We start from the raw sequence: 57671 nt of genomic DNA on the forward strand, positions 1-57671 counted from the left end.
GGTAGGTCATTTTGAAGTGTTTTCATGGGATGGATTATACCAATCAAACACCTTACTCGTCATGATATCGATAGGTTAAATGTGGGTGTGCTTCTTGTAAATTGAGAGCCAGGCCATCTAGCAACCAATTAAGCTGACGAGGTGAGATTTGAATAGACAATTGTTCGTCATCAATACCAGGCCACTGAAAATGCCCTTTTTCGAGCCGCTTATAATGCAGCCAGAAACCATTTGACGCCCATTGCAATATTTTGACTTTATCGCGCGCTCGACCGCAAAAGACAAAAATATGATCACTACAAGGCTCTTTTTTCAGATCATAGGCGACAATATTGCATAAACCGTCAATGGCTTTACGCATATCAGTTGGCCCACAAATGAGAGTCACATTGAGTTGAGCAGAAGCGGTAAACATAAGTCTTTTATTCCCATGAAAGAAAAAAAAAGACTTTATGTTTTTTGACAAGGATTAAAACGTGTGGTTTAGCTGACGCTTACTTATCAATCACTTGCTGACGTTGCTTTAATTTGACATTGAAGTATTTAGGATTGATGTTGCGCTGTTTGCAAAATGCGGTTTGAGAAAGCTTGGATTGCTCAAAAGCCTCAAACAGCTCGAGCCAGTTGTATTTTTGATAAGTCGCCATGACGTGCTCCTTGAATAATAAGAAGCGATAAGGTTAGCGGTTTGAGGGCGTCATGGGCAGGTAGGGTTGGATTGGCGCTTACGAAAATCAATGGCTTAACATAACTTAGTGACTTAGAAACTGAATTTACTACTTTTTAAGTAAAATATTGTGATTATTGAATAACATATATAGTATTTAATTTACTAATATAGAATTTTACTTTATCACTAACTAAGTTGACTTCTTTAAGAACAAAAAAATTAAAAACATAATAACAGAAATTAATGCTATTTATTGAATATAAAATGGTGACAATATGCGAAGTATCAAAATAAAAGGAATAGTTGAAGAGTTTAGTAATAGTGTTTGCTCTACACACATAATTCATTCAGAGAATGAATATAGTTATATTATTATAAGCGGGGAAAAATACTATAGCGTAATATTAGAAAACGATAATGAATCTGCTCTGAAACACGCAATGTATAACAAACATACAATAGAAATAATGATGACTAAAATAAATAAATGTTGGATGGTCGGATCATTGCGTAACACCGTAACAGGTGAAGAGTTCCAGAGCCAGCCTTTTACAACTAGACACAAATTAATGTTATTTTTTTCTAATTTTATTCTATGGTTTCTTTGCGGAATGATACTTAGTTTCATAGCACTTACTCTCACAAGCTCATTCTCAATTTTTATAATTATTCTTACATTAGGTTTTTTTTATGGCACTTACAGTTTTATAAAAAACATTAAGGCTCGCGATGAATATAACAGCACTAGAAATATTTACCAAAATAAAAAGTTGATTTAGATTATTAATGCTATGTAATTTGGATAAAACCCTCATATTAACTTGAGGGTTTTTGATAAATATAAATTAGTGACTATTTATTATGTTAATTCTTATTTTTTTACGTAACCTAATAGCTGTAGAAGTTTATTTGAATTATACTCCTTTGCATATTTCATTTGCTTTCCGTATGACATTTTGCGAGTAAATAAAATACCTGCAAAAAGTGAAAATATAAATAAATCCATAAAATCATTATTTGCATTTGAACTAATAGTTGGATCTTTTAAATTCGCAAACTGTAACATAAAAGATAAAATAAAAATCATTCCAAATAGGTACCATTTAAGTACTCTTATAATAGAAAAAGCTTTTTTTGCACCAAAAACAAACATCATCGTCATTGATGCAAGAAACATAATGAATAGATCCCTGAAAAAGATCATATCATAATAACCAGAAAAAATAATACTACCAAGAATTTTAGTGGCGTCAATAGAGTTAGCAAGAATAGGATATATTCCAAAGTTAAAGCCATCACCTATAATATTAGTGGTATTTAACCAATATAATAGACCTGTTAGCAAAATAAGAGATAGAAATGTATTTAACATTAGTAGTGGGACAGAGACACTTTCACGCTCTTCTTTATTTAAAGTTAAAACTTTATTCATAAGTTCTTGAAGTGTCTCTATAGTTTCAGAACTAACCATATTTAGACTTTTTATTTTACCCTTTGGTACTTTAGTAGAACTCATATCTTCTAAGCAGTCTTCTACAATCTTATTTTTAAGAATTGGAGTTAAAGACTTACCAGTTAGTGCAATTTTGGATTTTTTATCAGAGCTCCATTTAATATGATCGTCAAAAATATAATCAGTATCGCATACCATAATACCTAAAGCTTTACAGTTCCCATATGTAGCTCCAGTGTACAAGCTACAAGCTTTTAAATTACATTCAGACGCGGTCAAAGTTCCAGGTAGACTTACTGTATATGACCCAGGACCTCCACTCTCTTGTACAACTTGATTAGTAAATTGCCAATCAACAGCTTCATCAATATTAAAATCTTCGCTATTTTTACCTTTTATATAAGCCTCTACCCAAGTTAATTTATCAAAATTTTGCCATTCAATTTTTGGTGTTGAATGAGATGAATAAAATTCAACTGTCTCAATATGAGTATTTACTCCATCACCACCACAGGTGCTACACGAAACTCTTCCTGTAGTATGACATCTACCACAATTAACTCTACGATACCGCGTTTCATAAACAGGATTTCTAGAAGTAACACGACCATTGTGATACGAGAGATTATCCCTTACATGAGCTTGATATGGCTCTTGAACAGATCCAGAACCATTACAATTGGAACAGGTTTCTGTTCCTGAACCGTGACAGTCATCGCATTCTATTAGACATTTGTAAGTATAATTTCCAAGCGGAAATCTACCTAAATTGTATAAATCAATAAGCTTTGTTTTGCTAATTTTATGCTGTAGCTTGTTATTCAATACTTCTGACCTGCCATTGCAACCAGCATCAATAATTGAGTTTACTTCACGATCAACCTCACTAAGGCTTTGGCAATTAAAGCCGCAGTTACCATAAGATACCTGGTAGTAAGAACTAGCTTGAACCGTGAATTTTGAACTGGTTATATAAGTTTTTGTTTCAACTACTGGAACCTTTTCTGCTTCAAAAGACAAATCTAAACTAGGAACCCAACAATCTCGAAGACTGTTAAAAATTTTTAAAAATAATTCCTTATTCATAATTTCCTCTTTTTTCCAATTTTATAACGTGTGGAAGATTATCTTTATGTTGGATCCACAGTCTTTTATTGTAATAACCTTGCTTGCTTATTTTTATATCGTAACTTCCTTTAGGAAGTAGCATGCCTTGTCTATATTTCGGCTTTATATTCATTACCATTATCTTAGATTCTGGTGGATAAACATCAATATAGAACGAAAATAGGTCATTACTAGAAGAAAAATTTTTATTTTTTTCTATATTTGTAGGTTTAATAGTTTTATTTTGTTCTATAAATATATCTTTAACTAAAACTGCACTTGCAAGAATAATACATATAATGTAAATGCTTTTGAGTTTTATTTTCATTTTATGTAACCAATAATTTGATTGATCGAATTTTAACCCAGCTGTAAACTATATTTCAATACTTATTGTTAAAGGATGAAATGTATAATGATCTTCATTTTGCTAGATTGGAAATATCATTATAAGATAATTAAACTATAAATACCCCCTGAAATAAATAGCCAATCGTAATTATTTAAATATGATCTAATGCTTATTCACCAAGCAGTCTTTAGATTGAAATAGAGTGATTTTTACGCTTAAAATCTATCTATCAAAAATAATTTCTAAATTCGCTATTTAATAGTGTGTATTTCCAAACTAATCCATAAATATTTTCGTATAAACTTCTATTCTAATTAAATTGAAGTGTAGAAAAATAAAGATGGATTTTACTAGTTTCTAAGCAACGCTCAGCTGTACAATAAGACGGATTGTTGTCAGAATTTATCGTATAGCTACAATGAGGCTAGCCTCATAATATAATGTTTACCGTCTGAAGATTGCTCTTTTCATACTTCATAACAGACTCGTTTATACTCTCTCGTACTATCGTTCTATGTTTGCTATTATTCAGTAAAATATAACTGTGTATTTTTTTGGTATTAATAATACGTGTAAAACTCTTACTATTTCTAGCACCAACACTAATAATCTGTGATTAATGAACTGCTCAATAATTAGTGTTACATCACAGTTAAAATATGAGTTATCCAATAATTGAGGTCTGCTCTAATATATCTAAAAATTCTCGTATAGCACTTTTTAGCTCATAATTCAGAAGTAAACATATATTATGTTAAATATTGTAAGTACTTTTTATGTCTTTTAAGTTAGCTTTAAAGTAAAACAACTCTATTTTTTATCTTTGTTAAGAAGTAAAGAATTTTTTCGTCTAAAAATGTTAAATTTTGTATGGCCAATTGCACTTAGCTATTTTATTATGGGATCATAATTTATGTTAAAAGAAGTTAATTATTTATATTTGGTCTATTCAATAAATTTTGTTAATTAGGAAATTATATGAAAAAAAGCACATTAATAGCTTCGGCTTTACTTTCATCTTCGCTCTTGACCGGCTGCGCTGTTGTTGACGACCTCACTCGTAGTTGGTCATACGAGACTGGAATCGACGTTAGTTCAGAACAAATGGAATCTTTAAAAGATGGAAAATCTGATAAGTCAGATGTTACTAGAATAGTTGGATATCCATCAAAAAAAGAAATCATCCGCAATACAGAAATCTGGTACTATAATTACACTTTTATACCGCCATTCCCAGGTCAAAAAAATATTAATAGAGCAACTGTTTTTGAGTTTAATGATAAAGATATTTTAATAAGCCATTACAAAACAGCTTCAAAAAGTCAGGATCCATTAAGTCAAGCTGCAGGTTTATCTGATTAATGTGAGTTCTAAGGAAACTGCGATTAAGAAGTTTCACAGCTGTCAGTGTTTCTGACTTGGTTGAAAAATCGAAAAATATCACCCACTTCAGTATTTTTAGCCTCTAAATAAGCTATATTTAGTCTTATTTAGAGGCTTTTAGACGGATTAACCCCTTGCAGCCCTTATCATCTGGTCAATCCTGAACACATTGGCTAAGGCAAACGGCATCGCCAGTTTGTTATCATTTTTTCTAAGCCGCGATAGGCGACTTTCCTAAAACCAAACTGACGCTTTATGATCCTAAATTGGTGTTCTACCTTCGCTCGGATACTGGCTTTTATGTATTCCGTTCGGATAGGTTGCTTGTTTATTCTTGGATGTTTCTTGAGAAGGCGCACCTTGCTTGGCATTTCAGCAATCAACCAATCCGCTTTGATGTCTTTTACCTCTTCTCGTTTTTGAGCGCCTCGATAACCTGAATCCGCCGAGATAAAGCGTTCTTCACCATGAAGCAATTTTTCTGTTTCTGTGATGTCGTGTACGTTAGCCGCTGTCGTACTTAAACTGTGCGTTAACCCTGTTCTAGCATCAACGCCGATGTGAGCTTTTAACCCGAAGAACCATTGTTTCCCTTTTTGAGTCTGGTACATCTCTGGATCGCGTGCTTTCGCTTTATTCTTGGTTGAACTGGCCGCTTCAATAATGGTGGCGTCGACAATCGTGCTTTCTTTTAGATAAATCCCAGCGCTGGACAACCACTTGTTAACCTCTTTGAACAGCTGACGGGAGAGCTTATGCTTTTCCAGTAAGTGTCTAAAATTCATAATGGTTGTGTGATCAGGGATCGTACTGTCCAACGACAATCCAGCAAATAAACGCATGGACGTGATTTCATAAAGCGCGTCTTCCATAGCAGGGTCGCTCATGTTGTACCAATGTTGCATGCAGTGAATGCGAAACATGGTGGACAACGGATACGGTCTTCTTCCTTTTCCAGCCTTTGGATAGAAGGGTTCAATAACCGCTTCAAGCTGATCCCACGGCATCAAGTTATCCATTCGAGCCAAGAAAATCTCTTTGCGTGTTTTACGACGTTTGTTGTTGAATTCGCTGTCGGCAAAAGTGAGTTGATGTGACATGATCAGAATCGTAGGTTAAAAAAATGAACTATCTCTTGAAAGGGTCTTGTCATATCTTTCCAAGGCAACGACCTAGGTATAGAACATAAGTTAACAATTTATGTAGACCTAATTCTCTTTGCAGGCGTAATTAATTTGATACCTTTAATAGCACCATGAAAAATAACACCAAAAAGCATTACTAAGGACGGCGATTGTGATTTTTAAACGAAAAGCAGACAAAAAAAAACTTTCTGAAGTGTCTGAACTAGAAAGTAGCCTGTGCAGCCAGGAATTACTTGCTATTAAGCAGAATACTGCTTATATCAGCTTCAATACTGAGGGTGTTGTTTTAGACGCCAACCAGCTATTTCTAGACATCATCGGATATGAATTACACGAGATTGTCGGCCAACATCACCGTATATTTTGTGATGATGAGTACGCTCGCTCCGGTGATTACAAGGAGTTTTGGAATAACTTAAAATCCGGTAAAGCCAGTAGTGGTAAATTTTTGCGGATAACTAAAAGTCGAGAGCCTATTTATTTAGAGGCCAATTATTTTCCGGTCTCTGATGAAACTGGGCGTGTTATAAAAATTCTCAAAATCTCCAATGACATAACGAGCATTCAAGAGTCTTTAGACAATAAAAATGCCGTATTAAGTGCTTTAGATCGTTCATTGGCGGTGATTGAGTTTGAGCCGAATGGCGAAATCATTAAGGCCAACACCAACTTTTTGACTACCATGAAATACCGTCAAGAAGACATTCAAGGTAAAGATCACCGTATTTTCTGTGATGATAAATTTTACAAAGACAATCCAAATTTTTGGAAAGATTTGGCGCATGGAAAACATTCTTCTGGACGATATCAGCGTTTTGATGGCGAAGGTAAGGTGATCTGGTTAGAAGCCACATACAATCCTATTTTTGATGAAAAAGGTCGCGTCATTAAAGTCATTAAGTTCGCTTCTGATATCACTGAACGCGTTAACAACGCCTTAATCGCCATTGAATTAGCCGCAGCGACGTCGGCACAAACCAGTCAAGTATCGTCTGATGCTGTGAAAATTTTAGACACGTCGATACACACATCGAGGGAAATCGCTGACAACGTCAGAGTCGCCGCGCAAACGGGCGAGAAACTGCAAGATCAATCTAAAAACATCGCTGATATTGTGTTAACCATTCGCACCATTGCCGATCAAACCAACCTACTTGCACTCAATGCTGCTATTGAAGCGGCTCGTGCTGGTGAGTCGGGTCGCGGATTTTCAGTGGTCGCCGACGAAGTGCGTAAATTGGCCGGTTCTACGGCGACTGCCACCGCAGAAATTACGGATGTAGTGGAGCAAAACCATCGTCTTATCAACGATATGGACAATATCTTAAAGGAAGTAAATGATATTGCTTTGCATGGTCAAGAAAATATTAACGAAGTCTCTCGTGGCTTAACGGAAATTTCCGAAGGTGTCGGAAAAATCGTCGAAACAGTAGACAAAATGAAAGAATAAAACTGAACTTCTACTATTACAACCTAGATACGTTTAAAATATATTCTTCAAGTTAGACCATCTAGTCGTGTAGGCTGGTGATAGGTGTTCCCGTTTCATAGACCAAGTTGGGTTCACACCTTGTGATGCAAAGAACACATTACCTAATCCACTGTGGTTAATTTTATCGACAACGGATATCAGCGCTTTTGATTGCGTTCGATTTGTTGAGGGTCGAAATAGATCTTCTTGAAAAGTACCCTGTTCATAAAAATCAGCCAACATAACGCCCGCTTTGGCATAGCGAAACCCCGCTCGGTAGATTTGTTGAAAGATCACATTCGTCACCTCCAATAAATCGCGGGTGTCATCTGTGGGGTTGGGCAGTTCCGCTGACAGTGCTTTTGAGCACTGCGGTTCGCCAGGAATAAACGCACTGGTTCGAATAAATACAGTCACAACACGACAAAGTCGCTGCTCACCTCGCAATTTTTCGGCTGCTCTTGTGGTGTATTTCGCTACGGCTTCTCGTAATTCTTGTTTATCCGTTACCTTATGACCAAATGATCGGCTACACACAATCTGCTGTTTGGTGGGTCGAACGGTTTCAAGCTCCAGACAAGACGTTCCATTGAGCTCATAGACAGTGCGTTCTAACACAACAGAGTACTCGCTGCGTATGGCTTTTGGATTCATGTTAGATAAATCTAATGCAGTATGAATACCCATTTCTTTGAGTCGCACTGAAATTCTTCGTCCTACTCCCCAAACATCACTCACATCAACTAACGCCATCAGACGTTTCTGTCTGTCTGAATCCATTAAATCTACTACCCCGCCGGTAGCTGAGTACTTTTTGGCAGCGTGATTCGCCAACTTCGCTAGTGTCTTAGTAGGGGCAATGCCTACTCCGATGGTAATGCCTGTCCATTTATCAACCTTAGCTTTTACTTGCCGTCCAAAGGTCAATAGATCTACTGCATGGTCAACACCCGTTAAATCCATGAAGGCTTCATCGATTGAGTACACTTCAACCCTTGGCGCTTCCTCTTCTAATATGGTCATGACTCGGTTCGACAGATCGGCATACAAAGCGTAATTGGAAGAAAAGCAGACTACTCCGTGTTGTTGAATCTGATCTTTGATTTGAAACAAGGGTACACCCATCTTAATTCCAAGCGCTTTTGCTTCTTTAGAACGTGCAACAACACAACCATCGTTGTTGGACAACACTACAACGGGAACTTGCTTTAAGTCGGGACGAAACAGCTTTTCACAGCTGGCGTAAAAGTTATTGCAGTCGGCTAACGCGAAGACGGTCTGCATCATCCACGCTCGTATTTACGAATCACGCTTGTCACGACACCAAATATCTCAAGTTCTGACTCTTCGGTAATCACAATGGCCTTATAAGCACGGTTACGAGGTTGAAGTAAGACATTGGGGTGCAGTTCTAGGGTCTTAACAGTCATTTCACCATGAATACAGGCAATGACAATATCACCATGGCGAGCCGTTAATGACTTATCAACCAACAATACATCTCCAGTAAAGATACCGGCGTCCATCATGGAATCGCCTTGAACGCGCACGAAAAAAGAAGCTGTTGGATGAGAGATACAAAATTCGTTTAGATCTAAAGTTCGCTCTACAAAGTCTTGCGCGGAGACGGAAAACCAGCAGATACTCCCTCCGCATAAAGCGGGATACGAACACTGTTGGACGTAATAAATGAAGGAGACTCAGAAACACCAAGATACGTAACGCGCATAGCACACCTAAAATTATACTGTATATTTATAAGGGCTATCCATTTAGAACAACCAATGTCAATATGTAGTGATGAACAAAAAATCTTCTTCACTCAAAGCGGGTATTCATTACCTTAAAAATTGGAGTCAATTTGTTGACTGGTTCCACGATGAGCAAGCTTGTCGTGATTATCTGTACACGCTTCGCTGGCCTAATGGCTTCATATGCCCAAATTGTTTGGCCCACAAGGCACCTTATAGCCTTGCTAAAAATAAACTTAAATGTACTCAGTGTCGAAAGCAAACGTCTGTCACGGCAGGTACTATTTTTGATAAAACGAGAACACCACTTAAAGACTGGTTTGCTGCGATTTGGTATCTTACAAATCAAAAAAATGGAGTAAGTGCGCTTGGTATACAGCGCTTACTTGGACTTGGAAGCTATCAAACAGCTTGGTCGATATTGCATCGATTACGCTATGCAATGATCAATCCTGAAAGAGATAAGTTATCAGGAATTATTGAGGTAGATGAAACCTTCGTAGGTGTCTTAGTTAATATAAATCAACAAGATAAGAAGAAGTTTGTTGTGTTGATCGCAATAGAATTAATTGAGCCAAAAGGGTTTGGTCGTATCAGATTGCGACAGGTAGATAGAGCGACGAAAAGCAACATAGAGCAATTCATAGTCGATGTTATTGAACCAGATAGTCAAATTGGTTCAAATATACCTGCTCACGAAACCATGCCAGGGGTTCACAGAGTAGCCTCTTTACTAAAGCGTTGGTTGTTAGGGACCTATCAAGGTGCTGTTCAATCTAAACACCTCGACTACTATTTAGATGAATATACCTTTAGATTTAACAGAAGAAAATCGCGGTCTAGAGGGCTATTATTTTATCGATTACTTGAGCAATCTGTGACAACAAAACCCCTAACCTATAAAGGCATTAGAGCTAGATAAACACTATATATAGTGTCTGGTCGCTCTAAATGGATAGCCCTTATATTTATACAGTATAATTTTAAATAACTATTAATGACAATACTTTGTTTAAATTTCTAATCTGAAACAGAGTGACATTTATCTGTTCATGACATTCATTGCGAATGCTTGTTAAGAAAGCTTTCACATGTGAAAGTTTCGTGTTGAAAGGTATACCATGGATCTATGGGTCAAATTAGAGGCTGAAAAATTAAAAGCTTTCTGTTGGCGACGTTTTGTGCACATTCTCTTCTCTCTAAATTTGCGGTAAAAATACACTATATATTTACTACATGCCGAAAAACGTATTGATGTTACTCATTAAACAAAACGAGGTTTCTATGGAAAGTAGAAAGTTAATCGAATTTTTATCACTGATGAGCGCCTAGTCATCAAGAATGACACTTAAACATGTCATAAGTGTGTACTTAATTTGCTATCAACCCACTAAATTAAAAAAGGTTTGTATGGAAAGTAGAAAGTTAATCGAGGTTCTTGCGGCAGCTAGGGGTTTTGGAGTTCAAAGCATCGCTCAGCTGGAGTTTTTTCTAAAGGTCGCTTATTCAGATCCGCTCACTATACTCGAAATCGCTGACACGGATGATGCGACTTCCTTGGAATACAAAAAACGCTGGGGCAATTTATCAAGCTATCAAGTGGTAGCGCATACAGAAACAGAGACGGTTTAGGGCTTCTTAAATACGCTAATACTGGCATGAATAGGAAAGTCACGCTTACAGACAAAGGGATTAGGTTAAAGCAACAGATTGAATGAGAAATAAGTCTTTCACATGTGAAAGATTTGACGATTGCTAATATTTTAACCAACCTCGTCCTTTCTCCCTTTTTGGGATATTTCACATACCTTAAAGCACAACCCCCTCAAGTAGCATGGTGTAACATTCACAAATTGCGCCTTAAGCTATGCTTAGATACCCAAACAAAATTCTACTTTCCTTAACTTTGTGCGCTTTAACACAGAGCGCTTTCGCTGAGGTAGGCTCTCCGGGCTTTGGTTTTTTCGACAAAAAGGCCGAAGGTTGGTTCTTTTACAACGAGGAAGAGCCTGAAGAAGAGATCGAAATAGAAGAAATTGAACCTCAAATCGCAGCAGAGCCAGAGACTAAGCCACCAGAAAAAGAGCCTGAGCCGGTACTGGCTATACCAACCGCACCTTCCGTACTTTCCGCTTCGTGGTTTCGTGAGAATCTACCAAAGTACAAAGACGCCGCTTGGGACAATCCTACAGTTGAAAACCTTCGCACCTATTTGTATTTACAACGCTATGCGATGGATCGAAGCGAACAGTTTGCAAATGCGTCAGAAATGGCCGTGGTGGGTGATCCATTCCTCGACGAAGAGGCAAGAAGGCCATCGGCTACCTATGCGTCTCAAAAACTAGACCGCTGGGCCGGTAATGAATCCGATAAGCTGATTGCCAAAATCGCTAAGAAAGCGGGGATGTTTTTCTTCTTCAAATCCGACTCTAATGCCAGCCAAATACAAGCCCCTATCGTTAGTGCGCTTAAATTTCGGGAAAACTTTACCGTATTACCCGTCTCTGTGGACGGAAAACCGCTCCCGGATGGCTCTTTTCCAGATTTCAGAGTGGATGAAGGCCAAGCGGAAAGGTTAGGAGTTGTGGATTATCCCTCTCTGTTTCTTGTTTCAGGAGAAAGGGAAGTTGAACCGGTATCTCAAGGCATCCTTTCGTTGGCAGAAATAAAGCACCGGATCATATTGGTTGCTAATCGTCGCGGCTGGATAACGGCTGAAGAGTTCAATAAGACAAAACCTATTATGAATCTTGACAGGAATTTAGCCGCTATTTTAGATCAGGATTCTAAAGAGCTTTCTTCTATTGCTGCCCAAAGTGGCGATGCAGAGTCAAACTTTATTCCACCAGAAAAGCTTAGTGAGTTTATTCAGAAAAAATTTCTTCAGGATCGTTGATATGAGAAAAATCATTAAAGTAAAAAGTAATCCGTTTAGACTAAAGAAGTTAGTCACTGTTTCTACTTTTGCCCTGATCTCCGCAACTTTGTCATTTCCGGTCAATGCTGACATTCAAGGAGATGCGAACGCACTTCAATCAGAGATAGACAGTTTTTTTGGCGATATGAGTAATGTCACAGTACCCGGTGTTTTTGAAACGCAGCGACGCGGCGTGATTAGTGGTGGCCGATATACGCTCAAAACAAAAATATTTGATGAAAACCTCGTAAATTTTGTTCCTCCTTCATGGAAAGGCGGCTGTGGCGGTATTGATATGTTTGGCGGATCGTTCAGCTTTATATCGTCAGATCAGCTTGTACAGTTACTAAGGCAGGTCGCATCAAACGGGAAAGGTTACGCTTTTCAACTTGCCATTGATAATGTCTGCCCAACTTGTTCTAAGCACATGGAGTCTTTTCAGAAAAAGATGCAGGCACTTAATCAGCACCTTGGCAACTCTTGTCAGCTTGCACAAGGCATAGTTAATGACGCCATAGGAGCATCAGATAATAAAGCAAAAACAGATGCCTCTATTGCTGCTACGACCAAAGGCTTAGTTAGTGATGTCTTTGGTGCGAGGGAAGAGGTGGAAACAGGTAAGTCGTCTGAAGAAGAACTTGGAGAAGCGTTGCTGTTAGAAAAAGAATTGATCGGTAATGTTGTTTGGCAACAGCTGAAAAAACAAAACGTTCAGTCTTGGTTTTCGTCTGGCGGTTCGGATGACAGTCTACTAGAAATCATGATGAGTTTGACCGGTACTTTAATTAGAACCGCGCCAATACCTGATCCTGAAGACCCCGGCGATCCAAGCGACGCGGCAACCTCATTGCCTCTTATTACCAAACCACCGAAAGAGGGTATTCTTCAAGCGATATTGTCAGGCGGAACAGTAAAAGCTTATGAGTGTGATGATAGCGAAAAATGTTTCTATCCTGGTGATCAAGATCTCACCGTGGATGGTATGGCCCTTAAAATTCAGGATATGCTTTTGGGATCTGATTCTAAACCCGGCATTATCTTCAAATTTGCAAACAACCAAGGAAAGCTAACCGATTCAGAAACGGCGCTTATGTCAAGTTTGCCCGCAGGCGCAGGCACTATCATTCGTAACCTATCTGTTTTGTCAGAAGACGCTTCAAGAATGTTTGTTTTAAGAACATCTAACTCGATTGCTTTAGAGATAGTTTATACGTTAACAGAAGAACTTTTCCGGGCGGTTCTTTTAAGTATCAGCCAATCTAAATCACCTCATGCAGCGAAGGCTTTAAAAGATGTGTCTAAAGCAAGAAATACGGTCTATCAGGATTTCTTGTTCTTACAAAGTCAGAATGGAGATATGAGTGAGTTAATAGACAATTACAACTCTATGCTGTCTACGCTTCGTAAGAAAAAGTACATTTCAGACAGTGTTGTTCCACCACAGCAAACACGAAATTAAGGGGCGATCATGTTTGAAATATACTCAGTCGGGGATGCCGCTTTTTTAGAGCAAATATTAATCGCGGTTGCTATGGTGACATCAACTGGCTCTTTCGAAAAGATGGTAGCCATTGGTTTGCTTATTGGCGTTATCTTTATTTTTGCTCAAAGTATTTTACAGGGTGCAACGCAGGTAAATTTTCAACAAATTCTGCTTGGTTATATCATTTACGCGATGTTTTTTATTCCGACTGTGACGGTGACTATTGAGGACTCGTACTCAGGCGAAGTAAGGGTGGTTGCCAATGTGCCTTTAGGGGTTGGCGCTGCCGGGGGCATAATATCAACCGTTGGCTACAACATCACTCAATTGTTTGAGCAGGGTTATGGGGTAATAACGCCTAGTGTGACTGACACCAAATTTGCAGAGTCATTGACGATTTTAAATAGTTTGCGAAAAGAGGTTGCTTCAACACCTGTTTATACTGCCATGAATCAGTCAATTAGCCCAAATGCAGACATAGAAATGTCATGGAATAATTACATACGTGAATGTACTTTAACCGCCGTCGATCTTGGCGAAAGAAGATTAAGTGACATCACAAGTGAAGCAATACCCGAAGCGTATAAGTTCTCTTCAGATCTATATGGAACTAGGCTTTATTTAGACTCAAGCGATGGGACTGACTATACCTGTAGCGATGGTTACACTCGATTGATTCAAGCTACCGCAAGCGGTATTTCTGGTTCTACATACACATCTCAGGCAATCATTAATCTATTAGGTATTGATAACACTTACACTGGCAAAACGGGGCAAGCATACATATCAGATGCTTTAAACTCATTAGGTGTCATATCAACATCAGGGACAGAGTACCTAACAGCCGCCGTTGTTGAGCCTATTTATTTTGCCGCCGCAGAAGGCCGATACTCTGACTTTCAAGATCTATCTTCGGCTATGATGATCAACCAAGCCATACAGCAAAGAAACACGCAGTGGGCGGCAGAACAATCTATGTTCATGACCATTGCTCGACCTATGATGACGTTTTTTGAAGGTTTTGTTTATGCCATCACGCCGTTCATGGGGTTCCTCATAGTGCTTGGTAGCTTTGGTCTTGGGTTGGCAGGAAAATACTTTCAGACTTTACTTTGGATTCAGCTATGGATGCCGGTTCTTTCGATAATTAACCTGTACATACATACCTCAGCTACCGCTCAATTATCTAATCTGAGTGGCCCTTTAACATCAATGTACGCCTTGAATAAATCAACAGCACAGCTACAAGATTGGGTGGCGACCGGGGGGATGCTCGCCGCTGCCACTCCAATTATATCTCTCTTTATTGTGACCGGCTCTACCTACGCTTTCACAAGCTTAGCTGGGCGCATAAGCGGTCAAGACCACATAGATGAAAAAGTTCAAAGCAAAGACCTGTTAGATAACGGGCCTATATCTAACAATGCTGCTTCGAATGAATATAACGATCTTACAGGCATGGCCTCCACAGGCGCAGCTGGCCTTATGGGTTCGATTTCATTCGGGTCTGGTTTGAACAATATGACCTCTTCGGCTTATCAAAAGATGAAGACCGACCAAGCATCATTCGCTGAATCGTTGGGGGCCAGTTTTTCTAGCGGCCAAATGGACGCTCAAACTTATTCTCAAGCAGCTTCCATTGGTCGTACTCACTCTGCAACTTACGGACAAACTGAAGGCATCGTAAACGAACGCGCCAATCAGATCATGGAAAATACATCCATTGGTTCGGAACACACCGATGCTGTAAAAGGTGTTGTGTCAGCAGTAGCGAGTGGTGCTATCTCTGGTGAAATGGGAAAAAAAATGGTCAATCAATTGGCCGACCAATACGGTATTGGTGAAGACACAAGCCAGAAGACTCCCATTAGCGCTGACAGCAAAAATCCTAAAGCAACAGCTGAAAGGGCACTGTCAACTAAAAAAGGCACAGCGAGATCTGAAACAGCATCAAGCTCTAATGGTGGTGGCCTTAAAGGTGAGACTGGTCTTAAAGTGGGTGCAAACAAAGAAACCTCTGACACTAGATCCACCAAATCAAGCAATAACACGGCTGTCTCGGACGCTCTTCGATTCTCAGAACAAGAGCAGGCTCAAGTGTCGAATAATCTTGCAAGCGCCATTACAGAAAGCAGTAATGACGCATCAACGTCAAGCCTAAACAGTCAGCAGTCTCAATCTCTTGTTGCTTCATCGCAGCAACTCTTAAGCTCTGCCGAATCCTACTCTGAATTGGCTTCAATGAGTCAACAGTATAGCGCAGCCAACAATCTAAGTTTGCGTGACGTTGCCTCACAAGTTTCAAGAGACGGTGAAGCAATGTCAGGTTTGAATACCTACTGGAATACTGGCGGTGTCAGTGCTGAAACCAAAGATGAAGCACAAGAATTGTATCAACGGTATTCAGCTCCATCGACGCAAGGCGGTTATGGTCTGGACTCTAGCTCTGCTTTGGCCGCGGCTAGGATCAAGGCGCTCCAGAACTCAAACAACCACTCAGATACATCAGGACAGCAATATCAGAACAATTTCAGTGCCGCTTTAGGAGCAGTAGGCAAATCAATGGGGCTATCAGTTAACCCACCCGGCGGTTTTGAAAGAAATGCCGGTCTTGAAAATATCGACAACAATAGTATTCAGGGTAAAGTTAAAGAGGCTACTTCTGATGTTGAGGGTGCGGTATCAGGAGCGCAATCGCTTCAAGCATCCGATTCTCAAGGCGGCCCTGCATATACTGATCCAGTGACAAGTACAGAAGCACCGCAAGCCGTTATGGCTGAAGCAAATTCTAACTCTGAAAAAATTACTGACTCTGGCGCCAAAAAAGAGGCCGCTAGACAGTCAAACTTCGAAGAACAGGCTCGGCAACAATATATTAGCAACGCTCCAGAATATAGCCGCTTAGGTGCAGCAGAATTTTATGGTGCCGTTGAGAATCTTGATGATTGGGTATCAAGACGAGGCGAAGAGGCAATGAACGCTGGTGAAAGTCTCGTTAACGCAGCTTGGGCAGGAATAAAAGGGGCGGCGGAAGCCTTCGACAATAAAATGGATGAACTTCAGAACGACCCTAACGCCAGACGAATGTTTATTCTAGCTAATCTCGTTGAGGATGAAGAGGCTGCAAACTCTGGATTCATGGGGGAACTGACTTCAGGTATAACAAGTGCTGGTCGTTCTATTCTTGGCGCGGCGGCGGCGGGTATGGAGCTGGTGAACGGAGATATGTCATTCAGCGATTTATCGGGAATGTCACTTGAAGAAAAGGGCATGGTTTACCAAGCAGGAATAGTCCATGCCGCATCTCAAGGTGGAGAAGCCGCAGTTCAGCAGTTTAAAGACGACTTTGGAGTGGACTTTAAAGATGACTTCTATAACGAAGGTGTTTCAAGAGGGCTAACGCATGAGCAGGCTCAAGTGTATGCGGAGTCATTTGATCAAGGGCCAGATATTTCCAACATCTCCGGCACTCCAAGCAGTAGAGATGTCGCTATACAGGAGTTAATGGAAACCTACGCTGAAAGAAACAGGGCTGGTGATATTATAAGGAACGATGACGGATCGCCTTACTTAACAGAAGAAAACCAAGCTTTTGCTGATAGGCTGGTCAATGATATTACCGAATCAACTCGGGCAGGCTCAGACCTTTCAGGAAGCTACTTGGCGGGGATTTCTCATTACAATAACATGGTCAACCAATCTATCTTTGAAAACGATCAGCCTCCTGGTGGGGATGTCTCCCTTGGGCCTATCACGGCCAGATAGATACGCTGAAGGGTGGCCCATACTTTAAAACCTAAAAAACTCTAATCTTTAACTTTCGGATTAGAGTTTTTTAGCTTTCACCAAGTCTCATCATTAGAAAATATTTCCGCTTGGATCGTCATCATGAAATTCAGGATTTAACCCGCCCCTTCCGTTGTAATCAAATGGATCATTATAACTTGCTGAATTGTTGTTTCCTTTTTGGTGTGTACCCTTGCCGTTTGCATTCTTTCTATAATTGTAGCTTTCCTTTCCAAATTCTCCATTGAAGGAGTTCCTCTGAAATGAACTGGTTCGTGCATTTTTCAACGGGCTGTCAAAGTCGAAGAAAGACCTAGATCGGGCATCTTCACCAAAGACCTCTGCAATTCTGTCTTCTCTACATCCGTTGTAGTACCTGAAAGCTTTGATAAACCTTACGACAAGGACAACCATTATTAGCACGAGGCCAATGGCCCAAAATATCGGTGTGGTTCGAACGATACCTAGCGCTATCTCACCAACACCTAGGGCAAAAAGCGTGAAACCTAGCGCCCAAGGACTTTTTCTCAAAACATTAAAGATCAGTGCGACGATACAAAACAGTGAACCAAACATTAGCCATAAGGCGATTGTCGGATTCGCAAGACCGACAAAAAAGCTAGATGGGAACCCAATTAATGACGCGATCCACATGAATTTTTTAAATCTTCTTCTCTTTATTTGCTCGTTGCTCTCTTGTGATTGTCTCATTGGAAAACTCCTTTTCTTTGTTTGCATGTAGGAATGTTAACACGTCTTCTGAAAATGCAACTTGCGCCTAGAACCCCAAACTATCTACAGAATGTATCTACAGAATGAGTGCATAGTGTAAATGCTGTTCACGTTAGTTGACATAAAGTTACACTAAAATGGTAAAATTGCGGAATCTTACAGGTTTTTGCTGAAGGGCATTAACCCCCTGCCTTACGGCTGAATTTTTAGAGGTCAAATCTCATATCTTGGGGTTTCTTCTATCGTCAAAATTTCTAACATCATAGAAATCCATTTCTAGCGACAACTTATTAACCATGAGTAATACATCAATCACTCACGAAAAACGCGCTCATAAGTCTCGCCTAGAGTTTTTTGCGTTGTCACAACACTAGCACCTACCTTAAGTTTATTCTCATTTATTAGAACGCTGTTTTAATTGCCTAAATGACGCTATTAGAATTAATTCAATTACCCTATTAACTCATTTGAGGAATGATAGTTCGCTACAGATTTCACTGATGTTTATTCAAAAACCCTATTAAAAGCAGAGACATAAAGAAATTTAAAAAAAATTTTAAATCATTGTTGTCTAATGTTGACGCAACGCTATTTTGTGTATATAAAAACCACAGTGTGAAGGATTTTAAGGAATTAGATTAAAAAAAGGAAAGAGAGATGGAATGTAACGAAAACAAAAAAAAGGTGGAACTCGTCGAGAAGCTTAGCGACAAGGAAATCAACCGGTGGGTAAAGTATCAGCTCAAAATAAGAGGCTTAAGCATCGCCAAAATTGCAGATGAGAACTCGGTATCAAGACAGGCTGTTTCAGCGGCCCTTAATAGAGGCTGTGCGAGGTGGGAGTATGTTGTTGCTGAATATCTCGATATGAAGCCGCATGAAATTTGGCCTGATCGATATGATAATAATAATTATCTTCCTCTTTATCTGACTTCTGATTCCTTGAAATCAAAGGAGAAAGGCAATGCTTAGTCGCCGTTTCTTTACACTTGCTTGTGTGTTTTCACTGTCTATTTCATCGGCTGCTAATGCAATAGATCTTCGCGGCACGGAATTTGAAAAAGCAGGTTACAAATACGACATAGATCCAGTGCTTTTGTATTCAGTCGCCTTAGCCGAATCTGCAAGATCATCTGACGAGTTTGTTGGAAAAATTGCGCCTTGGCCGTGGACGCTTCGCACTAATACCGCATTTTATGAAAACTCAAAAGAAGACGCTCAAAGAAAACTAATGAGCATTATTAAAAAAAGAGGGGACAAAACATCTGTTGATGTGGGTTTGATGCAAGTAAATCTGAAGTGGCACTCACACAGAGTCGAAGACGTATCAAGCTTGCTCAACATTGAAACAAATCTGGAGGTTGGCGCTCAAATATTAAGTGAAACTATACGTTCGGCACCTGATGATTATGCGCTTGGTGTCGGTCGATATCATCACTGGAAAGATCAAGAAAGAGCAAGAAAGTACGGTTCTCGTGTCTTGTCAATTTACAGAAAAATAATGGATTTTGAAGAAAGGAATGAAGAATAATTATGAGCACATCATCATTTGACTGCACATCTAATCTTGATCTTATTAATAATCTCGACCAAAACGCATCAAACATTTCGAATCAGCGGCCAAACCTCGACGTTCTTGATTTTGATTCAACATTATGGCGACTGCTTATCTCTGCGTCAAAAAAATCGCCTGATTTCTTGACTGATCAGTTCTCTATTTCTGCCGAAGTCGTTTCTAAGCTCGCTCGCTCATCTTACAAAATAATAGATTCATTGGCTTCGGGCGTAATCATTTGTTTCAGGTTGAACTCTGATGAAAGTGAAGCTCTTGATTTTCTGAGCAACAACACATCTACCGATCTGTTTTATAGCGAACTGGATCTATCTTCTTTCTCAAATTTTGAGTCGCTCTATTGTTTTGATTCATCATATTGGTTGCTTCTTAAGCGAATTGCGCAGAAAGACCACAGAATTGCTTCGACTGTCTTTTCTGTCAGTCTTGAATTAGCACAGGCAGTATCTCAATCTTCAGATAGTATGCTTCGCTATCTTGCAAAGAATGTAAAGTCGTCATTTGCATTGCGTTTTTCGTCAGATCTTCTTTCTGAAATTATAGACAAGCCAGATGACACGTTGCTACTTCTTAAAAAGTATCAACAGTGCATTTCTTCGCCTTTTGTTTCCCCTGTCCACTTTAACAAAACTGCGCCAAACAAAACTATTCAAAAAGATGATTCTGATCACGAAGATTGTTGTGATCAAAAAGAGTCTTGTTATTTTTCTAGCCGTCTCATTGCACGGCAGCTTGCCCTGATGGGTTACGTGACAAAAATCATCATTCTAGAAACTGGGCTTAGCGATAAGGCGCTTCGATGCGTATATTCTGAGCTACAAAAGGAAGGCCATGAAATTGGAAAAAACAGAAATTCGCGCAACACGCGAAGCAGTGCAACGCTTCTTTCTAATCAATCGTCAAAAATACACGCATCGATACTCATGCAGCTATACTACAAAATTGCAGGCGATTCAATTTACAGATCTATTTCAATCAAAGCGCTTGAAAGAGCGTTCAGAATGTACAAGGCTCTGATTTACGAAATTTCTTCTTCATCTTGCTCTGACCGCTCGATGATACGTTCTTGTTTTACGATTGCTGATGCTTGGTGTCTTGCGTTTGAACTTAGAACAGAAAATGCAATGATCAATTTATGCGATAAATGCAATGTTAGTTACTTTACATCAGTTAATCAAAGCACAATGATTGATTGTCCTTTTTGTCACGAACCTTCAGCGCCAAAGAGTTATCATAAGTGTCTGATAAAGAAGCCTCGCAAAACAGTCTACAAAGGTCTGATTCAAGGGTCTGATTCAAGGGTCTGATAATGTTGAGATACTGAACTCGCTCACGGATTCAGCGGTTTTAAAACTCAAATCGTGAGCGAGTTATCAGGATCGGTGTTTTTCAAGCTCGTAGTCTGACAGCCCCCGAAACTCGGCTGGCCGTCTTCCTCTTCCGCCCCAACGCTTGCCGTCCTTGACGTATTTTGCCGTTTCTTCGCTCACTTGATTGTCTGTTTTTCTTTTAATTGCTTGCTCAATATCTCGAATATCGATGCCTTTTTTCTCCATTTCCCTTATTATTGCCTCTGCTTCTTTAATAGCCTCAGCCTTCTTTATTAAAAGCATTTCTTCTTCTTTTATTTTTTCTTCTAACACGGCCTCTAATCTGTCTATCATCTCTCGCATCTCTTCGATCGGATAGTCTTTAAAAAGCGTTCTTATTCTACTTCTTCTTTTTAGCTCCGAAAAACAAATTTCCCTTCTCTGCGTCACCGTCAAGTTTGATGCAAAATTTTCTAGGTCTACCATGTCAACTCACTGATCTCATGTTTATACTTCTTACATCGAGCCAAGAAGCTTACTTTTTAGCGATTTTTGGGCCTCGATTACATTTTCATTATCTGTCTTCGGTTTTTCTTTTAGATTACCGTTTAACTCTACGTCCTCATTGCTTCCTTTTTTGTTTTCATTATTCTGGCCTAAAAAATTTAAAGAATAAAGTCCAAGTGTAGCGAGCGTTCTCAATCTTTCGCACCTTTCTCTCGCGTTCAGACTTTCCAGTTCATTGAATAACTCTTTTGAGCTTTCATTAGATATTTTTAAATTCGATATTTTCCCGTCCCACGAAGTTTTCATAATCTTTTTGGCAAGCATACCCCTGAGACTTTTAGTGAGGGCAGAGGCAGCTTACACACTCCCTTTTTTTAGTTTGTATTGTTGTTTGAGCTAAAAACGGTTTAACGGCCTATGCGCAATACCAAAAACCTTTTGCATTTGATAAAACCGGCACCTCGGTTTCAATGATAATGCTGCTTGGGAAAACACTCTTTGCAGCCTGAACATATTCCGAAGACCCACCACCGGCCAATAGAACCACGTCAGCATCCATACCATCGCTTCTCATCGTTTTTCTCATAGATGTTAACGCTTCCTTCGAAACTATGTCTGACGCTTTTGTGATGTATTCTCTCAGTTCTACTTTTTTTCCAAACAAATAAATTGAGTTTTTTTGTTCTCTTATTGCCTTTTCTATTTTCTCTACACCGGGTGCGCCACCAAAATCATCAAGAATTAATTCGCTGGAAGTTTGAATAAGCCTAGACATTGCTTTAAGGCTTGTTCCAGAAGATCGGTAGTGTATTTCTCCCTCCACGAGTGCAACCCAATCGACGCTATAAAATCCCGGATCAATAACTACCGTCTTGCCTTCTTTGATTACGTCCAGCATGTCTTCTTCTATTGAGCTATGAACTGCATCCATATATGCCCCAGCTGGTTGAGGGACAACAATTACATCCTTAACCAACACCGTTCGTTTGGGTGTTATTTGATGCTCGCCTATGAGATTATTTTTCAACTCTGTACGTTCCTTCTCATTCATCGCTTGATCAACTGGCAATCCAGTGACTACCACATCAATGACATCTCGCTCTGAGGTGAGAAGGGCTGCATAAAATAGCGCTTTATAAACGTCGGTGTTTTTGTAGTCTCTATGTAATTCTCTCTCCCAACCTTGTAGCTTGTCTGGCTCAACTCCTGCCGCCCACTTTTCCCCGTTGATGTAAACTTGAATGAAGTCAGAGCTTAAATTGGCTCCCACTTGCCTCGGCATTAGATCGACGCTTCCCGCACCCGCAGGCATGATTTTTGTTGTCATTTCTCCGCCACGATCACCCATGGCGATTTTCAAATTTGAGTAACCAATATCAAGACCTAAAACAAACATGTTGCGCTCCGTTTTTTTAAAAAAATCAGGGGTAAATCCCTAGCTACAACGTCATTTTATGTGTTTTCCTCTTGGTTCCTTCTCTCTATAAATTCCCGTTTGGGGTAAATTCACGCTTTTGCGCACGAAAGAGGCTTTTAAGAGGCTGTTAGAGTGTGTTTTTGGCCGTCTTGGAATGTATTTTAGCTAAAACCCTGCCTAATTGAATAGTAAAAGGCTGTTAAGAGGCTCTTACGATTTTTTTTTACGCCGTAACTACGGTAAGGGGCGACACTTAGAATCTGAAAAGGCTGTTAAGAGGCTGTTGCGATTTTTTAATTTATAGCTACAGCAAAGTAGCGACACCTAGAGCCTTGAGGGTCTTTTAAAAAGCTGTTAAGAGGCTGTTACAACTTTTACTCATTGTTGGCCTGTGGTTCCAGCAAGGCAGCATTACTGGTAGTCGCAATGGAACGATAAAAGACCGTTACTGCGCTTTGCTCGACCTCACATCACATCACATCACAACTCAATAAAATCATGGAAATTACTATAAACCTCCCAAAATATATTGGGAGTAAAAGTAAAACTTCCACATCAAAAATGGAAAATGGTCTACTGCTGCGCTTTACTCGACCTCACATCACGCACCAATAGAATTGTGGAATTTGATAGGAACCTCCCAAAATATATAGGGAACAAAGGGTAAGTTTCCACAACAGATCTAGGAACAGAAGTCATTGTTGTAATTACTATCAGAGAATCGAGCAGTTTCTCCAAGCCTCTAAAAAGCCCTGTAAGGCTCTGTATGGTGTTTTTTTCAATACCCTTACATCGCAAGGTAAACTGATAAAAACGCTCTCAAATCGGCTCTGTGAGGGTCTGATCGTCAAATACCGGCTAATTTAGGAAGGGAATTGATTTATTTAACGCTGTAACGATTCTTTCCTTGTTAAACCGCAGACCGCCTCTGCCTCACCATCTCTCCCCCTTTTGGGAGGAAGGAGGAGAAAAACGACTAAAAAAATCAAAATTCGTGATCGATTTTCTCTTTTTGGGAGGTTGACGACAATTCCCAAAAGAATAGTATAGTGGAAATAGGGGGGTAGCTTTCCCTTTGGCAATTTTTTTTAATTTTATATATGGAGCTTCGTTATGAACAGAGATTCAGAGTTCTACAAGGGGCTGATTGGTTTGGCCGGTAAGGATCGCCGTATGCAATTGAGCTTAGATGAGGCGATTGAGGATCACGACAATTTTATTTCTTCAACAATGTCTGAGATTGATCGTCAAATTTTTTTGTTAGGGGCTTTGGCTTCCAAGCATTCAGATTGTTTCTGGGCTGCGTGTGATTCAGTCAAAGAAGATAAAGATAAAGAAAACTACACGTACATCGGAACGCGGGTTCGTCACCACAACGGATCGCTTCAAATGGAATGGTTTAAGAACAATATAGTTTTAGTGAAGAAGACAGGTAAAAAACAAACCTTCTCTGGTCATTTGGCTAAGGGGAAAGGTTTTAGGTATCCGAGTGATTTGTTTAAAAAGGAGCCTAAGTGGGCGCGTGAAACGATCAGACAAGTTGAGGATGGTTACGAAAATATTCGCAAAAGAGTGGCTCTGCTATCCAACATCAAGCGCGACCTAAAAACGTATAACTCTCTTGCAAAAAAAGACTTTGCACTCAGTGCTGGGGTTTCTCAGGACGATGAGACTTAAGTGTAAATTAAGGAGAATAAACGATGAGTGTATCCGCGACAGAATTGGCAAAACTTGGTAAATGTGAGCTTTTAATAAACGAACAGCAGAAGAGTGGTTTCCGTCGATCACGTCGAAAATTAAAACAAAAGCACAAACCTCATCCAGATGACGTTGTTAGTATCAAGAGGGGGAACGCTGCTCACGATAAGTTTGAAAAAGACTTTATTCAGTATATGCCAAGAAAAAAGGGAAGATCGAAAGGTCAGCTGAAAGAACAGGAAGATCGGTCTTTGACCGTTATATTGGTTCTTGTTGCAATCGCGTCATGCGCTTTATTGTTTTTTTTCTTTTAATGTCAGGGGGGTAAGTAATGGACGACTTGAGTGCTGACAATAGACGTGAAGTTAAAACAGCTGAGAGCGTAGATGTTCAAGCAAGTGATCAGATGGATCTTTTCTCTGATCTTCTTTTGCCTAAGAATAAAAAGTCAGAGTACTCGAACACTATAGACATCTATGACGCTATTCCGAAATATGTTTGGTCTAAGACAAGAGAACATGAAGATTTAAAGAGCGCTACAATCACTCGGACTTGTACTATTCGAGGGCGAAAACTAACCGTCAAATTAAAGCCTGCCATTATCGATAAAGGTGAAAGTGTAGTCCTTATTTATCCGGGCCAAAGGGAAGAAATAGTAGAGGACGCTTTACGGAAGATAGCTGTTAATGGGCAAGGTCGATATGTAAATGGTAAAGCTGGAGTTGAGTTTTCTATTTACTCACTATTGAAAGAACTTGAAAGAATGGGGCATTCATACAGCTTTGAGGAAGTTAGGGAGTCTTTGTTTGTTTGTCGTGGCTCAGTTCTTGAATGCTACTCAGAGGATGGTGAGTCGGTAATAAATTCAAATTTATTTGGGCTGCTTGCCTTAGCTTCAAAGAAAGATGTACAGAACAAGCAAAGCTCTAAGTGTTACGTTCAGTTTAACCATCTTGTTAATGAGTCAATAATGGGGCTCACATTTCGTCAGTACAATTATCAGGTGGGCATGAGAATAAGATCTCCATTGGCAAGATTTGTTTATAAAAGAATGGCTCAGTACTGGATACAAGCAAGCGAAGCAAATCCTTATGAGCCGAGTTTGATTAGTATGTTAGAGCAAACTCCACGAGGTGCATCAGATAACATCAGGGCGAATCTAAGAGCGATGCGAAATGCCTTGAAGGTGTTGGAAGAGCATGAGGTTATTTCTCGTTACGTTGAAGAGAAAGTTCTTCAGGGGAAGCAAAAAATTATAGATGTCAGATTTAAGATTTATCCGCACAAAAAATTTGTTGAAGAAACCATTGATGCGAATCAAAGCAAAAAATCACTTTTGAAGAAAACTTCATAGAAATTTTGTCTGTCTGCCTGAATGGAGCCAAAAGCAGAGCTATAGAGGTTTGTTGTGCTCGGTTTGGTGAGGTTTTTTTTGCTATAGAGGTTTGTTGTGCTCGGTTTGGTGAGGTTTTTTTTGCTATAGAGGTTTGTTGTACTCGGTTTGGCGGGGTGTTTTTTTACTATAGAGGTTTGTTGTACTCGGTTTTAATGTTTTTTGTAGTGTTGACACATGTTTTCATTTGTTGACACATGTTTCCGTCGAGTAATTTGTTTAACTTTTATTCTTTCCTGTTTTTTTGTTAACAAAAGATGTTGATAAACTCTGTAAAAGCACCTCGTTGTATAGAGGTTCATTGTGCTCGGTTTATAGAGGTTTGTTGTAACAGGTTAAAAAATGATCAAATATATATAGAGGTTTGTTGTTCTGGGTTGTTGATAACTTGTCATGACTATAGAGGTTTGTTGTAACAGGTTAAAAAATGATCAAATATATAAAGAGGTTTGTTGTTCCACTACAGTTCTAATTGAAAAAAATGCCAATAATCTGTGAACAAAAAACACTTTTCTGTTTATAAAAAAAGGATAACTTATACGCATATAGAGGTTCGTTGTACTCGGTTTATAGAGGTTCATTGTACTCGGTTTATAGAGGTTTGTTGTACCCGGTTAGAACTCAAGTTGTTAGTCATACCAAGGGTTCTAGCTTGATTTTTTTGCCCCTATCCCTTCTCTTTAACCCTTTCTTTAATCATTTAACCTTATCTTTTATCCTTTGCGTCAGGAATAAATCTGTACAAAAAATAAACAGTTATAAAATTGACGTCACACCAAGTTATCCGGGCATCATTCAAAACTCTTCCATCTGCACACTGGCAGAATCTTAATTTTTGTAGTTCGAGCGTTAATTCTGAGACTTTCAACGTCGGCCACCTCAAAATCCTTGTTTTAGCTAAACGAAAACATCAGAATACGCCCTTAAACTGGCTCTAAGGAACTTTTAGCCTTAGCCTATGACGCCCCAAAGGTATTGTCTTAAAAATCCATTAGATCGGCCTGTGTTGCCTTTAAGTGGTACTTTCCATATCTTCCACCTATCAAATAACGAAATAGCTGTTTTCTAGTTGGAACCTTTCAAAGCAAATACATTTCACCCGTTTACCAGAAAATCACCTCAAAAATATCAATATTCGATTTACTGGAATCATTTTATGATACTATGATAACCAGTACAGCAAAAACTGCTTGGATCTTAAAAGCCTCTTGAAAGGCTGTTACGACAGTACCAACTTGAGGAGTAGAAAAAATTTCACTCAAAGAGGCTCTATGAGGTCTGTTACGAGAAGGCACGACTAAGAAATGCGGTGAAACGAGGCAAACATGAAAACCAAAGAACAAGGCAAATATCCATCAAACAGCTCGCCAGAACAAAAAGCATCAGAGAAGGCTAGAGCTTGGTACGACGAGTTAGAGGTCATAGTGGGATCTATCGACGAGGCTGATATGGAATGTCACGGCGTTACATTCCTTGCAAGCCACCTGCTGAAAAAAAATGGCATAAGTCACAGATGCCATCAAGGCTATGCTGAAGATTCAAGAACGGGCGCTCTAGTTATACCTCACTATTGGCTAGAAATGGGCGACGGATGGGTTTTAGATTTTCGACTAAGAATGTGGTTAGAATTTAGCGACGACATACCTCACGGCGCTTTTTTCAAAGGGGATTACTCATACATCAAATACCACGGTGGTGTTTGTGAAGTACCTAAGTCCTTTGAAGATGGCACGGATGATTTACTTATCGAAGCCAACATCTCCCATATTTCTATGCCAAAAGATTTCCTGAAGGAAAGGGATTGCTTCTAACAAGAAAAGGAACCTCTGATGACAAACAATTACTTTTTGATCGCAAGCATCGTGCTTTTTATAGCGACACCGCTGATTTTTTATTTCGATCTAAAAAGACAGTCGGTAAGAAGGCGGCGATTAGAAAAAGAAGAGGAAATAAGAAAGTGGAAGATAAAAGAAGGGATGCCTTTTTTTCTCCGGGGTGGGAGAGCGTTTCTAAACGAAGCAGAAATATCAATTAAATATCCTGTTCCCCTGCATGGACGTGTAGATCAGGTCTTTGAAACAAAAAGCAGTGGGTTAAACATGCTCACTATCGTAGACACAAAGACCAGAAAAAGATTCAAGACCTATCAATCTGACCTGATTCAACTTTCTGTCTACAGACTCATTTTGCAAGAAAAGTACAAAGGTCAGTACAAGGTTAATGACACCGGTTTTGTCAGGATTGTAGTAAGAGCAGGAACCGAAGAGGAAAGAGTCAGTTACGAGCCTCTTGATCTGCTGTCCGACAATGAGGTTATCGATTTGTACTATCGGCACAAAGATATAAAAACAGGAAAGAGAGAAGCGAAATGCACCTGTGATGGTCGCCTTCACTAACGCGAAGAACCTTTCACATGTGAAAGATTTCTCTAAATGCCCAAATCGGCAAAAAGTACGGGGTTGCATATTTGAAACTTGATGTAACCTTTATATAAAACTTAAGGGGTACGAAAAATGAACAAGATAGAAAATCAGAGTGAATTGAAAAAAACGAACAACAAAATGCTTGAGCAGGCAGGATTAGCGCAGTGCATCTTTGTCATAGTCCAATCTGTCGCTTTTCCTGAACTCGGAATGGTTGGTGCCATCCTAGCGGCCCAGTGTGCATTGATGCCTTGGTCTGTACCTATCGCAAAAGAAGAGCCTGTAACGGCGGTTGCTATGTCCATATCATCGGTTGTAATCACTCCTTTTTTCAGCATGTTTTGCATGGCGGTTATCAACGCGTTTTTGTAGAAAGGAAAATGAAGAATGTTCAGAAAGAAGAAAATAGACAAGATCCCAAGCATTGATGACAACGCGCCTTGGGAGCAAAATCTCCTAAAGGAATACATGTTTGAACTTCACAAGGAGCAAGTGAAAGATCGTCGGTGGCGAATGCTTCTTAAAATCATAAGATCGTCAGGTTTGTTTCTGATTTTACTAATTGTTTTAACGACCGGGAATGATGGCATTAAATCCGCTTTTAGCAATGATGGTGGGGTAGAGGCTTCTCCTCATATCGCCTATATCAATATCCAAGGTCAAATAGCCGACGGAACACCCACCAGTGCAGATTCTTTAGTCCCAGCCTTGGAAAAGGCGTTTGAGAATGAGTCGTCTAAGGCGATCTTCTTGAAAATAAACAGTCCGGGGGGCAGTCCTGTTCAGTCCGGGCGGATCTACGAGGAAGTAATGTACCTAAAGCACAAACATCCCAATAAAAAAGTATACGCAATCATCGGTGACATAGGTGCGTCCGGCGGTTACTACATAGCCGCAGCAGCAGATCAAATATATGCAGATCAATCGAGCTTGGTAGGTTCTATTGGTGTCATATCATCAAGCTTTGGTTTTTCAGATCTCATGGAGAAAATCGGCGTTGAAAGAAGAACCATTATTGCCGGTGAGAACAAAGCGCTTTTAGATCCATATACACCTCTTGATGATGACGCAAAGCAGTTTTGGGAAGGTGTCTTAAATAGCACCCATCAGCAATTTATAACGCGAGTCAAAGAAGGTCGTGGCGAAAGACTGAGTGATGACCCTCAAATATTTACTGGACTCATTTGGAATGGAGAGCAGGCGCTTGAAAAAGGTTTGATTGACGGTCTTGGAAGCATGAACACTCTGGCTAGAGAACAAATAATGCTAGATAAGTTTGTCGATTACACTCCATCAAGGGATTTTTTACATAGATTGACACAAAGAGCCAAAGTAGCGGCATCAACTTTAATTAACGGCACAACCGTTTCATTTCATTAGCAGGGAGAGCAGTCGTAATGAGTACTGAAAAAAATGAGGATAAGAGTAAAAATTTACACGGTGTTATAACTTTGCTTCTAGGCGTAACGATTGCTCTATCATCTTTTGCGGCTTACCAAGCCTATACAGCAAACGAATCGATAAAGGATCTAAAATCCGATTTATCTGGGTTAGAGGTCAGTATAAATAAAAACTTTAGCAAAAAGCTTTCCCCGGAGGAGCTTAGCGTCGCAGTTTCTAGAAGCATAAAAGAAATGGAAGCTGGCAAGGTAAAAGAGCAGATGGAAAGAAAGTTCTCTAATTACAAACTTGCGTCAGACTTGGCCCCGGCAGACAAAAACATCTATGGAGATCTAAACGCTCGTTTCACTCTTGTTGAGTTTTCGGATCTTGAGTGTCCTTACTGTAAGCGTTTTCACGATACTGCAAAGGAAGTAGTCGATAACTCAGCCGGTAACGTGAACTGGCAGTGGAAGCACCTTCCGTTGGGTTTTCATAACCCGGTAGCAAAACAACAAGCAATTGCCGCTGAATGTGTGCGGGATCAGGTGGGGAACAGGGCGTTTTGGGTTTTCTTGGATGATATTTTTCAGAATACCCGCTTAAACGGCCAAGGTGTGCCTGATCTCAACGCAATAATATCTGGTGTTGGCGCAGACGTTGATAAAGTAAATCAGTGCATGTCTGAAGGCTCGTTTGAACAGAAAGTAGAAAGCGACATTCAGCTTGCTACCAGTAACGGCGTTAACGGCACTCCGGCTACATTTGTGGTGGATAGCTATACCGGCAAAAGTCAGTTGCTCGGCGGCGCTCAACCTACCGAAGCCATAATGTCTGTGATCAGAAAGATGATAGCGGAAGAAAAAGAAAGCAAAGAAGCAAACGGGCAGTGAGGATGTTTACCCATGAATAAAAAAGAATTGGTTCAGCTTGTTTCAGATGAGGCGGACATGAGCATCAAAGACGCAGAGAAATTCATTAGCGCGTTTACTGAAGTTGTGACTTCCGAGTTGGGTTCTGGTGGCGCTGTCACTCTTGCCGGTTTCGGCTCCCTCGATGTTAAGCACAGAGCTGAACGCACTGGCCGACATCCAAAAACAGGGGAGCCATTAAAAATACCAAGTGCGAATGTTCCAAAATTTAAAGCAGGGAAGCATTTTAAAGACGCTATTACAGGTGTCCCATCGTAAAGTCCTACTACTAATGGCGAAGCCTACGGTTATTTATATGTTCAGTTTATATCTTAGGTCTATCTTCACGATCTTCTTTTGGTTGTTTGCTACAGATGCCATATCTTCGCCCATAAGCTTTTCACAAGCTAAGGTGCTTTCGAAGCAACACGTTTATTTTGACCAAACTTCAAGCGAGCTTGGGACGTTTTACTGCGGTTGTGATTGGCGATGGGTTGGTCAATCAGGTGGTCGAGTAAATAAAAAGTCCTGTGATTACAAAACCAGAAAACAGGAGGCTCGTTCTAACAGGACAGAGTGGGAACACGTCGTACCGGCTTGGGTAATGGGGCATCAGCGTCAATGTTGGCAGGATGGGGGAAGAAAGAACTGCTCTGCAAACGATCCTACTTTCCGGGTCATGGAAGCTGATCCTCATAACCTTGTCGTCAGTGTGGGCGAGCCAAACGCAGACAGATCGAATTATTCATTTGGGATGATTCAAGGTGAGCCTAGAGCTTATGGTTCGTGTGACTTTGAGGTTGATTTCAAGAGTCGCGTTGTTGAACCTCGACCTGAAGTAAGAGGGCAAATAGCGAGAATTTACTTTTACATACACGACCGCTATGACTTAAACATGAGTAAGAGCCAACAACAACTCTTGATGGCTTGGAACAAAACAAACCCTGTCACTGATTGGGAGAAAAAACGTGACGCCCGGATAGCAAATGCGTTTGGTCACAGCAATCCGTTTGTTACGGGAGATCAGGTATGGCGAATGGATCATGTGAACAGCGGCCAAGGATTAAAAGGAAAGCACAACTCTTACCTCAGTGAATCCCGCACAGTTAATGAAACGAAAGGCGTTGTTCGTGGCAACAAAAACAGCCGGATTTACCATTTATCCAGTTGCCCTAGTTATGGCGCCGTGAAGACCTCAAATATTGCTGATTTTAAAAATGAAGAAGAGGCGCAAAAGGCTGGCTATAGAAAGGCAAAAAACTGTCCGTAAGGTTGCACACTAACAATTAATTGCTATAGTAAAAACCTCAAACGGATTACTACTTATCAAAAATAAAGGGAATTGAATATGCTTATATTAACAAGACGTACTGGTGAATCTATTCAAATCGGTGATCACGTAGAGGTGACTGTGCTAGGCATAAATGGAAATCAAGCTCGCATCGGTATAAAAGCTCCGAAAGATGTCACTGTCCATCGTGAGGAAATATATAGACGCATAAAAGAGAAGGAAGCGAATGAAAAGTCAGAGTAATAGCAGTCTGTCTTAGCACCAGCCATTCGCAACCCTTCCGGTCGAAGAGAGGGTCGGTGCCACCCGGTGGTTCGTATCATGATACACAAATTAGCATTACTATTAACGTATCATGATACGCAATTAAGGTGGATTTTATGAAACCTATTTACCTAACATTTGGGATAGATGAACAGGATCAGTGGTGTTCAATAGAAAATGTTCCATCGGGTCAAACTTCATTACGTTGCCCTTGGTGTAAGCAGAAATTAGTAGCGAAAAAAGGTCAGGTCAAAGTTCACCACTTTTCTCATACCTCTCAGACATGCCGGGTATCTCAAGATGCCGTTCTTCATACCCAACTTCCTACGTTTGATACATTTGATCTGCTGGATAAGCATGAAAAACAGTACCTAGAACGTAGGGCCAAATACAAATCACACCAGAAAGTCTTTCCATGGTCGGGCATGAACAGTGCTGTAGACAGGCTGGAAGCGATGGGTGTTCTCAGCGTAGAACGCTCGACTGACGATAAGTTAGAGGTCGCGAGGTCTAGACTAAAGACACTAAGTAAGGCGTGGCTCGACTCTTCAGGCAGACCATCTAAAGAACTAACGGCTTTGATCCATGCCCTAGAGCCAATTGCTGATGTACAACGTCAATGGGATAACTGCTTACACATAGAGTCAACTGAGATCGACAAGCGCTACAACACATACCAGTTAAGCAGGCTTAAAACGATCAGCGAGTTAGATAAAGGGCAACGCTACTGGTTTGATGCCTTTTGGCGTAGGCAGTCATTGATAAAGCCTGATTATATTGAGTTATTGAGGCAAAAATTCTATTCACTTAACAGTCAGAGTCTTTACGTGATGCGCATTACAGGTGACTTTCATGATCTGCCGCCCACAATCATAAAGGTGGGGATTTCGACTCGGAAAGCGGATGTTAGGCTTAAAGAAGTTATTTCAAGCTTGAAACCTTATGGTTCATCAATTCATGGAGAAGTTCTTGTTGCCAAAGAGTTCGCGGGGCGACTAGAGCATTTAATTCATAGATTGCTGCGTCCGTACAATCTTGAGATTGGCGCTTTCACTGAATTTTTTAGCGCAGATCGATTGGATTGGCTTCTATCTGAAATACATAAAGCAGATATATCTCAATATAGCCCTCCCGAAATGAGCGATGTTGAGACAGAGCGGAAAACAGGTGGCCGCCGCAAGAAAACCAACGCTGAACTACTGGCTGAATATGAGCATGTCGTTACTCTGATTCGGTCAGGGAAGGGGATCAGGGAAACCAGCCGCATAGCCAAATGTAGCGTCAATACAGTTCAAAAAGTGAAAGCGGCTCTTTTAAACGAAACTTAGTATAAAACATTCAAAATCAGCGATTTTTGTATATTTCTTAACCGGTGCAGTGAACCTCCCTATTTTTTTATTGCCTTTTACCTGAATAAAAAACACTGAATTGGTTGAATAGTAGACAAATAACACTCGAAAACCATGCCAACACTCATCAATATTCGTAAACAAAGGCGAATACGAGCAAAACCGGTGCAATAAACCTACCGAAACCTGTAAGCGGCCAATTGTTTCATTAAGTCGGTTCTTTACGGCTTTTCGCTGCATGTGTTTCATAAAACGATTTTTAAGAATCATTAAATGATATACAATATTTCAATGGCTTTCACATGTGAAAGAAAACTAGCCTCCCAAAATTTATAAAATGATGGAGTATGTATGGCAAAAATAATCAGCTTTGCAAATCAAAAAGGAGGGGTGGGCAAAAGCACTATCTGCATCCAGATGGCTTTTTATCTGTCCATCAAAAAGAAGAAAAAAGTCCTAGTTATCGATATGGACGGTCAAGGCAACACCTCTAGCCGGTTAGCACCAAGGGTTGAGGATGAGGATTATCTTTTCACACCAATACTTTCAGGCACAAAAACAGCAGATCTCTTTGGCGATCATGTTGGTGAAATAGAAGTTCTAAAATGTCCTTCAGGTATGGATCTCATTCATGCAACAAAGAACGATCCTGACCTGTTCGAGATAGAAACGGTTCAGCTTGATCAAGCTATGAACCCGGCAAAACACCTCGAAGAATTGTTTCTTAATTACGATTACGTGCTGATAGATTGTCCACCCAGCCTTGGGCGTAAGCTTGTGGCTGCTTTAGTTATGTCAACGCATGTGGTTTGTCCGGTTAAGCTTTCTGGCTTTGCTGTGGACGGCGTTGAAGGTCTTCTCAATACAATCATCGGTATCAAAGAAGGTTACAACAGCTACTTGGAAATACTTGGCATTGTCATTAATGACATGGACAGGTCAATCAACCAAGAACGGGCTTTCAAAGAACTTGAAGACTCTATCCCAGATTTATTATTTAAAAATAAAATTATGCACCGCCCACCCTTAGATTCAGCTATCACAGAGGGGATTCCAGTTTGGGAGCTTCGTTATGGTCATGTGGCCGCAAAAGAAGTTGAAGCAGTGCTGCAAGAAATATTAGAGAGATCGGAGTAATACATGGCTAAGATTGGAAATTTACAGGGTTTATCCGCTTTGGCTAAAGCGGCCTCAAACAAAAAAGCTGAAGCTGAAAAATCTATGTTCAGTGCAGAGTTAGCGGATCAAGAGAGCAAAAGAGTCATCACGGTATCGCTTGATGATGTTGAGTCAAAGAGTCAAGTGCGTAAGCAATTCAGCAACATTGAAGGCTTGGCTGACACAATGAAGGTTGAGGGTCAACAAAGCCCTGTTATTGTCTATCCGAAGAACGACAGTGGTAAGTATGTTATTCAGAAAGGTGAGCGTCGCTGGAGAGCGTTAAGGGTCGCCGGTATAGACCAAATAGACATCATTGTTAACGACAAAGAAATGTCATCTCTGGACGAGGTGGCTGGTGAGCTCATTGAGAACATCCAACGAGAAGATCTAGCCCCAATGGAGATAGCAAATGCGTTAAAAGCATTCGTAAGCGAAGGCTGGAAGCAAGTAGATATCGCTAAACGCTTAGGTAAAAGTGCCATATTTGTATCGACGCACCTTTCTTTGCTTAAACTGCCAGATTGCGTTCAAGATATTTATGAAAAAGGCATCTGTGGTGACATCGAGACACTAAACAACCTGCGTTTGCTTTTTGATATTAACGAAAAGAAATGCAGGGCCATTTGTGCGTCTGCAACAAAAGATGGAATTACTCGCAAACAGAGCCGGGATCTTTTGAATGACGCCAAGCACGTAAAAGAGGAAGCCAAGAAAGAGAAGGCTACCGTGGCTGGTGATCCTGAAGAGGGTAGTGCCAATGATAATGTAGTTAACTTTGAGCCTAGCGAAGATTTCCATGAAGACTTGAGCGGGGGTGACGCTCCAGACCAAGAAAGCACTGACGATACAGACTTCGACAAAGCCACTTCACGCTCTACAGACGAGACAACCCACCCCGGCGATGCTGAAAATCAAACCGACCTTTTAGAAGGTTGCGAAATCGATGTGGATGATGAAATTGACGAAAATGAAGGTGATAGCGAGGCATGTAGACTCGTTGATCCCAAAAAACTCGTTCTTTCTGTCAACGTACTAATTGAAGATGATGTTAAATCAGGCATGTTGTTACTAGATAGAGTTTGTAGCGAACCTAGTTATGTCTGGGTAAAAGTGACAGAAAACTTTCAAGAGAAAGACGTTCTTGTATTAGCGTCCGACGTTGAGCTTATAAGCATGAAAGGCTTGAAGTAGGAGACAGAATGGAAGTGTCGAATGATATAAAGAGAAAATTCGATATCATAAACGCGCTGTCAAAAGTGGATAAACCGACGCTATCGTACTTGCATCATGAGACTAATATCCCAGAATCTACGCTTAAGAGGCAACTGGCAGCTTTACGCATCTGCTTTGGCATGAGGATAATGTTTGTCCGTGAGCCTGACGGTAATAGAGGTGCCGTAGGCTATTATATTTTGGCCGATTGGGGTGTTATAGATCGTGATGAGTTCTTTAAGTTTTACATAAAATCTATGGTTTAATAATGTAATTGCAGTGTCACTAGATTGGTTACTATGCGTTGTGAACCGGACAGTAAGTCAAACTGTAGATCGTATTGAAATACTAAGAACAGCGATATAGCTCTTAGAATGTGTGAAATGGCGCATGCAATACTTGAAGCTCAATCTTTCACATGTGAAAGATTGAGCTTCAAACCCTCAGATCTCAAATTCCACAACGTATTGACTGTCGGCTATACCTGAAAATTCAGATGTATAAGAATCTTGAATGTGGTGCCTCTTTGTTTTTTTAGGACCATCATCTGTCAATACCGTTATACCTTCGTCTTCTTCTATACACTCTCTGGTCTTTTGGTGTAATCCTTCCAGCAATACAAGCAATATGATTTTATTGTAGTCTTTGTGAATTATGCTTCCTTTAAGAATCTCGTGATGATTCTTACCTTTCGAGTCTATTAGCTGTACAGGCATGGCGAAACCCTTTCTCCCATTAAAATGGCTTTAGCAGTGAATGCTTGATGAACTTCGGTGTGTTGGGCATTGAGATGGCGATATATGCTCGACGTTTTTTTACCGACCAGCTCATAAACTCAACAAGTGCTATATTGTTTCTGTTAATATTCTCTACTTGCATATCATTTCTCCAGATTTGGTTATGCTAAACGGAGGTGTATCGAAGGTCGAAGAGCGATACGCCTCTTTTTTTGAGTCTTTACAGTATCATAAAACAACACTTTAATCATATAAAAAATATCTTTCTTATTTAAGATATAACCTCTTTAAGGGGTAGCAACGGCATCACGAGTCTGAGATAACTTTGGTAAAAACTGTGAATTGTTAAATTGCCAAGTGCCTGACTACTACAACCTAGATGTATTTCACATTTAATAGCAGCAGATCATCAAGGCTTACATTGATCTGTTGTTTTGGCAGTTCTACGGACAGTATCGTCACTAGACAATCATAGATGTGAGGCTCTTAGGTTTGGCAGCTTCGATGATGCTGTTGGGTGTCGCACTCAATTTGGCTCCATTGCCTTTATTTTTTTAGATGCTCCCAAATGAAATTGACTTATTTAGAGCTATTTTAAATTAGCAGTCGTTGTTGATGGGTAGAATAGACTAGGCCCTGATTGATAAAGACAATCAATTTGTCGAGTTGACATTAAAATACGAATGGATTCTTGAGGAGCAGCGCTTATCTCAACAAGATAAATTTGGTAACGGCTCCAGAGTGTATTTTGGATAAGCCTAACTGTTTGATGAATGGGTCATTTCAGAATAAAACGGTTACAACCACTTTATAAGTCTGTGTGAAGTATGAGCGGCGATTGAACGCCGATTTTTATTTCTAATTTCCTACCAAGTGTACCTAATTGGATTAGCCGCACCTTTCTTACGCAATTTCTCAGGTATACGTTTACCAACATATTGTTGTTGTAATTCTATTGAAGCTTCGTGCCCAATAAACCCAAAGCGACCATCAACGGGTTCTCTTCCCGGAAAGTTTTCGGCTGTAGCTTCTAGCCATTCCCTCGCAATGAAAGCGCCGACAATTACACCTTGAACGGTGGCAAGAACAACCTCTGCTTTGGTGGCTTTATTTTTACTCAAACGCCAAGCGTAACAAGTAGCTTCATAAAGTGAACTGTCTAAGGCGCACCTATTGACGCTAATAAGTAAAGCCTTATGCTCAAACTTGGCAGTTTCTGCAGAATATTTTTTGATTATTTCCGAAGCATGCATAGCTCCAAAGTCACTACTTCCATGCCCACTCATGATGTTAGTAATTCCTGGGTAAGCATCCATGAGAGCAGCCTCAACTTCAAAAGCTGATTTTTCAGACAAACCATGACGATGAATGACATGACTAACATCAAATCCTGCTAACTGAATTGATCTAATTCGACTCATTTTTTCAGATACTGAATCTGTTTCAGTATCTCCTCGTGCGTGCATAAATACACGATTCCCTTTTCCTTTACCTATGTAAAAAGTCTCTCCACTTCTAGGATCAATTAATCGGTATACGTAGTACTGAAGCTTCTCTGCTACTTCAGGGGTAAATGAATCAATCTTCAAATCAGCCATGAACTTTTCCTTGTGTTATAAAATTAAAGCGCTTTTGCACCCACACCTAAGGAGTATGCACTTTTTTTTAAAGCCTAAGCTAATAAGAATGGGTTAATATTCAATAATAGTTAAATCTTTTCCTAGCTTTTTAGCAATATTTATCGAATTGAGTGTGCCCTTCGACTTCCCGTCCCAGAAGGCAAATATTTTATCCGCGCTTTCGATGATTTGTTTGTTACGGACAATACCTGCACCACGACCATAGAGCTTCCAGTCTGGTTTGAATATTTGGATTTCCAAGGAACAATCAGCGGCAAACTTTTCGGCTAACGTGTCGGCACCTTTTGCACCACCAGAAATGATGGCGGTAATGGTGTTGAGGTCTGTGCCTGTCCTTAGGGCTTCATCAACTAAAGAGTAGTCAGAGAGCGAGCGGGAACCAATAATGGCTACTTTCATATATAACTCCAGTATTTCAGTGAAGTAGGGTCTTAACGATCACTACTTTATCGTAATGTATACAGTCATTATTGGCTTTTAAAACGACATCTTGTGACGTTTATAGAAGAGCCGCCAAAACGATAGACCAACGAAAGCCTTGATGTCTTGATACTTTCTATTTAGTGGGCAATGCGTCATATTGTGTCGCAGATAAAAACAGTAATGCAGCGAATAAACAGCAGGAGCTTACTATGGCAGATTCAGGCATGCGCCAAATTCTTATCTTGATGGAGTTACCGCGCTGGCCCAAATATAAGACCACCAAGCAGTTGGTAGACTATCTTAAAAACCAAGGTATTAATGTCACAGCAAGAACAGTGCAACGTGATATTCAAATGCTATCCGCCAGTGGTGCGTTTAGTATTATTGATACACCAGCAACAGGTCGTGGCAAAGAAGGTGTGGGCTGGGCTTTTAGTGAGCATTCCATTCATCGTGGTTTGCCAGTAATGGACCCATCGGCGGCTTTAACATTACTCATGGGCTATGAGCACCTCAAATGCTTAATGCCAGAAAAGGTGTTAAAGCATATTGAACAATACATAGATGAAGCCAAAGCGATTTTAGAAACCTTTAACCAGGCTAACTTTACAAGCTGGTTTGATAAAATACGTATTTTGCCAAACACGATTCTCATGCCAGCCAAAATAGACCAAGAAGCTGTTGGTGAGATTTATGAGGCTTTGCTTGCTAATAAAAAATTCAAGTGCCGCTATAACGGCAGACCTGATCAGATAGTTAGCCCCTTTGGCATTGTGCAACGAGCCAATACTTTGTACTTAATAGGCAAGTTTTTTGATTACAATGACATTCGTATTACGGCATTACAACGCTACAGTGATGTAGAACGGCTAGATGAAAGCATTAAGCAAGACCCAAATTTTAATATAGATAGCTACCTTGACCAAGGCGAAATGTCATGGCCATGGGATAGAGAGAAGTCGGACACTACGGTAAAGCTGAAAGCCAACATTCATAGTTATCTAAAATACCATTTAACAGAAATGCCGCTATCAACTGACCAAAAAATTCAAAACAATAAAGAATCCGAGAGCTACAAACTTACAGCAACGGTTGTTGACAGCCATGAGCTCCGGTATTGGATTTTAAGCCAGGGCGATAAAATAGAAGTGCTATCACCCAAGTCTATGCGCCAATGGATTGCCCAAATTGCTGGAAATATGAACACTATGTACCAGCACGATTAATCATCAACATAGGCGTCATATCTGCCAGAGATCATGACTGATCTGCATTTTTTTAAAATATCGGATGTTATGAATACTTCATCTAATGTGCACTCCAATGCCTTTTACTCATGGATTTACTTTGCCCTCAAATGAATCCTATTCTGTTTTTCACTTCGCCTTTTAGGATTTGCTCTTCCTCTAGCCTTGTAATGAGATCGGCTAGTGATGTCACAGGGTTAAAATTGTTTTGTCTGCCTATTAAGGCAAAATCGCCAGGGGTTATAGCGAGCAGATGATTTATTTGGTTGTTTAATACGTTGGTCTTTAGCTCAATATCAAAGCTTTGACAGAAGCTACGAAACAGATCGGTTAATTGTTGTTGGTTCAAATAGTCAAATTTTATCTTGGCATCAAAACGGCGAATTGAGGCAACATCTAACGTATCAATGAGATTGGTTGATGCCATAAAAATGCCTTCAAAGTTTTCCATTTGTGTGAGCATCTCATTCACTTGGGTTTGCTCCCACGATCGTTGAGCATTCGATCGGTGTTGTAAAAAGCTATCAATTTCATCCATCAACAAGATAGCGCTTTCCTCCCTAGCACGCTTAAAGGCTCGAGCAATGTTTTTTTCGGTTTCACCCACGTAGCAAGAAAGTAAATCGGAAGCCTTTTTGCAAATAAAAGGTAACTCCAACATCTCGGCAATGTGCTTACCAAGAGCCGTTTTACCCGTGCCTGGTGGGCCATAAAAACACAAACGACCTTGGCGAGAGGCTTTTAGGCCAGCAATCACGACGGTAATATCGACGCTGGTATTCAGAAAATCAGTGTGGTAAGCCTGCTCTTTTATTGGATGGTAATGCACATTCATAGTGGGATGGTTTTGGGCTTCAAGTGTTTGGTTAATCAAGCTTGTAAATACGGCATCGGTGTTAACACTTGTGTCATGCCCTCTAATAATGTCAGTAACTTTGGCTGCATTGGCAACAACCGCAGGTGCAAGGCTATCGGATTTGGCTAATTGCTTGACTACATGTTCGCTTAAAAACTTTCCTGCATATTGGTTAAGCACTTTTTTGCGCTGTAATTCCGGGGGCACAGCCAATTCAAACACCATGGCGTAACGCCTAATAAACGCCGGGTCCAAACCATTGCGCGTATTAGCTAGCCAAATTGTAGGTGTAGCGTTTTCCTCTAATGAACGGTTAAGCCAAGCTTTACAGTGCTGTGCCGTGCTTTGTCTGCTAAAACCCCCAGATTGACCATTTTGTGCTTCATTATTAAATACGTCTTCTGCCTCATCAAACAGTATTAACGCCTTGCGGTGTTGTAAAAAGCTGTGCGCTGCTGATAACGCTCGCAAGCGTGTTTCACCGCTGATGGGGTGACCATTATCATCTTCAGTGGTTACCTCAAATAAATCTGTTTGCAACTCTTGTGCTAGCACTTTTGCCAACTGTGTTTTACCTGTGCCAGCAGGGCCGTAAATATAAATATTAATGCCTTTTAAACCATGTTTAATGGCTTGCTGCAAAAACGGTAACAAGATAGCCAGCTGCTTAACATGCTCATAATCACTGAGGCCTAAAGTGGTGGAAAGGCTTTTAGCAACCGTGCCTTTAAACAGCTCTGCAAGGTCAGTCTCTCCGATTAATACAGCATCAGCAAAGCTTGATGAAACCAACTCTAATTTTTCATCAAGCGTTGTTATATGCTCTTCTAGTTTTAAAATGCCCGAACGAACCAAATTACTGTTAGTACCCAATGCCTTCTTAATAGCACTTTCGGGGATGTTTAAAATAACCGATAAAGCATGGTAGGCTTTAGAAGTCGATAAAGTGTAACTTAAATAGTCAACGCATTTTACAAGCAGTAGCTCTGTTTTAGTAAGAATACTAAAGCCAACAAGGCATTGTTCCACATCATCTAACTCAATCTGCGTACTCAAACTTTTTAGGTTATTTTGTAAGTTTGAAGGCAATAAATTGCCTTCGTTTTGAAGCTCCATTGCTGCAGCGATGGCAGAAAGCTCGCGTTTTATTACTTGAGGATTAAACTCGATGTCTCCTTCAATGTAGTGACCCAGACCCAAAAATTCAGCGATGCTATCGTCTTTAAAATGGTGCTTTTGCACAAACTGATTCGCCGCCGATAAATTAACCAAAATTCTAAGCATCCAAAGCTTAATAATAGGCTCGGCATTTTTATCGCATTTATCAATAAAACCTAACGTCTTATGATTTTCCATCGTACACCCCTTTGCTTGTTTTGAAGCATTGTAGGGATTTAAAGCGACAATAAGTGACGCATTAAAGGTCGACTAACTCGACTTCCTTACTATGTAAACGACAGATTTTGTCGTGTTCTAGAAATACAGTAACCGTTCAATCATTTAAAATCGGAGTATCTGTCAATGAATATCTTGTACATCCATGGATTTGGTTCAAAGTTTAAGCCTCAATCGGATAAGGTAAAAAGCCTGTCTTCTCTTGGGATTGTATATGGAGTAGACATTGACTACACCGATCGCAGATCAGACATTACTCAACAATTACGAAACGTTATCATCCAAAAAAACATTGAGTTATTAGTTGGTACGTCAATGGGCGGGTATTTTTCTGCCGAAGTTGGTCTAATGGTTGGTCTTCCCTATGTCATGATCAATCCAGCATTGAACCCTAGAACCACTCTTCGTAAGTACATTGGTGAAGGCGTTGACTACTATGGCAAATCGTATCACTTGGAAGGAAGTACAGTGGAAGAATACGACCAAATGGCACTGGAAAAACAGCATGGGCTTCTTCTACTGGATAAGGGTGACAAGCTTATTGATTACAAAGAAACTGTGCGGTTATTACCAGATATACAGACGTTGATATTCGAGGGTGGATCGCATCGTTTTGATCATATCAATGAGTCTTTAGACGCTATACAAAAGTGCGCAAATACACTGTCAGTAGTGTTAGGCTTTGGGGAGCGTTGAAACTTACAATAGTCAATCTATTTACCCCAGACTCGCTTAATGAATACATGCTAATATCATTTTACAAATAAAGGGCTGTTAATTCTTAATTAATGATAGCGCGCACAAATTAATATAAAAGGATTTTTATGTCTTCTTATTCGGCAATTCCAATTGAAGATTTAATTGATAAATTTACACATTATAAAGTAGATGTTTTTAAAGAAAAAAAGTGCGTTACAACAGGTTTTATATCGTCATCTCGAGTGATCAATTTCCTTTTAGATAGGGATAATTTTAGAGAATCATTTCTAATAGATGGTTTAATTTTTGATATCCAAAAAATATCAATTAACCCAGAAAAACAACTTATTACTATTTTAATGGTTAGTGCAAATGGTAGTGAAGCTCTAAATTATGAGCCCAATGAAGCGAAGAAAATTTCGTACAATGATTGTACAAAGATGGATTACACTATTGATGAAAAATTAGAGTTTTTAACTTTATTTTCAAATCAAGGAAAAGGTCGCATTGATGTAAAATTTTTCGATAGCTCTGCTTATGTTCGATACCAAGTATTATCACCTCATGAAATTTCTCTTTTATTTGATCCAAGTGGTCATATTTACAGTGTTTTAAATTTTGATGACCATCCTTTCCGATGTAGCATGCTGGACATATTTCCAAAGACAAACAGAGTCAAATTGTCTGTTAAGATGGGCTGAGTAAATCAATGTGTACAAGGATTCGATATGGATAAAGCTGATGATTTTGTCGGTGACGTAAACGGTCAGAATGTTGAGTTCAAAGAGTTGCTTTTTGAGCTTGGATACGAACCTTTTAAACGCTAATAACTAATACTGGTAAATTGACGTTCAGCCTGGGACGGCGCCTTGAATAACATCTTCTTTTTTAAGGTAACTTTGATCAGAAAACGTGAAAGGAAGCTTTAAAAATGGGATTAGAGGCATAAGAAACCGCCAAGGTTGCGCGTTACATCTTTCGTCAAAGACAAAAGAGCACTAAGCGTGGCGGTTATGTTAAAAATATTATTGAATATGTTGGAGATATCGTCAATGTTATATTGTCGATTGAGTCGTCACTCCCTGAGCAAACGGACAACTAAGACGTACCTTTTCGAGAATTAAGGCCCAAAAAGTTGCAGAACAGGCGAGCTTTATGAAGTCTCATCAGATAGAGAGCACTCCGCAAAAAGATTTATTTTAACTCCACTCGAAGATATCACTAAAGCCAAATCTTTTGTTTGTGAATTGCTTAGCTCAGCCTTTCTCTCTAACTCGCTTTGTATGTCATTACTTTGTTTGAAGGTTTAATTTTTTGCATGGGTTTACCTTTGTTTTTGGACGCACACTATCTCGTACAATGTCGCGCTGATGGCGCTCTATACTGTCATTGCTACAGAATTCCACCCACGCATCTAAGTAGTCTGCATAGTTATGGCCGGGTGACTTGCAACTGCCGGAATAGATCTCTGGCAAGCCGCTTTCTCCGCCATTGTTTGTAACGAACATCCAATCGTCTTCATCCATTCCTTTGCCTTGATCGCAGAAACGCTCCCAACGTGAAAGTTCGTATAATGAATACTGCTTAATTGAATGCTTTGTCTGGTTTGTAGCGTTAGAGCTTTTCTTGTCAATGCCATCTATTACAGCCATAAGATCGCTTGGTTCGAACGGGTTCTTTGCGTTGACCTCTGGAATATCGCTGTCTTTACTAAGTACTTTTAAATTCCCTTCCCCTAGCACATGGACGTATGCAGGTTGTCTTAATGCAGCACCACCTCGTCCTATGTTTTCCCAAGACAAAGTGGAGTCGCGTGAAGTTCTCTTCATTTGTGTTTCTTTGTTCTGAACTTCTATTGTGTCTATGTGAGTGACAACATCTTTCGAGGCGCACCCCGACACGATGGCCGCACCAATCATTAAAATGGCTATTCGCTTCATTCGGTTTTTCCTATTCAGTCAGGACGGTTTTTTCTACTTAACTAAGTTTAAATTCATTTAAAGCTTATGCCGCAAGCTCTAATTCCCCAATTTGGTTATAAGCGCGTTTTAATTTTTGTCAGTAAATCTGTGAATATTAACCCTTCGATTACTTTCTGTTTTGGAACGATTACATGGCGTTACTGAAGAGCTTCAGATCTATTGCATCCCTATTTTTTCAATCTAATAAACTGAAAGGGAAGCAAACACTGCAAGATGAAGCAGCGGGGTACGATGAAGAGATACCTCGTTATCCTCCTTTCGCCAAAGGTTTGCCGGTTGCTCCCGTTGATAAGGTGTTAGATAGCCAAAGTGAGCTGATAGAACGTATTCGCAATGCACTCGGTTTTAACAAAGATGAGCATGAACGACTAATCATGCCTGTCGTCAAAAGATATGCAGAGTTTGTACATTTGTTACCAGCCTCAGAATCACACCACCATCGAGGTGCTGGAGGGTTGTTTAGACATGGCCTAGAAGTCGCGTTCTGGGCTGCCCAATCTTCAGATGCCGTCATCTTTTCTATGGAAGGGTCGCCTCGCGAAAGACGAAACAATGAACCAAGATGGCATTTAGCTAGTTGCTTCTCTGGTTTGCTTCACGATGTGGGTAAGCCCTTGTCTGATGTCTCTGTAACGAACAATGACGGCTCACTGTCATGGAACCCTTATGCCAACACGCTTTATGGTTGGGCTGAACAGAATGGAGTAGATCGTTATTTCATTCGTTGGCGCGATAACCGTCACAAGAGGCATGAGCAATTTTCCTTACTTGCTATTGAGCGGATACTACCGCCGAACGTTTTAGAGTACCTATCTGAGTCTGGCCCTGAAATTCTTGAGGCCATGCTAGAAGCGATTGCTGGAACCAGTTCTACACAGCCAGTAACTAAAATAATGCTCAAGGCCGATCAAGAAAGTGTCTCTCGTGACATCAAACAAAATCGATTGAACATAGATGAGTTCTCTTACGGTGTTCCAGTTGAACGGTATGTGTTCGATGCCATTCGCCGCTTAATCAAAACGGGGGAGTGGAAGGTCAATGAACCGGGTGGACATGTATGGTTCATGCCTCAAGGCGTGTTTATCACATGGAAGCAGCTTAAATCGCTCTATGATCTCATTTCAAAAGACAAAACTCCTGGTATACCTCGTGATCCAGATACGCTTGCAGACATTCTTATTGAAAGGGGCTTTGCTGTACCAAAAGAGCTTGTTTCCAATGAGACAGGTGAGGTTGCAAGTTATCGCTACTGGGAAGTTTGCCCGGATGTTCTTCAAGATGGCCGGAGTCCCTGTTCAATTAAGTTGCTCGCTTTAAAGATTGAGTCGCAAGAGCTTATTTTCACCAGTATGCCACCCTCTACAGTGAGTGGGGCTGTTGGCGATGAAATAACGGATATTCTGGATAAGATCAAAAACAACGACGACGAATCAAGCGACGACGAATCAAGCGACGACGAATCAAGCGACGACGAATCAAGCGACGACGAATCAAGCGACGATGAATCAGGCAACGATGAATCAGGCAACGACGAATCAAGCGACGATGAATCAAGCGACGACTGCTTTGAAACTCTAATTCTCACAAGCGAAATCGACGAAGAATCTACTGACAGCGCAAAGCCAAGCGAGATAAGTCAAAACGACGATAACAATGGCAATGACGATGATGATTTTGGTCTGGATTTTCCCGCTGAAGGATTTGGAGTTAAAGAGACCTCTGGCTCGTCTAATGCAGACACGAAGAAAAAAGAACCGCCCAATAAACCTTCTGCCGCTCATGAAGATGAAGCAAAACCCCGGGAGAAAAAGCCTTCACCTGACTCAGATCTTGCCGACCCCGACGATCCAAGTGTATCGGAAGATACAGAATTTGAAATAAATCAGAATCAGGGTATAGAAGAAGCAAAAGCGGAATTAATCACCAAACTCGATAAATATTCTGACGCGGCAAGCGATTTAGTGAAGAAGGCGGTACTTCCTCTCTTAGATAGGGAAGAGACGCTTGGTGATGTTTTGTTTGTCATGAATGACCAATTAGCCATCCTTTATCCCGATGGTGCAAACAAGCTGGGAGAATCATCTGAAGTGCTGGCTTCTTTATGGAGTGCAGGCTTGGTATCCGGCGATCCTGTCATGCCAAATAAGAAAATTCAAAGCTTTAGAGGTGTTAAGGGTGTTGTTCTTATCCCAGAAATTTCATCGCTTATTCTAAGCGCCATCTCTTCGGACAGCGACGCTAATGCTAATGACTATTTGCCGACGAAAGATCAAGTCAGTGCTGTCAGCAAGAAGAAACAAAGCAGAACAGCAAGTAAAAACAAAGCAGTTAAGCCTAAAGCGCCAAGCAAAGAAAAAGCAGTTAAGCACAAACCTCAACTTGCTAAGCACAAACCTCAACTTGCTGCATGGCAGGAGCAAAACAAAACACCAGCAAGACCGCTAGTTAAAAAAGAACCGAAAAATGAACGTAACGCACAAATCACAAAAAAACCTATCCCGGCCACCGAAACGCAGATAACGAAACCTGTGGTCAAAAAAATAGACTGTGATCTTTTAACGCCTGATAAGGCAGAAATGACAGCAGACTTCGATGAGCTAACCCCAAAAAGACTCACTCCCCGCGAGGCAGTAATAAAACTCAAGGAGATGATAATAAACAGGGAAGGGGATTGGCTCGTCGGTGCCGTTAGTGAAGAAGTGCATGATGGAGTGACTTACTTAGTCACCAGCGGTAAAGCACTTGAAAATATCAGTTCGGAATATTCGGAGGTAAGCAAACACAAACTTAGAGCAAACATTGCCGGTGGTCAGTCCAAACCACTCATTACTTATAAAAACGGAAAGCTCTATTTATCTATATAAGAAGGGGTACGAACATGAAATACAACGCTCTTGAATATGAAATGCCGTGGCGTCCAAATTATGAAAAGCAAGCTGTAATCGGTTGGGTCGGTGCAAGCTTATCTGCCGTGGCCGTCAATTATTATAGCCCCATGCCATCAGATCCTTTTTATTGGATGACAGGGATTTGTGGGGTCATGGCCTTATCTCAGCTCCCTAAAGCGGTGAAGCTTGCAAGGCTTCAGAAACATCTTAAAGGTCGAGAACTTAATTTTATTACCATGGAAGAACTTCAGGAGAAGATTCAGGATCACCCAGATGAAATGTGGATTGGCTCTGGTTTCAATTGGGAGAACACTCACGCCCAACGAGCGTTTGAGATTCTAAAAAGAGATTGGACGAGCATTACAGGCTTTGAAACAACGACGGAGAAGGCTTTAAGGGTACTCAAAGGAAACAAGAAGAAGCCCGATCCCATTGGATCATCATGGATTCATGGCGTTGAGCCAAATGAAAAAACGCTCATGCAAGACTTAGGACACACGGAAGGCCACACTCTGATTGTTGGAACCACAGGTGCGGGTAAAACGCGTATGTTTGACATAATGATATCGCAAGCAATCATGCGCAAAGAGGCCGTTATTATTATCGATCCAAAGGGCGATAAAGACATGCGCGATAAAGCGCGTCGGGTTTGTGATGCCATTGGAGAGCCTGAAAAGTTTGTTTCTTTCCATCCAGCGTTCCCGGACGAATCCATTCGCATCGATCCCCTTAGAAACTTTACCCGGGTCACTGAAATAGCGAGTCGTCTTGCGGCTTTAATACCCTCTGAGGCTGGTGCAGATCCGTTTAAGAGTTTTGCGTGGCAGGCCCTTAACAACATTGCTCAAGGGTTGGTGATGACGTACCAAAGACCAAATTTAACGCTGCTTCGTCGATTTTTGGAAGGTGGCCCGGCAGGTTTAGTGATCAAAGCCGTAGAAGCCTATGCAGAAAAAAATCTTCAGGATTGGGAAGCTTTAGCGCAGCCTTACAAAGACAAGGCCAAAAACGGTCACAGAGAAAAGCAGGCGTTCGCTCTGTTGCGATTTTATTATGATGTCATTCAGCCGGACTACCCAAGCTCTGAACTTGAAGGTCTGTTAAGTATGTTTCAGCACGACGCCACCCACTTTTCAAAGATGGTTTCAAATCTACTGCCAATAATGAATATGCTGACATCGGGAGAGTTAGGCAAGATGCTTTCTCCTGACGCTACAGACCTCGACGACCTACGCGGCATAACTGATACAGCAAGAATCATAAACAACGGCCAAGTTGCTTACATTGGCCTCGATTCACTCACGGATAGCATGGTTGGTAGTGCTATCGGCTCAATAATGCTGTCAGATCTCACCGCCGTAGCTGGTGATCGGTACAATTTTGCAGTGAACAATAGAGTCGTGAATATATTTGTAGATGAGGCGGCTGAAGTGATAAACGATCCCTTTATTCAGCTGCTAAACAAAGGTCGTGGTGCAAAGCTTCGCCTTTTTGTTGCAACGCAAACTTTTTCAGATTTCTCAGCCAGAATGGGCAGCAAAGACAAAGCCATTCAGGTTCTAGGGAACCTCAACAACAAATTTGCTTTGCGTGTGCTTGATACAGAAACACAAGAATACATAACCAGTAACTTGCCTAAAACTAGGGTGAAGTACGTCATGAGAACGCAAGGGCAAAATACACATGGAGACGAACCGGCTATGCACGGTGGCAACCAAGGAGAGCGTCTAATGGAAGAGGAATCCGATCTAATACAGCCTCAACTGCTCGGTATGCTGCCAAATTTAGAGTTTTTCGCAACCATTTCAGGCGGAAGGCTGATAAAAGGTCGCCTACCAATTTTAGAGTAATAAGTAAAAATATAAACCGTGCTATAGGAGGAATGATGTACAAAAGCCCTTATTACCAAGTGACCTACGGACTTAAATCCAGATATAAAGGAAAGAAAAATACCGAACTACTATCGCTATTACAATTTGATTGGCCTGTTTCTCGATACATTTTAGAAAAAATAAGTGAGTGTTTTTCTTGCGAATCTAATCTTGAGGATGAACAGATATATCAAATAATAGAAAAGGCACTGTCTCGATATGGCGAGGCTGTCTATTTTAAAAACGGAGAGAAGATGCCAGATCCTATGAGGTTTGCTGTTTTCTTAGAATCCTTGATTTCGGAAGCGGCATCGACATTAGGAATTGATGTGTTGGCAAAAAGTTATATCGAAGTTAACGCCATCACAGATCTGGTGGTTATAAGCAAAGAAGGGGATTCTTCCCCCGGTGAGGATACCAATAAAGAAATGATTCGAGACTCGCTGTTTAATCTCATAACCAGCCATAAAGTAAAAAATGTATTGAGGAGAGCTAAGTATGAAAATACCTTTATGGCTGATAGTTAGCATACTCGTTATTGAGCTTGGCGCGGTGTTGCTGCTTGTACCCGGTAGTTTTACCAAAGACGCAATACAAAAAGAAAGCGCGTATGTCGAGTCAAGTCTTGGCCCTGAAACAAGTGAATGGATAAACAATAAAGCTGACAGTTGGCATAAACTCATCATGATCGACTCTGGCATAGAAAGAGGAATCTACCGAACATTTATTCCTACAGAAAATGCGCGAAAAGAATCAAGAGGCATGGAGGAGATGGGTCAGTTCTGGTTTGATTGGATCAAGGGCAGAATAAACACATTATCTGAAGTGGTTTACCAATTTTTAGCAAGAATTGCTTTGCTTGTTGTTTGGTCGCCTTACATGCTGATACTTCTTGTCCCAGCTGTCTACGATGGCTTAATGACATGGCGAATCAAAAGAACAAACTTTGATTATGCTTCGCCTATAATTCACAGGTATGGCGTTAGATCGATAGGTTACTTGTTTCTCGCTTTCTGCGTTGTTTCTTTTTCTCCCTTCGCCGTAAGCCCTCTTGTTATACCTGTTGTTATGATGATTACCTGCATACTCATCGGTTTTGCCATTGGCAATTTTCAAAAAAGAGTTTAATTGTTTATGGGTGGTCAATTCTGACCGCCCGAAATCTTTCACATGTGAAACTAATCAAGAAGGCCATTTGAACGGCTTTTGCTAGTCAAACGCCCAATCTGTATCTAAAAGATTATTAAGCTCCGCATTTACTGCGTTACGATCTGCTTTAGCATTAACGGTCTTTACCTGCACAGCTGGGGCCGGGATATTTCCAGACAATGAAGCGGCGTAGTATTGTGCAAAGCGAACAGCTACCGCGCCTTGGTCGAAGCGGTGTTGAAGAAAGTCTCTTTGCTCTTCGGACTCTAAGCTCGGCCAAATAGGTATAAGCTGCTCATCTAAGAAACGTCTCTTATGAATGTCTGTTTCCGTTGATACTTTCAGCAAGTTGACTAGATTAATACCAAGATCTGAATTTGCGTAATCCTCTTCAATGGCTTTACGAAGCCATCCAGCGGCATTGTTGATCTTTGTTGCGCTGTCTTCGTCGGCAAGAAGCTTCATATTAGAAAGACATCGTGTTACGCCATAGTTAGATATCAGCTTGTCAGATGCAGAGGACGTAAAGAAAAGATTCAGTTGACGCTTAATCGACAGCCTAACTTCGTTTTCATCTTCCACGGCAATAGTCGAGCCTTTGACTGTTTTAGTTGGGTGATAACCAAACTTCGTTGTTATAGTGAAGACTATCGTTTTCACCTTAGCCGTTGATTTTGGCGTGAGGCGATCTGGAAAGCTGTACTTCACATCAATGTCAGTAGTGTTTAAATCATCCACCGCAGGTTGAAGCACTCTTGTATGAAAATTGCTAAAGCGAGGGTATTTATCACCTAGCTCAAGCACTTCACGCAACTTGTCGTAACTAAGCGGAAGACTAATGCTGAAGCTCCCTTTCTTTACCTTCTCCAGCGAATAAATGCTACGCAACAACTCATACAGCCTAATGCCATATTGAGACTCCATTCTCTGCACATGATGTAGGTGATACTTGGTAAAATGGCCTTTGAGATTAATAAGGTAAGGTTCCAGTTCTGGATGAAAGCTAAAAGAAGCAATTTTCTTTTTATCGTCCCATTTTGATTTGTAAAAGAGGTTCACTTTCTCAAACGATTTGCCGTCGTCGATCTGTTTTCCATCTTTGTCTTTCATGGGCAGCCTAATAATCTGGCTTTGTAGGTTGGTTGTTATCTCATCAATGTGTCGATGAAGGTTCCCGATTGACGACACACCTAAGTCTTCAAGATCGGCCTTCGTAAAATTCCACTCGTTTTGCTTTTTAAAAGGCTCAAGAGGATTAATGAGTGCTATCAGTGCATTCACGATTTTCAATTCAACCTTGGATAGATCAAACCTCCCCCAAACTAAGGCGTTATCTTTATAAATAACTAAGTCATTCTTTATCGCTAGTTCGGTCGTTACATTTCTAACGCCATCAATTTCAATTTCTTGGCCGCTTCGCTCTAGCGTACCTTCAAGAACTTCGTTTTCGTTCATAGTAAAGCCTGTATTCAGTTAACTTTTCTTTGCTATCAAAGGAAGTTGCTACATAAAGTCAGTGATCTAACCAAAAAATAGGGCTTTTGCCCTTTCTGCTGATCAAATGTAGCAACTTTGAGCCATAAAACCCACAAGTTACTACAAAAGATCAGTGGTGAACCTCAAAGTTACTACATAATGTCACTGAAATGATGGAGAGAGGCGTTTTTTAATGATGTTTTGTAGCAACTTGCTGGCTAAGCGTAGCAATACAGGGCGGATTACTGGCTTTATGTAGCAACTTACTGATAAAAGGTAGCAACTTACTGATTTTATGTAGCAACTTACTGGCAAAAGGTAGCAACTTACTGGCTTTATGTAGCAACTTACTGACAAAACGTAGCAACTTTTAAAAAAATATTTATATAATTCAATGAGTTAATGCTACTTAAACAAGAATAAACAGGGTAAACAAGGATAAACAAACAAACATGGTTGTGAGCTTAATATCATTAATTTAAAAAATTGACGGTACATTTAACAAATACGATAATGTATCCAACATAACCGTCACGCTTAGTTCTCTTTTGTCTCTAACGAAAGATGTAACGCGCAACCTTGACGGTTTTTTTGTGTCTCGAAAATATCTCCCTCTACTTTTAAAAAAACTTCCCTTATCCCAGACATTGTTAATCCTAATTATTCAAAACCTTTCACATGTGAAAGGTTTTTGACCTTATCTCTATTTTTACTTTTCCTCTGATTTAAAGCCTGAAAATGCTGTAACTGCCCAAAACAGGTGATAACGCATTAGATGCTGAGCATTGCCTAAAGCAAAATAAGAAGTAACTAATCAAAAGGAGGTTTTTATGAAACCTGTTCGTATTCCAAGGCGAGTAGATGAGCCGCCGCACTTGCTGTTGTGGAGTGCTGATGAATTAGCACCGGTTCTGATAGGGCTTTTTGCTGGCGTCATGCTAGATAAACTTTTTGTCTGCGTAGCAATCGGGCTTGTCGTCACAAATCTTTATCGTAAATTCAGAGATAACCGACCTGATGGCTATTTGATGCACCTTCTTTATTGGTTTGGGATGCCCATTACGAAAGCCAAGTCTTTCAAAAACCCTTACTCACGGAGATTTATCCCATGAAGTTTAAGAGTTACATGCAGTCTTGGGAAGGAACGCAAAACGAGAACAAGTGGTCGCGCATATTTATCGTTGGATTAATTGCTGCGGTTGTTGTTTTAAGTCTGATGCTGACCAGTAAAAAAACGATTGTAACGATCCAGCCTTTTACCCTCAAAAATGAGGCTTGGGTGACAGAGGCTAACGCTTCGCAAAGCTATAAAGAGGCTTGGGGTTTTGCGCTTGCACAGCTACTTGGCAATGTGACGCCCACTAACGTTGATTTCATCAAAGAAAGACTCGCAGGGCTTTTATCTCCAAAAATTTACTCGGACGTAATGAGTGCCATTGATGTTCAGGCTCAAGAAATACGCCTAGACAGAGTAACCATTCGCTTTGAACCAAGATTTGTTGAGTACGAAAAAGATTCTGAAAAAGTCTTCGTTTACGGCACTTCCTTTACCAAAGGATTATCGAAAGATTCTGAGATCAGTACTGACAGGACATACGAGTTTGATATTGCGGTATCAAATTACATTCCAGTTGTTGATTTTATCGATACATACAAAGGGCGTCCAAGAACAGAAAAAGTCTTGGAAAGATTGAGAAGCAGAAACCAGATAGAGAACGAATGATGAGCATAAAAAAGACCATTTTGTCTGTGGCTATCGCGATTCCCGTTTGCGCTACAGCACAAAACCCCATACCTATCGTACCTGCGAGCGTCATGCAGAGAGCTGAAATGGCCCCACTTGAACCAAAAGAACGTTCAGCACAGCCAAGCGTAAAGAGTACGCACACCTCTTCGACCCACAATATGAATAATAGCTCTGATGTCGTAATGTCACCCGGCGTCAACCAGATTGTCCCTATCGCTGTTGGTCATCCTAACCGCATTGTTACGCCGTTCGGTGATCCAGAAGTGGTCTCTACTTCTTTGACCTATGGTTCAGGAAACGACGAATGTGGCGAAATATGTATAAAAGATAACGTCATCTATGTGGCAACCAACAAAGATCACCCGGTAACGATGTTTATCACTGAGAAGGGCAGCGAGGCTAGGGCGCTCAGTTTAACAATGGTTCCTCGTAAAATTCCGCCACGAGAAATGTTCCTTAAGCTCGATGATCAAACTCGTCTTGCAGGGCTTTACTCAAACCCGAAAGCAGAGCGTTGGGAGAAAAGTATGCCTTACGTTGAAACCATTAGAACGGTTTTTAGAGAGATCGCGTTGGGTGAAGTACCTCAAGGGTACTCAATGAGTTCTATACCTGAAGGTATGGCTCCTCCAGTGTGTTACCACCCCGGAATCGATGTCACTTTCAATGATGGTCAGGTTTTGTCAGGCCACAGCCTATCGGTTTTTGTTGGTGTTGCGGAAAATGTGTCGGGAAAAACGCTGGAGTTCAAAGAATCAGCTTGTGGGAATTGGGACGTGGCCGCTGTTACAACATGGCCTCGTAAAGTGCTAGAGCCGGGACAAAAAACGGAAGTATATGTTTCTCGCAAGAACATGAATGAAAGAAAAGCAAAATCGTCGGCTAAACGTCCATCATTGATTGGGGGCCGGTCATGAGCATAAAAGACAATTTTGACAACCTAAGCCCTAAAACCAAGCGGTTAGGGATGATGGTTGCGGCTGCCGCGACAGTCCTGTTAGTCGTCTCTGTGTTTTCAGATTCAGAACAAGTAGAAAAGAAAACATCCTCACGAGAAAAAAGTATTCGTCACGTTCTTACGGACGGTAATACCAGAGATGTCGGTATTGAATCTTTGTCGGCCAACTTAAGAATTATGTCTCGTGAAAATGAAGAGTTACGAGATGAGCTTGCTCGTCTTAAGAATGATATATCAAAAGAAAGTGAGCAGAGCGAAGCCCTTCGTAGCGATGCTGAAAGAGAGCTTTCTTTAAATATAGAAAAAATAAAACAAGAGCTGGATCTGCTTAAAGAGCAGAAAAACACAAGCCCTCAATCGTTAAACCAGAATGTTCAAGTAAACACTACTGATGAAACGAATCAGGGCGTTGGTGCGGTTGTCGCTCCAGAATTGAATCAAAACTTCGATGGTGATTACTCCAATCCTGATGATTTCTTCAGAAACGCCGAAATACCAAAACAGGCTATAAACGAGAATAACTTAAATGAGGATGGCGAGGTAATTGTACCGAAAACACTTTCTATAGCGTCTTACTCTGCATCAAAGCCAAAATCCAATGATGACGCAGATGTGGCTGAAGAAGAAACATTCATGCCAGCGGGATCTATCGTCACGGGTGTTCTGCTTAACGGTATGGACGCGCCGACGGCTCAAGGCGCAAGACAAGATCCATTCCCTGCCACGATCAGGATTCAAAAAGAGGCCGTTTTACCCAACCGTTTCAGAGCCGACATAAGAGAGTGTTTTGTGATTGTCTCCGGGTATGGTGATCTTAGTTCTGAACGTGCATACCTTCGAGGTGAAACCTTGTCGTGCGTGAAAGACAACGGTGATGTTATCGAAACATCGTTTGATTCTTATGTCGTTGGTGAAGACGGCAAAGCAGGTATCCGTGGCCGATTAGTGTCAAAACAGGGTCAGATCATTGCGAAGTCTCTAATGGCAGGCTTTCTTAGCGGCGCATCTGAAGCGTTTGACGTAGATGTGGTTCCAGCTTTAAACCTAACTGGCGAGAGTGTTGAGTATCAAAACAATCCATCCAGCTCGCTACTCAAAGGCGCTGCGGCAAAAGGTGCAAGCACTGCGTTAGATCGCGTTGCGCAGTTTTATATCGACATGGCTGAAGGTATTTTCCCTGTGATCGAAATTGATGCGGGTCGTCAAGTTGAAATCATAGTCACCAAAGGATCTTTGTTAAAAGTCAGAGACTCAAGTTCAAGCTAAGGGGCAATTATGTTTAACAGAAATATCATTGTGAAAGGCTCTGTTTTTCACACTATTAACTTTAAAAAATTGGCCTCTGTAAGTGGTCTGCTTCTTACGCTTTCGGGGTGTTCTGCTTTTAATATCGGGGAAAGTGAGTATGGCTGTACGGGAATGCCAGACGGTGTTCAATGTATGTCAACGGGCGATGTGTATGAAGCGACAAACAACGGACAGATCCCAAGACCGATGAAGACTGAAGATGGCGAGCTTGTTGAGCAAGAGACAGAAACTCAAGTTACCAACGAAGCTTATGAAAACAGTACCGTCAATACTTATGTCGCTCCAAACCTGCCGGACAAACCAATACCAATCCGTACACCCGCTCAGGTCATGAGGATATGGATCGCACCTTGGGAAGATACTAACGGCGACTTGAACACCACCGGGTTTATTTACACTGAAATTGAACCTAGAAGATGGGTTATTGGAGAGAGCGGTGAATCGAGTCAAGGCAACTTTGTTTTTAGCCCTTTACGATAACTGCTCTAACCCCCCGAAAAGGTTAAATACACGTTATGAACAGCCCTTCGGTCACTTATAAAATCAAAGGATCAGAGGGTGAATCTGAGGAAATGTATATTATGAAAATGGGAGAAAAAAATGAGTGTTTTTAAAACAGCTAAAAATGTAATGAAAAGCCCCGGCGCAGTATCGCTTTCGTTAATGGCGGTATCGCTTGCTTTTGCCGGTGATGCTTTTGCTGGTACGGATGGTACTGAATTTAATGAGGTTTGGGAAACTCTTAAAGGGTGGACGACGGGGACGCTAGGTAAAATTGTTGCTGGCGCTATGATTCTGGTTGGCATTATCGGCGGTATTGCTCGCCAAAGCTTGATGGCGTTCGCGATTGGTATTGCCGGTGGTATGGGGCTTTCCTATGCGCCAAACATTATTGAGACCATTGTTAGCTCAACTTTGGAAAAAGCGCCAAGCGTCATTCCGCTGGCGTCTCAAATTGCTAATGGCATGTAGTGTGTAGAAATGGAAGTAACCAAGAAAAAGCCCGATTCGTTCGGGCTTTTTCTTTCACATGTGAAAGAAAAAATGTTTAACCTTAATATTCTAAAAATTTTCCTATTGGATCTTACTTACCTTTTAGCCTTACCTGCTATGGCCTGCTGTTTTTTGTGGGTAATGAATGAAGCGTACTATAGGG

Annotated in this window: 57 protein-coding genes and 1 pseudogene (1 of these 58 running past the window's edge); 41 read left to right on the top strand and 17 right to left on the bottom strand. The window is 40.7% G+C overall.

Annotated features, from left to right (window positions below):
* Positions 1 to 52 precede the first annotated feature (52 nt).
* Positions 53 to 415 carry an IS66 family insertion sequence element accessory protein TnpB gene (gene tnpB, locus LG368_RS11870; protein ID WP_226754942.1) on the bottom strand — a complete coding sequence of 121 codons (363 nt, stop codon included), beginning with the start codon at positions 413 to 415 and terminating at the stop codon, positions 53 to 55.
* A gap of 79 nt (positions 416 to 494) precedes the next feature.
* Complete coding sequence (tnpA, locus tag LG368_RS11875; RefSeq protein ID WP_226754943.1) at positions 495 to 647, bottom strand: IS66 family insertion sequence element accessory protein TnpA; 153 nt, start codon at positions 645 to 647, stop codon at positions 495 to 497.
* A gap of 298 nt (positions 648 to 945) precedes the next feature.
* Here tnpA and LG368_RS11880 point away from each other — a divergent pair, with 298 nt between their 5' ends.
* Positions 946 to 1449 (top strand): hypothetical protein, encoded by a 504-nt coding sequence (locus LG368_RS11880; RefSeq protein ID WP_226754944.1) that lies wholly within the window; start codon positions 946 to 948, stop codon positions 1447 to 1449.
* A gap of 92 nt (positions 1450 to 1541) precedes the next feature.
* Here the strand turns inward: LG368_RS11880 and LG368_RS11885 are convergent, their stop codons facing one another.
* On the bottom strand, positions 1542 to 3209 hold the full coding sequence (locus LG368_RS11885) for a hypothetical protein (RefSeq protein ID WP_226754945.1): 1668 nt from the start codon (positions 3207 to 3209) through the stop codon (positions 1542 to 1544).
* Positions 3202 to 3558 (bottom strand): hypothetical protein, encoded by a 357-nt coding sequence (locus LG368_RS11890; protein ID WP_226754946.1) that lies wholly within the window; start codon positions 3556 to 3558, stop codon positions 3202 to 3204. The genes LG368_RS11885 and LG368_RS11890 overlap by 8 nt, the downstream gene beginning before the upstream one ends.
* 1002 nt (positions 3559 to 4560) lie before the next feature.
* Here LG368_RS11890 and LG368_RS11895 point away from each other — a divergent pair.
* Positions 4561 to 4944, top strand: a complete 384-nt coding sequence (locus LG368_RS11895) for a hypothetical protein (RefSeq protein ID WP_226754947.1) — start codon at positions 4561 to 4563, stop codon at positions 4942 to 4944.
* A gap of 147 nt (positions 4945 to 5091) precedes the next feature.
* Here the strand turns inward: LG368_RS11895 and LG368_RS11900 are convergent.
* Positions 5092 to 6065 (bottom strand): IS5 family transposase gene (locus tag LG368_RS11900; protein ID WP_226754948.1). Its coding sequence is split into 2 segments (ribosomal slippage): positions 5092 to 5177 and positions 5177 to 6065, totalling 975 coding nucleotides; the frame shifts between segments, so codons are not numbered across the junction.
* Positions 6066 to 6303: 238 nt separating this feature from the next.
* Between LG368_RS11900 and LG368_RS15630 the strand changes: the two are divergent.
* A pseudogene (locus LG368_RS15630) lies at positions 6304 to 7029 on the top strand (PAS domain-containing protein); the annotation flags it as partial.
* Positions 7030 to 7110: 81 nt separating this feature from the next.
* Positions 7111 to 7560: a methyl-accepting chemotaxis protein gene (locus LG368_RS15635; protein WP_226755006.1), complete on the top strand. Its 450-nt coding sequence runs from the start codon at positions 7111 to 7113 to the stop codon at positions 7558 to 7560.
* A gap of 33 nt (positions 7561 to 7593) precedes the next feature.
* On the opposite strand, the gene umuC is transcribed toward LG368_RS15635, so the two are convergent.
* Both umuC and umuD read right to left on the bottom strand, forming a co-directional pair.
* Positions 7594 to 8865 carry a translesion error-prone DNA polymerase V subunit UmuC gene (umuC, locus tag LG368_RS11915; RefSeq protein WP_226755007.1) on the bottom strand — a complete coding sequence of 424 codons (1272 nt, stop codon included), beginning with the start codon at positions 8863 to 8865 and terminating at the stop codon, positions 7594 to 7596.
* Positions 8865 to 9272 carry a translesion error-prone DNA polymerase V autoproteolytic subunit gene (gene umuD, locus LG368_RS11920; RefSeq protein ID WP_476703453.1) on the bottom strand — a complete coding sequence of 136 codons (408 nt, stop codon included), beginning with the start codon at positions 9270 to 9272 and terminating at the stop codon, positions 8865 to 8867. Before umuD ends, umuC begins: the two co-directional genes overlap by 1 nt.
* A 109-nt stretch (positions 9273 to 9381) precedes the next feature.
* Between umuD and LG368_RS11925 the strand changes: the two genes are divergently transcribed.
* The 5 genes from LG368_RS11925 to LG368_RS11945 all read left to right on the top strand — a co-directional run bounded on the left by LG368_RS11925 (position 9382) and on the right by LG368_RS11945 (position 17497).
* A complete protein-coding gene (locus tag LG368_RS11925; protein ID WP_226755008.1) occupies positions 9382 to 10254 on the top strand; it encodes an IS1595 family transposase in 873 nt (290 codons plus the stop codon).
* Positions 10255 to 10742: 488 nt separating this feature from the next.
* Positions 10743 to 10964, top strand: coding sequence for a hypothetical protein (locus tag LG368_RS11930; RefSeq protein ID WP_226754949.1), 222 nt, complete (start codon positions 10743 to 10745; stop codon positions 10962 to 10964).
* A 235-nt stretch (positions 10965 to 11199) separates the two neighbouring features.
* Entirely contained in the window at positions 11200 to 12228 is a 1029-nt protein-coding gene (gene traF, locus LG368_RS11935; protein ID WP_226754950.1) for a conjugal transfer protein TraF, read from the top strand.
* Position 12229: 1 nt separating this feature from the next.
* Entirely contained in the window at positions 12230 to 13708 is a 1479-nt protein-coding gene (locus LG368_RS11940; protein ID WP_226754951.1) for a conjugal transfer protein TraH, read from the top strand.
* A gap of 9 nt (positions 13709 to 13717) precedes the next feature.
* Positions 13718 to 17497 (top strand): conjugal transfer protein TraG N-terminal domain-containing protein, encoded by a 3780-nt coding sequence (locus tag LG368_RS11945; RefSeq protein WP_226754952.1) that lies wholly within the window; start codon positions 13718 to 13720, stop codon positions 17495 to 17497.
* A 93-nt stretch (positions 17498 to 17590) separates the two neighbouring features.
* On the opposite strand, the gene LG368_RS11950 is transcribed toward LG368_RS11945, so the two are convergent.
* Positions 17591 to 18229, bottom strand: coding sequence for a hypothetical protein (locus tag LG368_RS11950; protein ID WP_226754953.1), 639 nt, complete (start codon positions 18227 to 18229; stop codon positions 17591 to 17593).
* A 678-nt stretch (positions 18230 to 18907) separates the two neighbouring features.
* On the opposite strand from LG368_RS11950, the gene LG368_RS11955 reads away from it, so the two are divergent.
* Genes LG368_RS11955 through LG368_RS11965 form a run of 3 tightly spaced genes read left to right on the top strand, consistent with a single transcriptional unit; the run spans position 18908 to position 21130 of the window.
* Entirely contained in the window at positions 18908 to 19222 is a 315-nt protein-coding gene (locus LG368_RS11955; protein WP_226754954.1) for a helix-turn-helix domain-containing protein, read from the top strand.
* On the top strand, positions 19215 to 19781 hold the full coding sequence (locus LG368_RS11960) for a transglycosylase SLT domain-containing protein (protein WP_226754955.1): 567 nt from the start codon (positions 19215 to 19217) through the stop codon (positions 19779 to 19781). Before LG368_RS11955 ends, LG368_RS11960 begins: the two co-directional genes overlap by 8 nt.
* Positions 19782 to 19783: 2 nt before the next feature.
* Positions 19784 to 21130: a FlhC family transcriptional regulator gene (locus LG368_RS11965; RefSeq protein ID WP_226754956.1), complete on the top strand. Its 1347-nt coding sequence runs from the start codon at positions 19784 to 19786 to the stop codon at positions 21128 to 21130.
* A gap of 66 nt (positions 21131 to 21196) precedes the next feature.
* Here LG368_RS11965 and LG368_RS11970 read toward each other — a convergent pair whose 3' ends face one another.
* The 3 genes from LG368_RS11970 to LG368_RS11980 all read right to left on the bottom strand — a co-directional run bounded on the left by LG368_RS11970 (position 21197) and on the right by LG368_RS11980 (position 23036).
* The gene (locus tag LG368_RS11970) at positions 21197 to 21619 is read right to left on the bottom strand and encodes an H-NS family histone-like protein (RefSeq protein WP_226754957.1); all 423 of its coding nucleotides are present in this window, start codon (positions 21617 to 21619) and stop codon (positions 21197 to 21199) included.
* A gap of 30 nt (positions 21620 to 21649) precedes the next feature.
* Positions 21650 to 21964 carry a hypothetical protein gene (locus LG368_RS11975; RefSeq protein ID WP_226754958.1) on the bottom strand — a complete coding sequence of 105 codons (315 nt, stop codon included), beginning with the start codon at positions 21962 to 21964 and terminating at the stop codon, positions 21650 to 21652.
* Positions 21965 to 22055: 91 nt separating this feature from the next.
* A complete protein-coding gene (locus LG368_RS11980; protein ID WP_226754959.1) occupies positions 22056 to 23036 on the bottom strand; it encodes a ParM/StbA family protein in 981 nt (326 codons plus the stop codon).
* A gap of 1134 nt (positions 23037 to 24170) precedes the next feature.
* Here LG368_RS11980 and mobI point away from each other — a divergent pair.
* The 15 genes from mobI to LG368_RS12055 all read left to right on the top strand — a co-directional run bounded on the left by mobI (position 24171) and on the right by LG368_RS12055 (position 36405).
* Positions 24171 to 24734, top strand: a complete 564-nt coding sequence (gene mobI, locus LG368_RS11985; protein ID WP_226754960.1) for a conjugative transfer protein MobI(A/C) — start codon at positions 24171 to 24173, stop codon at positions 24732 to 24734.
* 23 nt (positions 24735 to 24757) lie between these two features.
* On the top strand, positions 24758 to 25069 hold the full coding sequence (locus LG368_RS11990; RefSeq protein ID WP_226754961.1) for a hypothetical protein: 312 nt from the start codon (positions 24758 to 24760) through the stop codon (positions 25067 to 25069).
* Positions 25070 to 25086: 17 nt separating this feature from the next.
* Positions 25087 to 26109 (top strand): plasmid replication protein, encoded by a 1023-nt coding sequence (locus LG368_RS11995; RefSeq protein ID WP_226754962.1) that lies wholly within the window; start codon positions 25087 to 25089, stop codon positions 26107 to 26109.
* A 1364-nt stretch (positions 26110 to 27473) separates the two neighbouring features.
* Positions 27474 to 27959 carry a hypothetical protein gene (locus LG368_RS12000; protein WP_226754963.1) on the top strand — a complete coding sequence of 162 codons (486 nt, stop codon included), beginning with the start codon at positions 27474 to 27476 and terminating at the stop codon, positions 27957 to 27959.
* 18 nt (positions 27960 to 27977) lie between these two features.
* Positions 27978 to 28544: a PD-(D/E)XK nuclease family protein gene (locus LG368_RS12005; protein ID WP_226754964.1), complete on the top strand. Its 567-nt coding sequence runs from the start codon at positions 27978 to 27980 to the stop codon at positions 28542 to 28544.
* A gap of 117 nt (positions 28545 to 28661) precedes the next feature.
* Complete coding sequence (locus tag LG368_RS12010; protein WP_226754965.1) at positions 28662 to 28943, top strand: hypothetical protein; 282 nt, start codon at positions 28662 to 28664, stop codon at positions 28941 to 28943.
* A 15-nt stretch (positions 28944 to 28958) separates the two neighbouring features.
* A complete protein-coding gene (gene sppA / locus LG368_RS12015; protein WP_226754966.1) occupies positions 28959 to 29951 on the top strand; it encodes a signal peptide peptidase SppA in 993 nt (330 codons plus the stop codon).
* 17 nt (positions 29952 to 29968) lie between these two features.
* The gene (locus LG368_RS12020) at positions 29969 to 30844 is read left to right on the top strand and encodes a DsbA family protein (RefSeq protein ID WP_226754967.1); all 876 of its coding nucleotides are present in this window, start codon (positions 29969 to 29971) and stop codon (positions 30842 to 30844) included.
* Positions 30845 to 30856: 12 nt separating this feature from the next.
* Positions 30857 to 31141, top strand: a complete 285-nt coding sequence (locus tag LG368_RS12025) for an HU family DNA-binding protein (RefSeq protein ID WP_226754968.1) — start codon at positions 30857 to 30859, stop codon at positions 31139 to 31141.
* Between the two features lie 37 nt (positions 31142 to 31178).
* Entirely contained in the window at positions 31179 to 32132 is a 954-nt protein-coding gene (locus LG368_RS12030) for an endonuclease (RefSeq protein ID WP_226754969.1), read from the top strand.
* Between the two features lie 78 nt (positions 32133 to 32210).
* On the top strand, positions 32211 to 32396 hold the full coding sequence (csrA, locus tag LG368_RS12035; RefSeq protein WP_226754970.1) for a carbon storage regulator CsrA: 186 nt from the start codon (positions 32211 to 32213) through the stop codon (positions 32394 to 32396).
* Between the two features lie 137 nt (positions 32397 to 32533).
* Entirely contained in the window at positions 32534 to 33745 is a 1212-nt protein-coding gene (locus LG368_RS12040; RefSeq protein WP_226754971.1) for a GIY-YIG nuclease family protein, read from the top strand.
* A gap of 372 nt (positions 33746 to 34117) precedes the next feature.
* Positions 34118 to 34903, top strand: a complete 786-nt coding sequence (locus LG368_RS12045) for a ParA family protein (protein WP_226754972.1) — start codon at positions 34118 to 34120, stop codon at positions 34901 to 34903.
* A 3-nt stretch (positions 34904 to 34906) separates the two neighbouring features.
* Positions 34907 to 36118, top strand: a complete 1212-nt coding sequence (locus LG368_RS12050) for a ParB/RepB/Spo0J family partition protein (RefSeq protein WP_226754973.1) — start codon at positions 34907 to 34909, stop codon at positions 36116 to 36118.
* An 8-nt stretch (positions 36119 to 36126) separates the two neighbouring features.
* On the top strand, positions 36127 to 36405 hold the full coding sequence (locus LG368_RS12055) for a helix-turn-helix domain-containing protein (protein ID WP_226754974.1): 279 nt from the start codon (positions 36127 to 36129) through the stop codon (positions 36403 to 36405).
* A 177-nt stretch (positions 36406 to 36582) separates the two neighbouring features.
* On the opposite strand, the gene LG368_RS12060 is transcribed toward LG368_RS12055, so the two are convergent.
* The 3 genes from LG368_RS12060 to LG368_RS12070 all read right to left on the bottom strand — a co-directional run bounded on the left by LG368_RS12060 (position 36583) and on the right by LG368_RS12070 (position 38915).
* Positions 36583 to 36855 (bottom strand): hypothetical protein, encoded by a 273-nt coding sequence (locus tag LG368_RS12060; protein WP_226754975.1) that lies wholly within the window; start codon positions 36853 to 36855, stop codon positions 36583 to 36585.
* An 887-nt stretch (positions 36856 to 37742) separates the two neighbouring features.
* Positions 37743 to 38474, bottom strand: a complete 732-nt coding sequence (locus LG368_RS12065) for an LEM-3-like GIY-YIG domain-containing protein (RefSeq protein WP_226754976.1) — start codon at positions 38472 to 38474, stop codon at positions 37743 to 37745.
* Positions 38475 to 38567: 93 nt separating this feature from the next.
* Complete coding sequence (locus LG368_RS12070; protein WP_226754977.1) at positions 38568 to 38915, bottom strand: SLOG family protein; 348 nt, start codon at positions 38913 to 38915, stop codon at positions 38568 to 38570.
* Between the two features lie 233 nt (positions 38916 to 39148).
* Between LG368_RS12070 and LG368_RS12075 the strand changes: the two genes are divergently transcribed.
* Positions 39149 to 40165, top strand: coding sequence for a helix-turn-helix transcriptional regulator (locus LG368_RS12075; protein WP_226754978.1), 1017 nt, complete (start codon positions 39149 to 39151; stop codon positions 40163 to 40165).
* Positions 40166 to 40292: 127 nt separating this feature from the next.
* On the opposite strand, the gene LG368_RS12080 is transcribed toward LG368_RS12075, so the two are convergent.
* The gene (locus LG368_RS12080; RefSeq protein ID WP_226754979.1) at positions 40293 to 42398 is read right to left on the bottom strand and encodes an AAA family ATPase; all 2106 of its coding nucleotides are present in this window, start codon (positions 42396 to 42398) and stop codon (positions 40293 to 40295) included.
* Between the two features lie 165 nt (positions 42399 to 42563).
* Between LG368_RS12080 and LG368_RS12085 the strand changes: the two genes are divergently transcribed.
* Both LG368_RS12085 and LG368_RS12090 read left to right on the top strand, forming a co-directional pair.
* Complete coding sequence (locus tag LG368_RS12085; protein ID WP_226754980.1) at positions 42564 to 43133, top strand: YqiA/YcfP family alpha/beta fold hydrolase; 570 nt, start codon at positions 42564 to 42566, stop codon at positions 43131 to 43133.
* Positions 43134 to 43261: 128 nt separating this feature from the next.
* On the top strand, positions 43262 to 43837 hold the full coding sequence (locus LG368_RS12090; protein WP_226754981.1) for a hypothetical protein: 576 nt from the start codon (positions 43262 to 43264) through the stop codon (positions 43835 to 43837).
* Positions 43838 to 44425: 588 nt separating this feature from the next.
* Here the strand turns inward: LG368_RS12090 and LG368_RS12095 are convergent.
* Positions 44426 to 45076: a hypothetical protein gene (locus LG368_RS12095; RefSeq protein WP_226754982.1), complete on the bottom strand. Its 651-nt coding sequence runs from the start codon at positions 45074 to 45076 to the stop codon at positions 44426 to 44428.
* 173 nt (positions 45077 to 45249) lie between these two features.
* Here LG368_RS12095 and mobH point away from each other — a divergent pair, with 173 nt between their 5' ends.
* From mobH to LG368_RS12115, 4 genes are read left to right on the top strand one after another with little or no spacing between them, the layout of a single operon-like run.
* The gene (gene mobH, locus LG368_RS12100; RefSeq protein WP_226754983.1) at positions 45250 to 47982 is read left to right on the top strand and encodes a MobH family relaxase; all 2733 of its coding nucleotides are present in this window, start codon (positions 45250 to 45252) and stop codon (positions 47980 to 47982) included.
* A gap of 14 nt (positions 47983 to 47996) precedes the next feature.
* Positions 47997 to 49856, top strand: a complete 1860-nt coding sequence (gene traD, locus LG368_RS12105; protein WP_226754984.1) for a conjugative transfer system coupling protein TraD — start codon at positions 47997 to 47999, stop codon at positions 49854 to 49856.
* Between the two features lie 32 nt (positions 49857 to 49888).
* Entirely contained in the window at positions 49889 to 50404 is a 516-nt protein-coding gene (locus LG368_RS12110) for a hypothetical protein (RefSeq protein ID WP_226754985.1), read from the top strand.
* Positions 50376 to 51005, top strand: coding sequence for an IncC plasmid conjugative DNA transfer DtrJ family protein (locus tag LG368_RS12115; RefSeq protein WP_226754986.1), 630 nt, complete (start codon positions 50376 to 50378; stop codon positions 51003 to 51005). Before LG368_RS12110 ends, LG368_RS12115 begins: the two co-directional genes overlap by 29 nt.
* 81 nt (positions 51006 to 51086) lie before the next feature.
* On the opposite strand, the gene LG368_RS12120 is transcribed toward LG368_RS12115, so the two are convergent.
* Positions 51087 to 52481, bottom strand: a complete 1395-nt coding sequence (locus LG368_RS12120) for a replication initiation protein (protein ID WP_226754987.1) — start codon at positions 52479 to 52481, stop codon at positions 51087 to 51089.
* Between the two features lie 851 nt (positions 52482 to 53332).
* On the opposite strand from LG368_RS12120, the gene traL reads away from it, so the two are divergent.
* The 7 genes from traL to LG368_RS12155 all read left to right on the top strand — a co-directional run.
* Positions 53333 to 53614, top strand: a complete 282-nt coding sequence (gene traL, locus LG368_RS12125; RefSeq protein ID WP_226754988.1) for a type IV conjugative transfer system protein TraL — start codon at positions 53333 to 53335, stop codon at positions 53612 to 53614.
* Positions 53611 to 54225, top strand: coding sequence for a TraE/TraK family type IV conjugative transfer system protein (locus tag LG368_RS12130; RefSeq protein ID WP_226754989.1), 615 nt, complete (start codon positions 53611 to 53613; stop codon positions 54223 to 54225). Before traL ends, LG368_RS12130 begins: the two co-directional genes overlap by 4 nt.
* On the top strand, positions 54222 to 55166 hold the full coding sequence (locus LG368_RS12135; RefSeq protein WP_226754990.1) for a TraK domain-containing protein: 945 nt from the start codon (positions 54222 to 54224) through the stop codon (positions 55164 to 55166). Before LG368_RS12130 ends, LG368_RS12135 begins: the two co-directional genes overlap by 4 nt.
* Positions 55163 to 56473: a TraB/VirB10 family protein gene (locus LG368_RS12140; RefSeq protein ID WP_226754991.1), complete on the top strand. Its 1311-nt coding sequence runs from the start codon at positions 55163 to 55165 to the stop codon at positions 56471 to 56473. The genes LG368_RS12135 and LG368_RS12140 overlap by 4 nt, the downstream gene beginning before the upstream one ends.
* Before the next feature lie 9 nt (positions 56474 to 56482).
* The gene (traV, locus tag LG368_RS12145) at positions 56483 to 56995 is read left to right on the top strand and encodes a type IV conjugative transfer system lipoprotein TraV (RefSeq protein ID WP_226754992.1); all 513 of its coding nucleotides are present in this window, start codon (positions 56483 to 56485) and stop codon (positions 56993 to 56995) included.
* 120 nt (positions 56996 to 57115) lie between these two features.
* Positions 57116 to 57487 carry a TraA family conjugative transfer protein gene (gene traA / locus LG368_RS12150; protein ID WP_226754993.1) on the top strand — a complete coding sequence of 124 codons (372 nt, stop codon included), beginning with the start codon at positions 57116 to 57118 and terminating at the stop codon, positions 57485 to 57487.
* Between the two features lie 9 nt (positions 57488 to 57496).
* On the top strand, positions 57497 to 57671 hold the beginning of the coding sequence (locus LG368_RS12155; RefSeq protein ID WP_226754994.1) for a hypothetical protein. The gene runs 704 nt beyond the window's last position; 175 of the gene's 879 nt are visible here — the first part of the coding sequence; its start codon is at positions 57497 to 57499; the stop codon falls past the right edge of the window.

Origin of the sequence: Marinomonas algarum (assembly GCF_020532605.1) — a bacterium.
GTDB classification, from domain to species: domain Bacteria; phylum Pseudomonadota; class Gammaproteobacteria; order Pseudomonadales; family Marinomonadaceae; genus Marinomonas; species Marinomonas algarum.

Excerpts from the sequence above, each read along its gene's own strand:
- LG368_RS12030 (WP_226754969.1), top strand. The coding sequence starts at position 31,179 with ATGTTCAGTTTATATCTTAGGTCTATCTTCACGATCTTCTTTTGGTTG.
- traD (WP_226754984.1), top strand. The coding sequence starts at position 47,997 with ATGAAATACAACGCTCTTGAATATGAAATGCCGTGGCGTCCAAATTAT.
- LG368_RS12120 (WP_226754987.1), bottom strand. The coding sequence starts at position 52,481 with ATGAACGAAAACGAAGTTCTTGAAGGTACGCTAGAGCGAAGCGGCCAA.
- LG368_RS12000 (WP_226754963.1), top strand. The coding sequence starts at position 27,474 with ATGAAAACCAAAGAACAAGGCAAATATCCATCAAACAGCTCGCCAGAA.
- LG368_RS11925 (WP_226755008.1), top strand. The coding sequence starts at position 9,382 with ATGAACAAAAAATCTTCTTCACTCAAAGCGGGTATTCATTACCTTAAA.
- LG368_RS11980 (WP_226754959.1), bottom strand. The coding sequence starts at position 23,036 with ATGTTTGTTTTAGGTCTTGATATTGGTTACTCAAATTTGAAAATCGCC.
- LG368_RS12060 (WP_226754975.1), bottom strand. The coding sequence starts at position 36,855 with ATGCCTGTACAGCTAATAGACTCGAAAGGTAAGAATCATCACGAGATT.
- LG368_RS12130 (WP_226754989.1), top strand. The coding sequence starts at position 53,611 with ATGAAGTTTAAGAGTTACATGCAGTCTTGGGAAGGAACGCAAAACGAG.
- LG368_RS12110 (WP_226754985.1), top strand. The coding sequence starts at position 49,889 with ATGATGTACAAAAGCCCTTATTACCAAGTGACCTACGGACTTAAATCC.
- LG368_RS12070 (WP_226754977.1), bottom strand. The coding sequence starts at position 38,915 with ATGAAAGTAGCCATTATTGGTTCCCGCTCGCTCTCTGACTACTCTTTA.
- umuC (WP_226755007.1), bottom strand. The coding sequence starts at position 8,865 with ATGCAGACCGTCTTCGCGTTAGCCGACTGCAATAACTTTTACGCCAGC.
- LG368_RS12085 (WP_226754980.1), top strand. The coding sequence starts at position 42,564 with ATGAATATCTTGTACATCCATGGATTTGGTTCAAAGTTTAAGCCTCAA.
- LG368_RS12050 (WP_226754973.1), top strand. The coding sequence starts at position 34,907 with ATGGCTAAGATTGGAAATTTACAGGGTTTATCCGCTTTGGCTAAAGCG.
- LG368_RS12055 (WP_226754974.1), top strand. The coding sequence starts at position 36,127 with ATGGAAGTGTCGAATGATATAAAGAGAAAATTCGATATCATAAACGCG.
- LG368_RS12010 (WP_226754965.1), top strand. The coding sequence starts at position 28,662 with ATGAACAAGATAGAAAATCAGAGTGAATTGAAAAAAACGAACAACAAA.
- mobH (WP_226754983.1), top strand. The coding sequence starts at position 45,250 with ATGGCGTTACTGAAGAGCTTCAGATCTATTGCATCCCTATTTTTTCAA.
- LG368_RS11880 (WP_226754944.1), top strand. The coding sequence starts at position 946 with ATGCGAAGTATCAAAATAAAAGGAATAGTTGAAGAGTTTAGTAATAGT.
- LG368_RS12080 (WP_226754979.1), bottom strand. The coding sequence starts at position 42,398 with ATGGAAAATCATAAGACGTTAGGTTTTATTGATAAATGCGATAAAAAT.
- LG368_RS12140 (WP_226754991.1), top strand. The coding sequence starts at position 55,163 with ATGAGCATAAAAGACAATTTTGACAACCTAAGCCCTAAAACCAAGCGG.
- LG368_RS11885 (WP_226754945.1), bottom strand. The coding sequence starts at position 3,209 with ATGAATAAGGAATTATTTTTAAAAATTTTTAACAGTCTTCGAGATTGT.
- LG368_RS12005 (WP_226754964.1), top strand. The coding sequence starts at position 27,978 with ATGACAAACAATTACTTTTTGATCGCAAGCATCGTGCTTTTTATAGCG.
- LG368_RS12065 (WP_226754976.1), bottom strand. The coding sequence starts at position 38,474 with ATGGCTGATTTGAAGATTGATTCATTTACCCCTGAAGTAGCAGAGAAG.
- LG368_RS11950 (WP_226754953.1), bottom strand. The coding sequence starts at position 18,229 with ATGAGACAATCACAAGAGAGCAACGAGCAAATAAAGAGAAGAAGATTT.
- LG368_RS11895 (WP_226754947.1), top strand. The coding sequence starts at position 4,561 with ATGAAAAAAAGCACATTAATAGCTTCGGCTTTACTTTCATCTTCGCTC.
- LG368_RS12095 (WP_226754982.1), bottom strand. The coding sequence starts at position 45,076 with ATGAAGCGAATAGCCATTTTAATGATTGGTGCGGCCATCGTGTCGGGG.
- LG368_RS12045 (WP_226754972.1), top strand. The coding sequence starts at position 34,118 with ATGGCAAAAATAATCAGCTTTGCAAATCAAAAAGGAGGGGTGGGCAAA.
- LG368_RS12115 (WP_226754986.1), top strand. The coding sequence starts at position 50,376 with ATGAAAATACCTTTATGGCTGATAGTTAGCATACTCGTTATTGAGCTT.
- LG368_RS11995 (WP_226754962.1), top strand. The coding sequence starts at position 25,087 with ATGGACGACTTGAGTGCTGACAATAGACGTGAAGTTAAAACAGCTGAG.
- traL (WP_226754988.1), top strand. The coding sequence starts at position 53,333 with ATGAAACCTGTTCGTATTCCAAGGCGAGTAGATGAGCCGCCGCACTTG.
- csrA (WP_226754970.1), top strand. The coding sequence starts at position 32,211 with ATGCTTATATTAACAAGACGTACTGGTGAATCTATTCAAATCGGTGAT.
- LG368_RS12135 (WP_226754990.1), top strand. The coding sequence starts at position 54,222 with ATGATGAGCATAAAAAAGACCATTTTGTCTGTGGCTATCGCGATTCCC.
- LG368_RS12040 (WP_226754971.1), top strand. The coding sequence starts at position 32,534 with ATGAAACCTATTTACCTAACATTTGGGATAGATGAACAGGATCAGTGG.
- LG368_RS12075 (WP_226754978.1), top strand. The coding sequence starts at position 39,149 with ATGGCAGATTCAGGCATGCGCCAAATTCTTATCTTGATGGAGTTACCG.
- traF (WP_226754950.1), top strand. The coding sequence starts at position 11,200 with ATGCTTAGATACCCAAACAAAATTCTACTTTCCTTAACTTTGTGCGCT.
- LG368_RS11890 (WP_226754946.1), bottom strand. The coding sequence starts at position 3,558 with ATGAAAATAAAACTCAAAAGCATTTACATTATATGTATTATTCTTGCA.
- LG368_RS11990 (WP_226754961.1), top strand. The coding sequence starts at position 24,758 with ATGAGTGTATCCGCGACAGAATTGGCAAAACTTGGTAAATGTGAGCTT.
- mobI (WP_226754960.1), top strand. The coding sequence starts at position 24,171 with ATGAACAGAGATTCAGAGTTCTACAAGGGGCTGATTGGTTTGGCCGGT.
- LG368_RS11930 (WP_226754949.1), top strand. The coding sequence starts at position 10,743 with ATGGAAAGTAGAAAGTTAATCGAGGTTCTTGCGGCAGCTAGGGGTTTT.
- LG368_RS12020 (WP_226754967.1), top strand. The coding sequence starts at position 29,969 with ATGAGTACTGAAAAAAATGAGGATAAGAGTAAAAATTTACACGGTGTT.
- LG368_RS11965 (WP_226754956.1), top strand. The coding sequence starts at position 19,784 with ATGAGCACATCATCATTTGACTGCACATCTAATCTTGATCTTATTAAT.
- LG368_RS11970 (WP_226754957.1), bottom strand. The coding sequence starts at position 21,619 with ATGGTAGACCTAGAAAATTTTGCATCAAACTTGACGGTGACGCAGAGA.
- LG368_RS11975 (WP_226754958.1), bottom strand. The coding sequence starts at position 21,964 with ATGCTTGCCAAAAAGATTATGAAAACTTCGTGGGACGGGAAAATATCG.
- LG368_RS11955 (WP_226754954.1), top strand. The coding sequence starts at position 18,908 with ATGGAATGTAACGAAAACAAAAAAAAGGTGGAACTCGTCGAGAAGCTT.
- LG368_RS11960 (WP_226754955.1), top strand. The coding sequence starts at position 19,215 with ATGCTTAGTCGCCGTTTCTTTACACTTGCTTGTGTGTTTTCACTGTCT.
- tnpA (WP_226754943.1), bottom strand. The coding sequence starts at position 647 with ATGGCGACTTATCAAAAATACAACTGGCTCGAGCTGTTTGAGGCTTTT.
- LG368_RS11940 (WP_226754951.1), top strand. The coding sequence starts at position 12,230 with ATGAGAAAAATCATTAAAGTAAAAAGTAATCCGTTTAGACTAAAGAAG.
- sppA (WP_226754966.1), top strand. The coding sequence starts at position 28,959 with ATGTTCAGAAAGAAGAAAATAGACAAGATCCCAAGCATTGATGACAAC.
- LG368_RS12025 (WP_226754968.1), top strand. The coding sequence starts at position 30,857 with ATGAATAAAAAAGAATTGGTTCAGCTTGTTTCAGATGAGGCGGACATG.
- traA (WP_226754993.1), top strand. The coding sequence starts at position 57,116 with ATGAGTGTTTTTAAAACAGCTAAAAATGTAATGAAAAGCCCCGGCGCA.
- LG368_RS11945 (WP_226754952.1), top strand. The coding sequence starts at position 13,718 with ATGTTTGAAATATACTCAGTCGGGGATGCCGCTTTTTTAGAGCAAATA.
- tnpB (WP_226754942.1), bottom strand. The coding sequence starts at position 415 with ATGTTTACCGCTTCTGCTCAACTCAATGTGACTCTCATTTGTGGGCCA.
- traV (WP_226754992.1), top strand. The coding sequence starts at position 56,483 with ATGTTTAACAGAAATATCATTGTGAAAGGCTCTGTTTTTCACACTATT.
- LG368_RS12090 (WP_226754981.1), top strand. The coding sequence starts at position 43,262 with ATGTCTTCTTATTCGGCAATTCCAATTGAAGATTTAATTGATAAATTT.